We start from the raw sequence: 57155 nt of genomic DNA, 5'->3' as shown, positions 1-57155 counted from the left end.
ATTCTATCCTGTTTAACTCGCGCAAGCAGCAGATGGGCTTCCCGGTGCGTGTGCCCCTGGACTCGGTGCGCAAGGAGCAGCGCGGCGGTTTGGAAGAAGCTATTTCGCTGTTGCAGCCCGGCGACTCGGCCGTGTTCCGCTTCAACGTGGACACCATCTTTGCGAAGTCGTTCCGCCAGCCGGTGCCGCCCTTCATGAAGAAAGCCGGCAACACGATGACCATGTACGTGAAGGTGGACAAAGTCCAGACCCGCGACGAGGCCATGGCCGACGTGCAGAAAATGCAGGTGGAGCAGCAGCAGAAAATGCAAGCCTACGCCGAAACGCAGCTCAAGAAGGACGACGTAACCCTGCAGGACTACATCAAGAAAAACAGCCTGAACGCCCAGAAGGACGCCTCCGGTGTGTACGTAGCTGTAACCCAGCCCGGCACCGGCCCCAAGCCCAAGCAGGGCCAGGTGGTATCGGTGCAGTACAAAGGCACCCTGCTCGACGGCAAGGAGTTCGACTCCTCGGCCAAAGGCAACCAGGGCAAGCCCATTGAATTCCCGATTGGTGTGGGCCAGGTTATTCCCGGCTGGGACAAGGCTATTCCCCTGCTCAATAAGGGCTCGAAGGCAGTGCTGCTGATTCCTTCTTCCCTGGCCTATGGGCAGCGCGGCGCCGGTGCCAACATTCCTGCCGATGCTATTCTGCGTTTTGACGTGGAGCTGGTAGACGTGAAAAACGCGCCGGCAGCTCCTGCTGGCCAGCCTAACGCCGCTGACATTCAGCGCCAGCTGGAAGAGATGCAGCGCCAGCAGCAGGGCAAGTAAGCCCGCTGGTTAACGCCTCCAGAAAAGCCCCCGGTCCGGTGCAACCGGGTCAGGGGCTTTTTGCTCTTGTTGACAACACCGCTTTTATTCCGTTGCGTATGTACACCGCTTTTTTCCGCACCTACCTGTCCCGGCTACCCCTGCTGTTGAGCCTGTTTGCCTTGCTGCTGACTGCTTGCCAGAAAGAGGAAGAAGATACCACCGACTACGCTGCTCGCGACGAGGCCAGCATTCAGGCCTATATTGCTGATAACAAGCTCACTGGTTTCCAGCGTCAGCCCTCGGGCTTGTACGTGGCCATTACCCAGCCTGGTACCGGCGCCACTGCCAAAGCCGACCAAACCGTTTCGGCCAAGTACAAGGGCACTACCCTCGACGGAAATGTGTTTGACAGCAATATGAGTACGTTGGGCTCGTTTTCGTTTGTACTCGGTAAAGGCCAGGTTATTGCGGGTTGGGACCAGGGCTTCGCGCTGCTAAACAAGGGTAGCAAAGCCATTCTGCTGATACCGTCTGATTTGGCCTATGCCGGACGGGCAATGGGCACTATTCCGGCGCATTCCATACTGCGCTTTGATGTGGAAGTAACCGACATTAAGTAAAGATGAGGCAACTCTCGGTGCGGGCAGATTGGTTTTCTGGTTGATTTCGCCGCGTACTACCACGCCCCAGCACCTTGTAGTAGTTGCAAACCCCGCCTTTTTATATCATACTATGTCCACCGCTTTTTTCCGCTCCCGGTTAACCCAACTGCCCCTGTCCTTACTGGGCTTGTTTATGTTGCTGCTCAGCGCTTGCCAGAAGGAAGATAATACTGATTACGCCGCTCGCGACGAGGCTAGCATCCAGACGTACATTGCCGATAACAAGCTGACGGGATTTCAGCGCCAGCCTTCGGGCCTGTACGTGGCTATTACCCAGCCCGGTACCGGACCAACCGCTCAAAAAAACCAGCTAGTGTCGGCGAAGTATAGCGGCAGCTTTCTTAACGGGACGGTGTTTGACAGCAACACTAGTTCCTACAGCTCGCTGGACTTTCCTTTGGGGCAGAATATCATGATTCCGGCCTGGGAAGAGGGCTTTACCTTATTGAACAAGGGCGCCAAAGCTACTTTCCTGGTTCCTTCTGCTCTGGCTTACCGGGAGGTAGGAGCTGGCCCGATTCCGCCCAATACGGTGCTGCGCTTTGATGTGGAGGTTGTGGACATTGCCACTACCATTGACTACGCGGCCCGCGACGAAGCAACCATTCAGAAATACATTGCCGACAAAAAGCTCACTGGCTTCCAGCGTCAGCCCTCCGGGCTATATATAGCCATTACCCAGCCGGGCACCGGCGCTAACGCCAAAAAAGGTCAAACGGCCGCAGCCCGCTACACCGGCACTACTCTGGACGGAAAAGTGTTTGACAGCAATACCTCGGCTGCTAGTCCATTCTCGTTTGTGGTGGGCAACGGCCAGGTCATAGCCGGCTGGGATGAAGGATTTACTTTGCTCAACAAAGGCAGCAAAGCTATTCTGCTGCTTCCCTCTTCGTTGGCTTACGGCAACAGAGCGGTCAGCACGATTCCGGCAAATTCCATTCTGCGTTTTGACGTAGAACTGGCTGACATCAAATAAATTAAAACAGGACGAAATAGCAGTAGTCCGTTACCTTTTGCGTTTTCCCATGAAGAAGTTTGCGCTGGCCCTTTCCCTGTTGATTTTGCCGCTCCTTACCGTGCCGGCCCTAACCAGCTGCAACACCGAGCCTGATTATATCAAGCAGGTCCGCCAGCAGGAAGAGGATCAGAAAAAAGCGGACGACGCCACCATTCAGGCCTACCTCACCCGGCATAGCATCACCAACTACACTCGCCTACCTTCGGGAATTTACTTGGTACCGCTGGTCGACGGGCCGATCAGCACCAGCAACCCCCTAATCAAAGCCGGCAACAAGGTGACTACCAAGTACACCGGCAAGTTTATTGGCGCTGACAACGACGGGCAGGTATTTGACGCCTCCAGTAATAATCGCACCGCCTGCGGTTGCTTCGGCTTCGTTAATGGGCAAGCCGGAGGGGTTATTACGGGCTGGAATACGGCCACCCTGCAAATGCGCAAGGGCGACCGGAAGTTGCTGCTAATTCCGTCGTATTTAGCTTATGGCGTCAACGGCTCCGGTGCCATTTTCCCGAATACGCCTCTGCTCTTCGACATGGAGATTCTTGACGTTCAGTAACGTGTACCTTTCTACGCGGCACTCCTACCTTGGCATTCTGGGCTTGCTGCTGAGCATTGCTCCTTTCTGGGTGCAGGCTCAGCAGGTCTTGCCTGTTGCCGTACCCACTACCACCGACAGCCTGCTGGCGCGGGCCGTTACTACCCCTTCCGGGCTGCGTTACCTGATTCGACAGCCGGGCTCTGGTCCGGCGGCCCGTGCCGGGGAGAAAGTGACCGTGCACTACACGGGTTTTCTGATGGATGGGCATATTTTCGACGCTTCAGTAAAACAGGGTGGGCCGCTGAAAGTGCGGGCGGGCCGTGGGGAAGTGGTGCCGGGTTGGGACGAGGTGCTGCTGCTGCTACCCCAGGGGAGCCGGGCGCGGGTCTGGGTTCCGGCCGCTCTGGGTTACGGCCCCGAAGGCCGTCCCGACCCGGACAACGAGGAGCGTTACCTGATTCCGCCCAATGCTGACTTGGTGTTCGAGCTGGAGGTGTTGAAAATAAAATAAGAACCGGCCCAATAGTAGCGCACTGTTGGGCCGTTTGTTTTGGGCAAACCGGCTGCTGATCTGGTGCTACCCCATACCCCGGCTTGCCCGTAAGCCCGTATCTTAAGCCGCTGAATTCCTTTCCATCCGTATGCAATTTTTTTTATCCCGCTTGCCCCTGCTTGCTTCTGCCCTCTTCATGGCGGCCGGTCTGATGAGCTTTCAGGGAGAACCCGCCCCCTTCAACAAGCTGCGCTCCGGCCTGGAGTACCGAATTTACCGCCGGGAAAATGGGCGGTACGTGCTGCGCCCGGCCCTGCCTGCTACCGGTGACCCTACCTACGCCGCCCGCGTGGGCCGCATCATGAGCCTGCACCTAGAGTTTCGGACGGCCACGGACTCCGTGCTGATGCACTCCCGGCGGCAGGGCGGCGGCCAGCCCGTGCGAGTGCCCCTGGATACAATACGGCGCGGACAGGCGGGCGGGGTTGAGGAAGCACTGTCGTTGCTGCAGCCCGGCGACTCAGGCGTGTTCCGCCTGAACGTGGATACGGTCTTTGCTAAGTCGTTTCGCCAGCCGGTGCCGCCGTTTGTGCGGCGGGCGGGCGCAACGCTGACGGTACTGGCCAAGGCTGAGAAGGTGCAGACGGAGGCCGAGGCCATGCAGGATGTGCAGCGGCAAATGCAGCTGGCCCAGGAGCAAGCTAAAAAGCAGGCTGCCCAGCAGAAACTAAAGGACGATGCCCGCATTCTAGCCTACCTCAAGCAGAACAAGCTGAAGGCTCTGAAAACCCCGAGCGGGGTATACTACGTCGTGACCAAGGCCGGCACGGGCCTCAAGCCCAAGAAGGGACAAACCGTTTCAGTGCTCTACAAAGGTCTGTTGCTCAACGGTAAAGTTTTCGATTCTTCGGAGCGAAATGGAAATAAGCCCATTGAATTTCCGTTGGGTACGGGCCAGGTGATTCCCGGCTGGGACCAGGGCATTGCCCTCCTCAATAAGGGTAGCAAAGCCATTCTGCTAATTCCTTCCGGCCTGGCGTATGGTCCGCGCGGCGCCGGCACCGACATTCCGCCGAATTCTGTGCTGCGCTTTAATGTAGAGCTGATAGGCGTAAAATAACCCCTCGAAGCTCTCATGCCTCACTTAAACACACGGGCCCGACTCAGCAACTGAGTCGGGCCCGTGTGTTTAAGTGGAAGAGGTAGTAGTTCCCCTACAGCTCGGCCAGCACCTCCGAAAGAACGGCGAGGGAGCGAATGTCGCCTAAGTGCTCCACGTGGAGCTGGTAGTAGCGAATCAGCACGCCCAGCAGCTCCCGGCGTACGCGCCCATTAGGAACGGTAGCGGTAGCAGGCCCCCGAAGTAAAGCGTCAAAATGCTGCTCAAACTCCTGAAAACGCATGGCCGTAGCGCTAATGCTGACTGCGCCGCCCGGTACTTCGGAGGCAAAAGCCACCTGAGTAGTAATCTGCTCCCCATTTTCGGGGCCGAAACCTAGGTAGTGGCTGAGCCCCAGCAGAAACACCAAGGCAAAGTTCTCAAAGCCTTCCTCCTGCCGGTCGAAAGCCAGAATGGAATCGTGCAGGAATGTAAATAGAGGCTCATTCTTTTCTTCCTCCTGCAGCACACGGCCCGTAATTTCTGCCAGAAACAGAGCAATGCTGCTCTTGCGTACATCGTAAGGCAGGGTGCGGAACGGCTCGGCGCACCGGTACTCCGAGAGGCGAGTGAGGCCGCCGCTACGGGAGGTGTAGGCCACCAGCTCTAGTGGCGTGAATGGCTGAAACAGGGCAATTCGGCCTGGGGGTTTGGCCTTGCGCACTCCGTTCACAACGTAGCTCTGCAGCCCCAACTGCTCGGTGTAAATGCGCGCAATGATGCTGGTTTCGCGGTAGCGCATGTAACTCAGAACGATACCACGGGTTTTTATAAGCATGAAGCAAAAGCTACTGATGAATAATAAGCCGGCTTAGGTGAAGGCAGCGTGCCGGGCGGTGCTATGGCCCGCACCCAGGCCCGCGGGCGGACTCCCGAAACTTCGGCTCTGATAAAGCAGAACAAATGCAAAGGCCTAATTAACTCCTCACCGCGCCGCAAAATTCAGGCAGAATTGAGCTCTAGCGCTCTACTACGGCTACTTTGCTAACGCAGCCATTCTTTCCGTCGGCATCCGATGACAGTACTAGATACACGCCCGACTGCACCCGGCGGCCGTTGTAATCGGCCAGGTTCCAGGTAACAGTGCCGCCATTGGCGCGGGTTTGATACACGAGGCGGCCTGCCACATCCGTGATTTTAACAGTGGCGTTGTTAGCCAGCCCAGAAATACCTACCTGACCCGTAAAGTCCGTGCGAACTGGGTTGGGGAACACGCTGGCGCAGCTAGGCTTACCCTCCGTGACGGTAGCGCCCCCGCGGTAAGACACCACCCCGGCATCGGTTACCACGAATACCTCGCCGGTTTTGTCATTCACTTCCACGTCCACAATCCGATTGGAGGGTAAAGGGCTGTTTTCGGTGGTGAAGTGAGCCAGGGCTTCATCACCATCTTCGTTGAAGAGCCACAAGCCCCGGTCAGTGGCAAACCACTTGCGGTTGCCCCCATCCACGGCTATGGCGCGGATTACCTCGTCTCGCAGCGCAGCAAAGCCCGTGCCTTCGCCACGCTGCACGATAGGTGTGGTAAAGCCTAGCCCTAGCGAAAGGTCGAAAGCGGAGCTGGGGTCGGTGAATACCGCTGGGCCTAACTTGGTAGCCACCCAGATATTCCCGTTACGGTCTTTCACAATGTCATACAGCTCTCCGGAAGGCAACCCATCAGTAACACCGAAGTAGCGGTTCTCGTTGGTAGTCAGGTTGAATGCATTCAACCCCAGAGTGGTACCCTCCGGAGCGCGGGACCGTGTTACCCACACGCCTCCCACGTCGTCATGGACTAGTCGCTCCAGGTTGTCACTACCATTGAAATAAGGAACAGTTGTCCAAGTAGAAGCAGCTGGATCGAAGATGAACAGGCCCGATTGTCCGGCTACCTGGTGACGGTTCACTACCCACACTTTTCCGTCAGTATCAGCCTTTACATCGGTTACCCGCGTGTAGTTAAGATCGGCAATAGCGCTACGTAGGGGGTTGGGCAGACTAGAAGTAGGATTGAATAAGCGAAAGTTGCCGGGACCTTTCCACTCCAGCAGCCCGTTGCCGTAGCTAGCCACGTAAAGTGTGCCATCGGGAGTGCGGGTCCCACGGGATACGTCCTTGGGGTTAGGGTACTGGGCGGACGACAGCGTAGCGCTTGTGATGTTGTCCCACTGCCCATTCTTGTACTCAAAAAATCCCCGGTAAAAGTCTTGCTGTTTGAATCGCTCTTCGTAGCCTCCGCTGAAGATGTCCACGGTGTTGGTGCGGGCGTCAGCTAGCACACTGTAGGCCTGGGCCTGAGCTGGCGCGTTGGTAATGAACTGTTCTGCCTGCTGTCCGTTGGTTGTTTTCAGCAAGCCGTTAGAAAAATCAGCCAGGAAGTAGGCGCCGTCCCGGGTGCGTAGGGCGGCGCGCGGGTCGCGCAGCTGGGCCGGCCGTAGCGTGGCCGTTACCGCGCCGGTGGCCGCGTTCAGCACCGATACCTTGGTATTATCTGTCACGAGTAAGCCGGCCCGCGAAGGCGTCAGCTGCCGAAATTCCACGCCCCGCAGGGAAGCGGCTACGGGTTGCCAGCCCGTAGTGGGGTAGCCGGGTTGTAGCGGTATAGTTGGTCGCCGATGCTGCCGGCGAATACCTGCCCGTTCTGCACCGCCACCGTACGAAAGGAGTCGCCGCGGTTAGACAGGTCGGTGGTCCAGGCGCGGTAATCGAGCAGGTTGGCGGCCAGGGGGGCACGCATCAGGCCATTGGAGGTAGCGGCAACCAGCTGGTTGCCGGCCACGGTCGTGGCGTACACCTGCACTACCGTTCCACCCGGCCCAATATTGGTGTACGTATCCCGGATTTCGAGGCGGGCCAGATCCAGGGCTACGATTCCGAAGCTGCACGAGAGGTAGGCCGTTTTACCCGCCACGTGAATGTGGTTGATGGTTTTGGTGCCACTGATTTCCTTGCGCAGAATATCCGGCAGGTTCAAGATAGCCCCATCCTTCAGGCGCAGAATATCCAGGTTGGTGTTACGGTAAGCCACCACTACCTGCTGGCTGACAGAGTCGTAGGCCAGGGCGTTGACGCCCACGTCGTGCAGACCGTCGCGGCGCGACAGAAGCCGGGTGGTGTTCAGGCCCTTATCGAAGTAGAAGAAGGCGTCCTCAGCCGCCACGTACACTCGGTCGCCCGCTTCGGCCAGGGCCTTGGCCCGGTTGGTGGGTAGGTGCAGCTGCCAGTCGCCGTAGCCAGCCGTCGACTGGGCGCGGGCAGCGGAAGCAGAAACGGTCAGGAAGAAAGCCGCGAGGATAGCCCCCGGCGCAGGCGTAACATTAGAGTCATCGGCAGATACGTACGGCACCCTACAAAGTGCAGTGGCAAGATAACGCCGCCGGCGGGGCTTTAGTGCTGGCTAGTGGGTCGGGCAGTCGCGGCGCTAGCGCTGGGACGGTCCGCAGGCTTAGCGTGCTTCGGCCTGGCTGCTTGGCTCGGTTGCTTTTTCGCGCATGCCTTCCTGAAAACAGTAACGGCAGCGGGCTTCGTAGGCGTCGGTTTCGCCCAGCAGAATTTTGCTTTCGGAGGCAGCAACCCGGAAGGAATAAGAGGCTATTTCGCCACAGCATACGCACACGGCGTGCACTTTCGTAACAAACTCCGCCACGGCCATCAGGGCGGGCATGGGGCCGAAGGGCTGGCCCATGTAGTCCATGTCGAGGCCGGCCACAATGACGCGGGTGCCCCGGTTGGCCAACTGCACGCACACTTCTACCAACGACTCGTCGAAGAACTGTGCTTCATCTACGCCCACTACGTCGCAGCCAGCGGCCAGCAGCAGCATTTCCTGGGCCACGGGTACGGGCGTGGAGCGGATGCTGTTTTGGTTGTGCGACACCACGTCCTCGGCGTGGTAGCGCGTATCGAGGGCGGGCTTGAATATCTCGACCCGCTGACGAGCAATTTTGGCCCGGTTCAGTCGCCGAATTAACTCCTCCGTTTTGCCGGAAAACATAGAGCCGCACACAACTTCAATCCAGCCCCGGCGGGCAATATCACGGCCGGTACCGACGCGGGGTTCGATAAACACAGGAGAGTGGGTAAGAAGGTGAGCAAATACGGGAGCGAGCAAGCCGGTGGGCCAGCGCGGTACCGAAATTACGAGTTTGCTTCCGGATACCAGCAACCAACCAGCCTGGCTACTGCTGCGCTGGCTCGCTCCGCCCAACAGTTTCGTTAGGCTTAACAGCTCATACTCTGCGTGGTAGGCTAGCTTAATTTTCTCGCCTTTTTCCGGGGCCCGCTGAAGCTGGTCGAGAATGAGTACTGCTACTAATGACGCCCGGGCGGCGCGCCGTTTTACTCCACATACTGAACGTGGGGCAACTTGGTAGCTTCCGGCACGCGGCCCGTGACCTCGCCGGCGGGTAGGCGCGCCTGGCAGGTGAGACGCTCGGTGGGCAACAAGCGGCCGGCCGCCCGGTAGCGCAACTCCGGCTCAGTGGGCGGCGTTAGCAGGTCCGGGCCGCTTACCACCTGCAGGCGGCAGGTAGTGCAGCGCCCCCGGGCCCCGCAGGCATGGAGCCAGTCGTGGCCGGCGGCCTGTACGGCGGCTAGCAGGGTAGCGCCGGCGGCCACCGGAATAGGCCCGCCGGGCAGATTTTGCACAAGTAGAGTGGGCATCTTTCCCTAAATTGCCCGTTGAATCAGGCTTTTCATGAAGACCAAATATAGCCACGCCAAGCGTGAACAATACGGCCGCCTGCTGGCCTCGCTGCTCTGTGACCAGCACTTCGGGGCCCGCCCCACGGCTACCCTCGATGGGCCGGCAGTACTGCGCTTCACCCCTATTCGGCAAGTCAACCTGTTCGTCGTGCAGCAGCTGCTGGGCAAGTGGACGGCCGAAATGACCAAGCTGCGCAGCCCCTACTTCGACTTCGAGGACGTTGATGTGCGGCAGGCCCTAACGCAGTTCATGAACATTCTTTCGCGGCGCATTAAGCTTAGTCGGCCCGTGTTTGAGCCCCTGCTGGCCCAAGCCATTACCGATACACTCGGCGGGGCCCTAGCTCCCACGGAGATGTTTACCCATAAGCTGCTGGGCGAAGCTACCACCTGCACGCCGGAGCAGCTGCGCGAAGGCCTGCGCTACCTCGACCTGAACAAGCCCGTCTTCGAAAGCTTCCTGGCCACCTTACCGGCCCAGCAGGAACAGGAGCGCGACTACCTGGTAAGCCGCTTCCGCTTGCACGAGGAAGCCTGCGCCGCTGAGCTGCAGCCGCTGGCTTCTGTGCTGGAATCGTTTAACGTGCTGCTTCCTCTCTCTGAAAAAGAGTTGTATGAGGAGCCTGCGGCCCGGAGGCAGCGCCCCCGCTCAACCAGCGTCGTCTGGGCCGCTTGTTCAACCGGCACCACCAGCACCCACTGCCCCCGCTCCTCCCGCCCCAGCACCCGTCGTACCGGAACCCGCACCAAGCCCCGTGGCCTCGGCCGTACCCGCCGTACCAGCTACCCCAAAGTCTACCCCGAAATACCAGCGGAACCTCGTCGGCCCCTGGCGGATTCGGTGGCCGGTGGGGCAGTTCCGTTGTATGAGAAGCTCAAGGCTGAACAGCCGGCGGCGCCCAGCCTGAGCGAGACGCTGCGGCAGGAGCGGGTCAGCACCACGCTGGCCGAGAAAGGGCCCCGGGTGGAATCCTTACGCGAGGCCATTTCCATTAACCAGCGCTTCAGCTTTATCAATGAGCTGTTCAACGGGGAGAATATGGAGTACCACGCCGCCATTCAGCACCTAGACACCCTGCCCGACGCCAGCACCGCCAAGCGCTACGTTACGGAGAACCTGACGGAGCAGTACGGCTGGGTGCGCAAGGATGAGCACATCAACAAGCTCCTGAAGCTCATCGACCGGAAGTTCAGCAACTAGAGTCCTACCCTACTACCGGGAGGCCGCAGCTTCGGCCGCATCAAGGGGCTCCCGGTTCAGGTCTCATTACCCGCAGCGGCCGGTTGGCATTACGTCGGCCGGCCGCTGCTGAATTTAGGAGGAAGGCGAGAAGTAGAATAGGAGTTTTATTTTTTTAGGTGGAAGTCGCCAGCCTTTACACGCCATGTATGTTGCCTGATTTGCCTGCTTCTCGCTCCTGGGCTTTGCGCTGGCCCCGGTGGCTGCTGGTGTACGTGCTGGCCCTGGGGCTAGTGGCTGGACCGGCCTACACCATGTACGTGCACTACGACTTCTCCCACTCTCTGGACACGCGCAGCTACCTGCGAATTGCGCACGGGGAGTTTGCGGGCGTGAGTATTACCCGGCGCTACCGGGTGCTAGTACCGTGGGCAGCCGCAGCCGTGGCCTGGCCCCTGGAGAAAGTGTACGCCCGCATCTGGCCCCAGCGGGCAGCCAGCGAATGGCCCCTGCGCTTGGGGTTTTACGTGGTTAACTGCCTACTTATGGCGGGCTTCGGGTTGGTGCTGTTTCGCACCTGCCTGCTGTACGGGGCCGCGCCGCCAGCCGCCGCCCTGGCCGTAGCGGCCGTGCTAACGAGCCGATGGGCCGTGTACACGGCCGGCCTACCCTTGGTAGACAGTTTGTACCTGCTCGTGTTTGCCCTGGCTTTTCACGGGGCGCGCAGTGGCTCAGCAGCAGCTTTGGTAGCGGTGTTCCTGCTGGGGCCGCACGCCAAGGAGTCGTTTGTGTTTCTGGTGCCGTGGCTGCTAGTGTTTGGGCAGCGGGCTTTGCGCTGGCCGGCCCAGCTAGGGTGGCTAGCCGTAGGCAGTGCGGTAGCGCTGGGCCTGCGCCACTGGATTGAAGCCCGAGTAGGCGCCCCACCCGCCGAAAGCCTGCACAACGCCCTGGCTCACCTGGAAAACCTACTGTACTCCTTGCGGCGGCTATTTTCGGTGAAGGGAGCCGGAGAAATCTTCAGCATTTTTGGCTTCTGCAGCCTAGCGCTACTTGCTGGGTTGCGCACCCAGGAAGCGCGCCGCGCCTGGCTACCCTCCCTGGGCTGGCCGGCGGCGGGGCTGCTAGCCGTGGTGGCGGCCCACATGCTCCTTTCCGGCGACCTGGGGCGCATGGGCTACGTAGCGGCGCCGGTTTTTGCAGTAGCGTTTAGTCTGATTGTAACCCACCTGCCACTTTTTCACTGGCTAAGCCGCTCGTCTACCGACGAAGTTCTGCCGGCGAATTAGCGCGGCCCTGGAGCCCGGCTCCGGCGGCAGCTAGTAGCAGAGGTAGCACCGGCACTGCAAAGCGGGAAGCACCCAGCGGCCCCGTTAGCAAGGCAACGTACCCAATAATGACCACCAGCAGCCAGCGCGCCGGGCTGCCCGCGTTCCGCCGCAGCAGGAAGCGCAACGCCAGAATCAGCCGCGCACCGTTAGCCAGCAGTACCAGCAGCAAGCCCGCTACTAAGCCCGCGGGTAGCTGAGGCATATACCCAAGGATGGCGCGGTAGCCATGCTCATTGAGCCGCTGCAGCAGACCCGTGCCCGCGGTATCTGGCAAACCCAGAAAGTATACCAAATCAAACCGCCCCGGATCCAGGAAAAAGCTGATTGCACCGCGTAGGTGCTGGGCGGCGTAGGCCACCGGATGCCGCCGGAGCACGGCTACGCTGGCCCGCTGAATGTAGTGCTGCTGTTCCCGGAAGGTAGGCAGGTGCTGGCTGGCCGCTACCGTACTGCGCACGAAACGCTCCGCTGCCGCGGGCCCCTCCGTGGCCTGGAGTACGCCCCGCGTGTTGTAGCGCAGCAGATTTATTTCGGCAATGCTGGAAAAGTGGAAGTAGCCCGTGCGCGCCTCATTGCGTCCCATCCAGAGTAGGGCTACTAGCAGAGGAACGGCCCCCCAGACGGCTAGCACCGGCCGCCGCCGCTGCCACCCTACCACCATTCCCAGCCCCAACATCAATGCGGCGGCGGGAAAAAAAACCGGCTTAATCAGTAGGGCCGCCGCCGCCGCCAGGGCCGCCCCAGCGAAGTACCGCGTTGGGCGAGCAGACTGCCAAAACGCCACCAAAGCCGCCCAGAGAAGCACAATGGTGGTCTGCAGCAGTACCTCGCTCATTACTACGTTGGCGTAGATAACCTGCGCCGGAGCTGTACTAACGAGCAGCAGCACCAGGGCCCACTGCCTGCGGCTAAGGCCCCGCTGGGCCAGCCAGCGGAGCACCATCCCCAAGTTAATCAGACTCAATACGTTCTGTAGCAGCAACGTAGCTATTGGCAACGAGGTAGTCGCCCGGGTGCCACCAGTAAGCAGCAGCACTACCGGGTAGCCCGGCGGGCGGATACTATATTCCTGGACTCGCAACAGCGCCGCCGGCAGCGGTTCTGCGTACAATACGCCGCTGGTTTGCAGGTTGCGCGCCGCCTCCACGTACCGGCCGGAATCAGGAAAGAGGGGCTGCTGGTGGTGCAGCTGCCACCCCAGGGCCGCGGCGTGCAGCACCAGCAGCCCGGCCCACACCCACGCGGGCACGCGGCCAGTAGTACGCGGGGAGGCGGTTGACTTCATGGGTGCAAGTTGTTACGGCTGAGCCACGGAAGCAACGCTACCCGTTAATAGCGCTCCAGGTCCTGCTTGCGGTAGGCATCAAGGGCCAGCAGGATGAAGAGCAGAGTAGTGAAGGACCAGAGCGAGGAGCCCCCGTAGCTGAAAAAAGGCAGCGGAATGCCCACCACAGGCGCCAAACCGATAGTCATGCCGATGTTGACGCAGAAGTGAAAGAAGATAATGCTGGCCACGCAATACCCGTAGGTGCGCCCAAACACCGATTTCTGCCGCTCCGCCACGTACACAATGCGCACCAGCAAGGCCATAAAGAGCACTACTACTAGCGTGGTACCCAGCCACCCCCACTCCTCGCCTATGGTGCAGAAGATAAAGTCGGTGCTTTGGGCCGGCACGAAGTCAAACTTGGTTTGGGTGCCCTGCAAAAACCCTTTGCCAGCAAAGCCGCCCGAGCCAATAGCAATTTTCGACTGCGTGACGTTCCAGCCTACCCCCAAGGGGTCGGCGGAAGGGTTGATGAGCACTTCGATGCGTTTGCGCTGGTGGGCTTGCAGCACGTTGTTGAAGAAGAAATCAACCCCGAACACCATGCCAATCACCACGACCCATATACTCATTGACAAGGGCAGATGGTGCCGCCAGAGCTTGGAGTTGAAGGCAAACAACAAACCCAGCACCAGGGTAAATGCGCCCACCAGCCACAGCTTGGGCACCAGCAGCGCCAGAATAAGAATAACCCCGCCAGCAGCCAGAATCACCAGAATCAGCGGCGACATGCCCTCCCGGAAATATGCCAGCAGGAAGGCGGCAAATACCAGCGCCTGCCCGGTTTCATTGGCCGCCAGGATAAGCAGCGGGGCAACAAGGTGATGCCCGCCAGTACCAGCTGGTCGCGGAAGTTTTGCTGGCGCAGATTGATACTTGCCATGTAGCGTGACGCCGCCAGGGCCGTCACGAACTTAGCTAGCTCAGCCGGCTGCAGGCGCATGGGCCCCAACTCCAGCCACGACCGGGACCCCCCAATAGGCCGGGCGATAAATGGGGTAATGACCAGCAGCAGAATCATGCCCCCGTAGAGCACAAAAGCAAACGTGTCATAGGCCTTGTAATCAACCACCAGCAGGATAACAATTAGCACTACGGCGGTGGCTACCCACAGAATCTGCTTAAACCAGTCGTAGGCCATCAATTCCTGAAAACTCAGGGAGCTGAGCGGACTGGCCGGCGCGTCGGGCGAGTAGCTGGCCGCATACACGTTCAGCCAGCCCAGCCCTACCATCAACAGGTAAATCAGGACGGTAGGCCAGTCGATGCTGCGCGAATACCGGGCGGGAGAAGAGTTCAATTAAAAATTGAGAATTAAAAATTAAAAATTCGCTTCTACTCTGGCTTGGTGTTCTGGCGGGATGAAAGAATTATAGCTGCCAACAGCTTTTTTAACTCTTCGGCTTCTTCCAATAAAGAGTCGGCTAATCGTATCTCCAAACAATCCGTGTCACGCAACAGACGCAACCAAAAGTGTGTTTCTCGCGCTTCTTTATAAGCAATACTGCACTTGGCCACAAAGTCGCGTTTGGAAAATCCACCCACTGCTTCTTCTACATTAGCACCCACTGCCGTACCACTACGAAGTACTTGTACGGCCAAGGGTGGCACTTCTCCTTGCTGTCGTAAATGCTTATATAATCGAACAATTCGCACCGCAAAGGCATAACTCTTTAATAAAACTGCATTATCCTGTTTCACCGATTTTTAATTTTTAATTCCCAATTATCTTCTAACGGTGTCGGACGAATTTTTCGGCGGGGCCCTGGAGCCAGAACTCCCAGCGCTTACGCCAGGGGCAATGTTGCCCCGAAGGTATTTTTCCATCATTAGGGCGGCCATGGGGGCGGCGGAAGTGCCCCCGAAGCCGGCATTTTCGATGAAGACGGCAATGGCAATCTTGGGGTCCTCGGCCGGGGCGAAGGCGGCGAAGGTGGCGTGGTCGTCGCCGTGGGGGTTTTGCACTGTTCCGGTTTTACCGGCCACTGAAATGCCAAATTCGGCCAAGGAAGCTAAGCTGCCCGTACCGCCGCGCCCGTCTACTACCGCCTGCATGCCCGGAATCAGGGCCTCGAAGTGCATTGCATCAACGCCCACAGTGTGCCGCTCCCGAAACTGCGGCAGCGGGCCGCCCTGTCCTACGCTTTTTACGAAGTGGGGTGTGTAGTAGTAACCGCGGTTGGCAATGGTAGCCAACACATTAGCCATCTGCAGGCCCGTAATACCAATTTCGCCCTGCCCAATACTGAGGGAGTACACCGTGCGGTAGTTCCAGCGGTGAAAGCCGTTGCGTTTATCGTAGAAATCAGGCGAAGGAATCAGGCCCTTCTTTTCCTGGGACATGTCTACCCCCAGCCGGTCGCCGAGGCCGAACTTCATTACCTGCCGGCGCCACTCGCCCAGGCCCAGGCGGGCATCCTCGAAGCGGTTGGTGGAGCGCCCGCGCATGACGGCGGCCCGCATCACCTGGTAGAAGTAGGGGTTGCAACTGTTCTTGATGGCAATGCCCACGTTGCTAGGGTGCTCGTGGTTGTGGGTGCAGCGCACCAGCCGCTGGTTGCACGGGAAGCCGGTGTTAGGCAACACCACCCCCATCTGCAGGGCTACCAGCTCATTGACCAGCTTAAACACCGAGCCGGGCGGGTAGGTAGCCATAAGGGGCGGTTGAACAGGGGCCGCTCGGGGTTGTTGAGCAGCTCCATGTAGCGGTTGCCCATGCCCTTGCCTGAAAGCGTAGCCGGATCAAACATCGGGGCCGATACGAAGGCCAGGATTTCGCCGGTTTTGGGGTCCAGGGCCACAATGGAGCCCCGCTTGCCCTGCATCAGCAGCTCCCCGTAGGCCTGCAGTTCCGAGTCAATGCTCAGGTGCAGGTCCTGCCCGGCCACGGACAGGGTATCGAACTCGCCACCGCGGAAGGCGCCTTTCTCAATGCCGCGCACGTTCACCATGCGATACTGCACCCCGCGCCGGCCCATCAGCTGCTCTTCGTAGTACGACTCTAGGCCGGTAATGCCCAGAAACTCACCGGGCTGATATTTGGCGTACTTAGGCTTTTCCAAAAAGGCCGGCGTGATGGAACCCACGTAGCCCAGGGCGTGGGCCATGGAGTGGGTGTTGTACGAGCGAGCCATTCGCGACTTGATGCTGAAGCCGGGAAAGTCGATGAGGTTGTCCTGAATGGCAGCCAGCTCGGGCGTACTCAGGTTTTGGAGCAGCGGCGAGGCCTTCACCCGGCTGAACGCCCGGGCGGCTTTCATGGCGGCGCGCACTTCTTCCAGGGGCAGCTGGAGCAACTGAGCAAAGCGTACGGTATCCAGCTGCTTTACTTCCCGCGGGGTTACCATCAGGTCGTACACGGGCGTATTCTGCACCAGAATCTGGCCCTTTCGGTCGTAGATGAGGCCCGGTAGGGCGTCTGCACAATGCGCTGCAGGGTGTTGCGGTCGGCGGCCAGCTTGTAGCTGCCGTCCAGCACCTGGATGTAAAAGAGGCGCGTCGCAAACACCAGCGCGACGGCCAGGAAAATTGCCTGGACTACGTACTTGCGGCCTTCGAGGTATTGCAAAGCAGAAAAATCTGAGAGGTAATCAGTTCCGGCTTCCGCGCCGGATTTACAAAGATACGACGCAGTGAAATAGTGAGATAGTGAAATGGTGAGTTGATGTTCGGCCGGCGCGGTTTCGAGCCAGCCAAACATCAACTCACCATTTCACTATCTCACTATTTCACCTGTTCCGGCGGCGGGTGGGGAAGAATACTAGCTGGATGATCAGCAGCGTAAGGCCGGTATAGAGGGTGCTGACTACAATTTTTGCCAGCGTGATACCCGGCACTTGGAAGGAGCCGAGCTCCAGCAGGAAGAAAGCCGCGTGGTGCATGGCCGTTAGCATGGCCAGGTACACCACCATCCACTGCCAGCCCATCTGGTGAATGTTCACTGAATCCTGGGTATCGTAGCCGTCGCGGGGGTGAGCAGGCGCAGCACCCAGGGCCGCAGGTACATCAGCAGCACGGCCGCGGCGGCGTGCACCCCACCGGTATCAAAGAAGATGTCCAGCGTAACACCCGTAATGAAGCCCAGCAGTAGCTGCACCACAATAGGGGTAGCAATGGGTAGGAATAGCAAGAAACCCAGGTAAATAAAGCACCAGCCCAGGTTAAACAGCACGAAATCAGTGCCACTGATCAGGAGCACGTACAGGGCAATATAGCCCACGCCGCGCAGCAACTGCCACACAATACCTAGTACACCTCCCCTCATGGCTTCACCTCCCCTTCCGGCAACACGCCTGCCCGCGCCTCCACCGTGTCGCGTTCTACTTTGGGCCGGCTCGTGACTAAGTACACATAAATCAGACGCGAAAAATCCACGGCCAGCTTCACCCGTACCGTCCAGAAGTTTTTGTCTGGTTCCTTCACAAACGAGTCGATGGTGCCAATGAGCACGCCCTCGGGAAACACGGCATTGTAGCCCGATGTCACCACGGTGTCGCCGCGCACAAGCTTGTTTTGGCGGGGCACTTCATCGAGCAGCACGTGGGTAGGATCTTCGCCCAGCCAGCGGATGGTGCCAATGGTACCGTCGCGCTGAATACGGGCGGAAATGCGCGTTTTGGAGTGCAGCACGGACGTAATGGTGGTGTAATGCTCGGAGGCAACCTTCACGCGGCCTACTACCCCGGCCGCCGATACTACCCCATGCCTTCTTTCACCCCGTCCGCGGTACCTACGTTCAGGGTCAGGTAGTTATCAACCCGGCGCAGGGTACCGCTTACTACCCGGGCGGGCAGCAAGGGGTAGTCGGGGTCGTGGGCGGGTAGCTGGCGCAACCCCAGCAGCAGGGAATCGGGGCGGCCCACCTGGGCCAGCCGCGCCTGGGTTAGGCTGTCTTTGCTGACGGGCAGCGAATCGGCCTGGCGGGCACTCAGGTCGGGCGGTAGAGCTGCTGCCGCAGCTGGGCGTTTTCCTTCATCAAGCCCTTGTTCACCTCAATCAGCCGAAAATAGTCCTGCACCTGAGTACGCCAGTCCAATACCTGCCCGATGTAGGCATTCGAGGAGTTAAAAAACGCCGCCCGCTGGTAGGTGCTATTGCGAATTAGTAGGTATAAGCTCGCCACCTCCAGCACCGCAAACACGAGGATACCCCGGTAGCGAAACAGAAAGGAGAGGAGATTATTCATGGAAGGAGAAAATGAGGAATGAAGAATGAGGAATGAGCAGTCGGAAATTCCGGCCAATGCTCATTCCTCATTCTTCATTCCTCATTACAATTACGTCAGCAGGACGCTGCGGAAGGCGGGAATATTCTTGATGGCGGCGCCGGTACCCCGTACCACGGCGCGCAAGGGGTCCTCGGCAATGTGAATAGGCAGCTTGGTTTTGGCCGCTAGGCGCTTGTCGAGGCCGCGCAACAGGGCCCCGCCGCCGGTCAGGTGAATGCCGTTCTCGTAGATGTCGGCTGAGAGTTCGGGCGGGCTGATTTCCAGGGCCTTCAGTACGGCTTCCTCAATTTTGGCCACCGACTTATCCAGGGCAATGGCAATTTCCGAGGACGTCACCTTGATTACTTTCGGAATGCCCGTCATTAGGTCGCGGCCGCGCACTTCAAAGTCGGCGGGGGTTACTTCCAGCTCCGTGAGGGCGGCGCCTACTTCAATTTTGATGCGCTCGGCGGAACGCTCTCCAATCAGTAGGTTGTGCTGGCGGCGCATGTAGTCCAGAATATCCTGGTTGAACACGTCACCGGCCGTTTTGATAGACTGGTCGCAGACAATACCCGACAGGGCAATTACCGCAATTTCAGTGGTGCCTCCTCCAATATCGATGATCATGGAGCCTACGGGCTGCTCTACATCAATACCAATGCCGATGGCGGCGGCCATGGGCTCCTGAATCATCCAGACTTCCTTGGCCCCGGCGTGCTCAGCAGAGTCGCGCACGGCGCGTTTTTCTACTTCCGTAATGCCCGACGGGATGCAGATGACCATCCGGTGCGAGGGCTGAAACAGCCGCGTCCGGGTATCAATCATCTTGATCATGCCCTTAATCATCTCCTCAGCGGCGTGGAAATCGGCAATTACGCCGTCCTTTAGGGGCCGAATGGTTTTGATGTTGTCGTGGGTTTTTTCGTGCATCTGCTGCGCCTGCCGCCCCACGGCAATTACCTTGTTGGTCGTACGGTCTTTGGCAATGATGCTCGGCTCATCCACCACGATTTTATCGTTGTGAATGATGAGGGTGTTGGCCGTGCCCAGGTCAATGGCAATGTCGCTGGTCAGAAAATTAAAGAAACCCATCGAGTAACGGCAAGTAAATGAGAACGGGCTGGTTGCGCCCGTCAAAAGTGGGGGCAAAAGTAAGCAAGTTTCAGCGAAGCCCGATGCCCCTTCCCTGGGTTGGGCAAATCAGCAAGCGGCACAGCACCCCGCAGGGCAGGCCTAACGTACACAGGGCTAGCCTTCGTACAGTTGCTGCTAAATTCTGCCTACCTCAGCGCTGTTTTATTATCTGATTTATTCTATATTATAAAGAAGTTTCAACGCGCCGCTTTCCCGAATCTCGTTGGCTTTGAGCCACTTGCTCCTGTCTCACCTGCTCCATCCTCTCCGCCAGCCACAACTTGCCCAACTACGCACCCGTGGTCTGCCCCTCTAGTTTATGCGTCGCACTACCTCCTCTCCCCCGGCCAGTCTTTTGCCCGCCGCTGCCCCGGCTACTGCTTCCGCCCCCACGAGGGGCTGCTGTCGTATGCGGCGCTGGCGGAGCGCTATGAGCAGTTGCGGCACACCTGCGCCGAAGCGGAGGCGGCCCAGGCGCACTACCGAAGATTATACGAACAGGCGCCAGTAGCCTACTGTACTCTCAGTGCCGACGGCTCCATTGTGGAGCTTAACTACCAGGCCGGCGTGCTGCTCGACCAGGACCCGAGCCAATTAACGGGAATTGCCTTTGCTACCCTGGTGGAACCGATTCAGCGCTGGGACTTTCTGTACTTGTTTGGGCAGTTGCTGGCAACTAGCCTACCACAAAGCGAGGTAGTGACGTTGCGCACGGCCACCGGCAAGGCCCTGACGGTGCAGCTGGAGAGTACGCTGCTTACTTCTGCGGCGGGCAAGCAGCAGTGTTTGCTGGCCTTACTTGATGTTACGGAGGCGCGGCAGGTAGCTCTGGTGCTGGCCGCCAGCGAACAGAAATTTCGGCGCTTGTTCGAGCAGAGCACCGATGCCGTGGCCCTAATGCAGAACGAGCAGTTTGTAGACTGCAACGCGGCCGTGCTGCAACTACTCGGCGCCACGGATAAAAATCAGATTCTGGGCCACTACCCTTGGGACCTGGCCCCGGAGGAACAGCGGCCCGGCTTGCGCTCGGCTACCTATTTCCGGGAATCCGTAACGGCAGCCCTGAAATCGGGTTCCAAGCGCTGCGAAGGCGTGCTATGCCGACTATCCGGGGAGTACATGTGGGTAGAAGCCGTACTCACGCCCATCAAGACGGAAGGAGAACTGCTGCTGCACGTGTTGTGGCGGGACATTACCACCGAAAAGCGCGGGCAGCAGCAGCGCCACGAGTGCGAAGCGCAGTTGCAATTGGTGCTGGACGCCACCACCACCGGCCTGTGGTGGTGGGACGTTATAACCAACCAGTTTCACTGCAACGCGCACGCGCGGGCCTGCTTCGGCTGGCCGGCCACGGAAGCAGAAACGCTAACCCTGGACCTACTGCTGACGGCTATTCATCCCGACGACTGCGCTACCTTTCAGGCAGCATTGGAGCAGGCCACCCAACACGGCGACCTGCCCGCTCACTCCTTGCGCGCCCTCTGGCCCGATGGCACCATGCACCCCGCCGTGCTAAGTGGCAAGCTCATTACCAATGAGTTTTATCAGCCCCAGCGCATTCAGGGCGTGGTGTATACGCCGTGTGCGCAGGTGCTGGAACAGTAAACCCGCCACGAATCAGCCGCCGGTAGCTACCATCCGTTTTGCGGGGTAACTACCGGCGGCTGATTCGTGGCGGGCCGGGAAGATCCGTTTGCGCGGGAGAATTAGTGTTTGAAGTGCCGCACGCCCGTCAGTACCATGGCCATGCCGAGTTGGTTGGCGGCCGCAATGCTGTCCTGGTCTTTGATGGAGCCGCCGGGCTGCACCACAGCTCGGATGCCAGCCTCGCCAGCAATTTCCACGCAGTCGGGGAAGGGAAAAAAGGCGTCGGAGGCCATAACCGCTCCCTGCAGATCAAAGCCGAAGGCGCGCGCCTTATCAATGGCCTGGCACAGGGCATCTACCCGCGAGGTTTGACCAACCCCGGAGGCGAGCAACTGCCCAGCGCGGGCCAGCACAATGGTGTTGCTTTTGGTATGCTTGCAGATTTTGAGGGCAAACTCCAGCGCCGCTACCTCCTGGGCCGTCGGTGCTGATTCCGTAACGGTCCGGAACTCGTGGGCTCCTTCTACTACTTGGTCGAAATCTTGCTCAATAATGCCATTAAGCAATGTTTTCACTTGCTTAGCGGGAAATGCAACGGGCTTCTGGCGCAGCAGAATGCGGTTCTTCTTGCTTTGCAGAATGGGTAGCGCGTTGGGGGCAAACTCGGGCGCAATCAGCACCTCGAAGAACAGCTTGTTCAGCTCCTCGGCAGTAGCAGCATCCACGGGCTTGTTCACGATAAGTACGCCCCGAAGGCCGATACCGGGTCGCAGGCCAGGGCGTTGAGGTAGGCCTCGCGCAGGGTTTCGGCCTGGGCTACTCCGCAGGCGTTGGTGTGCTTAAGGATGGCGCAGGCGGCGGGGCCCTCCGCCTGGAATTCCTGCATGAGCAGCACGGCCGCGTCTACGTCCACGAGGTTGTTGTAGCTGAGTTGCTTGCCGTGGAGCTGGTCGAACAGGGCCGTTAGGTCGCCGTAGAAGGTGCCGGCTTGGTGAGGGTTTTCGCCGTAGCGCAACGGGGTAGCCGGCTTTTCGCTGAGCTTAAGGCTGGCTCCGCTAAGCTCCGTGCCTTGGGCCATGTAGCGGAAAATCTGGGTATCGTAGTGCGAGGTAGCCTCGAAGGCGGCGGCGGCGTAATGGCGGCGGTCCTCCAGGTCGGTGGCGCAGCCTTTCGCCTGCAGCAGCTCGGTTACGGCCGCGTACTGGTCGCGGCTGCTGACTACCAGCACGTCGCGGAAGTTTTTGGCGGCGGCCCGCAGCAACGAGATGCCGCCGATATCAATTTTCTCAATTACTTCCTGCTCGGCGGCTCCGCTGGCGACGGTTTCCTCGAAGGGGTAGAGGTCCACAATCACTAAGTCGATGGGCGGAATTTGGTGCTGCTCGGCCTCCTGCAAGTCGCTGGCTTCGTGGCGGCGGTGCAGAATGCCCCCGAATACTTTCGGGTGCAGGGTTTTCACGCGCCCCCCAAACACGGCCGGGAACCCCGTCAGGCTCTCCACGGCCGTAACTGGCGCGCCCTGCTCCTCAATAAACTGCTGGGTGCCCCCCGTTGAATATATGGTCACGCCGTGCTCTTTCAGCAGCGCTACCAAGGGCTCCAGGCGGTCTTTATAATAGACGGAAACAAGGGCGGAACGAATAGGCTGCGACATGACAAGCTAAGAGTTGGTGAAGAAGTGAAACGCGCCGCGAAGGTAGGCACGCCCCTGCAGAGGGAGGTTACGGAATTGTTACGGGCGGGGCGGCTATTGTATTCAAGCCCGGAAAGGGTAGCGGGCAGGGAAGCCTGTAGCAGGTACGCTACGCTTAGTATTTCAGTACGAAGGGCAGCCAATGACCCGCACCCGGCCCGCACGCAACCAGCAGCACGTTGTATCCCCCAGTTAATATTCTGTAAATCAAATTAGTAACAATAACATGGGCTAATTGCTAACCACTGTATTTCGGCAGATTTCCTGGCTTTTCTAGCTGCCTGAGCCAGACAAGGTGGAGGCGTTTTTTACCTACTGACAACAAAACGCAAACTCAACAATTATAGTAGGTAGAGCTCAACTGTATCCGTAAGTGCCATTTTATGCCTACCTCAACTCTAGCCGCCTCGCCTAAACAACGGCAGCAAACGCCGGTAACTGCGGAAGCGGCTGCACTGGCCCTTGCCCGCGCCTTTTTCAGCAGGCTCCTTACTCTGACTATGAAGGCGGATTCCCGACGGAGGAGTTTGAATGGTTGCGTGAGGCCGGCCTGCTGGCGGCCCCCTGGCTACCACCCTGGGCGGGAGCGACCTGGGCGAGCCGGAGCAGGTGTACGCCCTGCTGAGCACCCTGCGTCACATTGGGCGGGGCAACCTGGCGGTGGGCCGCCTCTACGAAGGACACGTAAATGCCCTGCAGCTTTTCCAGCGTTTTGGCCGGCCCGACCAGATCAGCCACTGGGCCGCCGATGCGCTGGCCGGGCACTTGTTTGGCGTGTGGAATACGGAGGCGGAGGATGGAGTTCGGCTGGAGCCCTTACCCAATGGCCGGTTTCGCCTGCAGGGTAGCAAAACGTTTGGCTCGGGGGCCGGACACGTTACCCGCCCCCTGCTCACGGGCACCCTGCCGGATGGCGGCTGGCAAATGCTGATTCTCCCACTTGACTTGCAGCAGCCCGAGTACAACGCCAGCTTCTGGCAGCCCCTGGGGATGCGCGCTTCGGCTAGTTTCCAGGTGAACCTGAGCGGCCTGGAAATTGAGGCCACCGATTTGCTGGGCAAGCCCGGCGACTATTACCAGCAGCCGTGGTTTAGCGGCGGGGCCATCCGGTTTGCCGCCGTGCAGGTGGGCGGAGCGGAAGCTATTTTCGACGAGACAACCCGGTTTCTACGTGCGGTAGGCCGAACCGATGACCCCTACCAACGCCAGCGCCTCGGCGAAATGAGTATGCTCATTGCCACGGGCCAACACTGGCTGCGGGCGGCGGCCGAGTTTGTGAAGCGCCCAGGAGCCGCCACCAGCCCTACTCTGCCCAGCTACGCCGAAGCCACCGTGGCCCACGCCAACCTCATGCGCTCCGTGGTGGAAGACCTTTGCCTGCGCTTGCTAGCCCTGGCCGAGCGTTGCGTAGGAGCCCGCGGCCTGCTCCGGCCCGAGCCTTTCGAGCGCCTCCACCGCGACCTGACCCACTACTTGCGCCAACCCGCCCCGATGCGGCCCTGGCCGACGCGGGCCGGTACGCCCTGGCCCACGACATACCCGCTCACCGGCTCTGGACGTAGGTAGGTAAGCCACCCGTTGCGTACTGACACCCGTACAGCTTCCTTCTACTTGCCCGTGGGTCGGCCCTTCTTCTGCTTCTCTCTTGACTGCTACTACCGCTTCTCCCTTCTCTTCCTATCCCATCCGGCCGGCGGCTACGGCTGCCGCACTCGGGCCCACGGTGATAGTAGCGCCCCACCCCGACGATGAATCCTTGGGCTGCGGTGGGCTGCTGGCCTTGCTACGGGAGGCGGGGCAGCCCGTGTGGTGCGTGCTGGTCAGCGACGGCACCATGTCGCACCCGAATTCGCAGGCATTCCCGCCCGCGGCCCGGCAGGCCTTGCGCGAGCAGGAACTGCGCGATGCCCTGAGCATTCTGGGGGTGGAACCTACCGCCCTGCTCACGTTGCAGTTGCCCGACAGCCAAGTGCCGCTGCCGGATACCCCCGCCGGCTTTGCGGCTGTACAGCAGCTGCAGGAGTTTCTGCGGGAGCACCAGCCAGCCACTCTACTAGTACCCTGGCGCCGCGACCCCCACCCCGACCACCGAGCTACCAGTCAGCTAGTAGCCGCCGCGCTGGCAGGCCTACCGGCGGCTCCGCAGCGGCTGGAATACGTGGTGTGGGCCTGGGAACGAGCAACGCCCGCCGAGTGGCCCCACCCCGAGGAAGTGGTTGGCTGGCAGCTCGACATCCGCTCCGTGCTTGAGCAAAAGCAGCGGGCCATTGCTGCTCACCGCTCCCAGCTGCCCGGCTCCCCCATTCACGACGACCCAACGGGCTTCACGCTGGCGCCTTCCATGCTTGCCCACTTCCAGGCTCCCACGGAAGTATATCTGGAGGCCCCACACCCGTAGGGCGCCGCTTTTTGGGTGCTACCTTTTACCCTACCACATGCTTCCTAATCCAAACCAACCCCACACCCTTCCGCCCGATTATTTTGCCGACGTGTACCGCGCCAACGCCGATCCGTGGCATTTCGAAACCAGTCCGTACGAGCGAGAAAAATATGCCACAACCCTGGCCGCCTTGCCTCGCACGCACTACCAGCGCGCCTTTGAAATAGGCTGCTCCCTGGGCGTACTCACGGAGCAGTTGGCTGCTCGCTGTGGTCATTTATTAGCGGTTGATGTGGCCGAAGCGCCGCTGGCCCGGGCCCGACAGCGTTGCGCCCACCTGCCCCAGGTAGAATTTCAGCGCCTGCGGGTGCCCGAAGAATTCCCCGCTGGCGCCACCTTCGACCTCATTGTGCTGTCGGAGGTAGGGTATTACTGGAGCCCTGCTGACCTGGAGCGGGCAGCCGCGCAGTTGCTAGCTTCCCTCACAGCGGACGGACAGCTGCTGCTGGTTCACTGGACCCCACCGGTCCACGACTACCCTCTCACGGGTGACGATGTACACGAGTTTTTCTTGCAAGCAGCCCAGCCCAACTGCCCCTTGCGACACGTAGCAGCCCAACGGCACGAACAGTACCGCCTCGACTTACTGGAGGTGACGAAGAGGTAGGCGCTACGTACAAAGCCGGCCCGCCACCGCCGCCGACGGGCGGCTATCTAGAGCGGCTACTTGCTCCCGTAGCATTCGAATGGCCACTGACAGAGGAACGGCCGGCCAGCGCCTGGTGGTGTGCACTAGAAACCGGCCCCTTATTTTTTCCCACAGCTGCCCGAAGCTGCTGGCTCGGGCTAGCTCCCGGCGTAGGGCGGCACGGCTCAGCCCAGCTGCCGCCGGCCACGAAGGCAATGGCAGCAGAGCGCCGGACGTGGCAGCGGAACTATACTGTTGCCACGTCTGGCGAAGCTGCGCGCGAAGCTGCCACTCCGCTAGCAAGCGTTGGGGGTTATCAACTAAAGGCTCGCGCTGCGTTTGTTGCAACTCGGCCCACTGCCGCAGCTGCCACGACAGTCCCACGGCCACCCGCCCCTGCTGCCGGCCTGAGGTGAATACCTTTACGGTAGGGCTGTGGCGCACCCGCAAGTCGTGGCGAACCAAGCTTTGCACCAGGGCCTCATCCTCTAGGTAGGGCACCACCGGCAGGCCTCCCACGTGGCGGTAAGCCCGCGCCGTTAAGGCCAGGTTGGCTCCAAAGTGCTGGTGGTGGCGCGGCCAGGGGTCGTAGGGCGTGGGGTCCAGGTGATCTTCCAGACGGGCCCGCAGCAGGTAGTAAGCGGCGTCGCGCAGTTGGCAGCGGCGCACTGGGCAAGTGGGGTCGGCGTTGTCCATCAGAATGCGCCCTCCTACCGCATCAACCCCAGTAGCTAGCTCCGCCGCAATGGATATTAGCCAGGTAGGCGATACGCGCGTATCGGCATCGGTACTGGCAATGAAGGCCCGCGGGTGCCCTCCCTGCTCTAGCCGGCGGCAGGCTTCATCCATGAGCAGGCGCCGGGCCTGCCCCACGTGGGCCTGCGCCTTGGGCAGTTTTATTTCGGCCACGTGCAGGCGCAGCCGCGGGTGCCGCGCGGCAAATTCGCGCACTACCCGCGCTGTCTGGTCGAGGCAATTATTAGCCAGCACCAGCACTTCAAAACTGTGGGGCAGCAAGACTTGCCCGTGCAGATCCGTTTGAGCGGCTAAGGCAGCTAGAGTGGCCGGCAGGTTTGTGGCTTCATCCTTAGCCGGGATGATTACGCTAGCCTGCACACCCCGGGCGGGCGGGGGTAGGGAGTGCCACATTGCTCGGGTATCAACTTCCCGAAACGAACCGGTCTGGCTGGCTTGCCCCGGTTTTTTGCTCGTGGGAACAACGCGTACGGCTGTTTTGGGAGGAAGTGGGGCCATGATTAAAGAAGACGCCTCCGGCCGGAACCAACCAGCGGCGCAGGAAATGACATCCTGCCTATGCCCACGGGCTGGCCCCGGCCGGAGGCGCGGGCAAAAAGTTAGAAGGCCTCGCCGACGGCGAAGATGATACCAGAGTTACCGCCCGAGCCCACACCATAATCCAGGCGGATGTTGAGCCGGTCGCGGCGGTTGAAGCGGAACCGGATGCCGCCGCCGCCGGCGTACTTCATGTCATCGAAGGTATAGTCGCCGAGGCGGGGTGCCACTTGGCCCACGGCCCGAACAAGGCCCCATCAAAGCGCCAAAACAGCTTCTGCCGAAGTTCGGCCTGGAACGTGGAGAACTGCCGGTCACGGAAGCGAGCTTCGTAAATCCCGCGCATCAGGTAGGCATTGTTATAGAGCGAACCGCCGAGGGTAGCGCCCATGCCGCCCAACTCGCGGAAGGGTACGCGACCCGTGTGGTACTGCCCCAGAAACTGCGCTGCCAGAATGCTGTTGTTGGAGCCAAAGAGCGGAATGAAATGGCGGGCATCCACCATGTAACGGGTAAACTTGTAGTCGCTACCCAGGCCACCGCCATTAAACAGCATGTGGGCATCCACGAAGCTGCCACGGTAGGTAGCCAGCACGTTGTCGCGCCCATCGTAGAGCAGGGCCGGACCGACTCCAGAGGTGGTGTAGCCGTTGCGCTCCTTAGAAGTTAGGGCGTAGTAGGGTGCCGTATTTCCTTCGTTGTCTTTGAGCTTTACTTCACCCAGGTTGGTGAACCGGTAGCGCACCCCCACGAACAGGTTCGGTACTACCTTAATCAAGGCTTTTTCGTCGAACACCCACAACGGATACTGAATGTGCGACTCGTTGCTCTTGCGGGTGTCGTTGCCGATGCCGTAGTAGTTGAACGCCAGATCATAGTAGCTCAGCTCGCCCGAGAAAAAGAACTTTTCCTCCTTGGTGAAGATGGTGTGAGTGAGCTGAACGGTAGTCTGCTTTTTCTGGGAAATCCAGGCAATCAGGCGGGCGTTGGATTTGCGCACCGTGGTATCGTCGCCGAAGCGCCACACCGGCAGAATAGCAGCGCCGCCAGCAAAGCCCGTTTCCTGCTGGTAAAAGGCAATCGGAACCGGAATAAAGCTAGGCTTATCGGGGTCGTCAGGGGTAAGCTTGATGGGCGCTACGGGTGCCAGGGCACGGTTCAGGCCCACCGGTGCGCCAACAGAAACTTCATCCTGTTCGGGTGCAGTTGGAGCCAAAGCAACCAAGGAAGCGGCTGAATCGGGGGTAGCGGCAACGGACTGCGCCTGGGCAGTGGAGGCGGCTAGCGTGCTGAGGGCTAGCAGCGGGTAGAGAAAGCGCATACGTGGATGGCTGGGGTCAAGAATAGGGTTCGGCAACCAACATATACCGGCTGTTAGCAGCGGTATGGGCTGGTTAGGCGGCCAGCCGTTATCGGTAAGAAAGCTAACGGAACAGTAGCCCCTGCGGTTGTCTTGGCCCTGAGCAGGTTACATGGCCCCTACTATTTTACGCGCCAACTCTTACTTGCTTATCACCATCATCGACAGCACGCCAGCCAGCATAATCCACTTACACCACGCGCTGAGGTGGGTGAAATCACGCTTGCGGTCCGCTCGTCGCAGCTTGTACCCTAGCCCAACCAGCGGTGCCAACACCAGCCCCAGCAGCCAGGTTGCTAGTAGAGACCGGTTGGAAACCACAGCATTATAGCTAGCTCCCAGCAAAAGCAAGCCTAGGCACCCCAGAAAAAAACTTACCACCCATTTCGTGCGGGCCACTCCCCACACGATGGGCAGCGTGCGGCAGTCGTGCTGGGCGTCGCCGCGCATATCCTCCACATCCTTGACAATCTCCCGCACTGTCGTGAGCAGAAAGGCCGCCAGCGCATAGGCCCACACGGCGCTAGTGCCCGTCCGGATTTGTAACTCGGGAAGAAGCACCAAGGCAGCCGTGAGCGTTGCAATGCTAATGTTACCAACCAGCGCTACCCGCTTGAACCGCACTGAATAGCCCCAGAGCAGCAGGGCCGAGCCCAAATTAACCAGGCCTAACAAGGGCGACAAGGCCCCGCTCACGACTACTCCCAGACCCGAAAGCAACACATGAGCCAGCATGGCGTGGCGGCGGTTTACTACCCGGCCCACCACCAACCGCCCGGGCCGGTTAATAGCGTCAATTTTGACGTCGTAGTAATCATTGATGATGTAGCCGGCGGCGCCTACACTCAGGGCGGCCAGTACGAGCAAGCCAAATGAGGGTGCCAGCACTTGCCGCCACGGCGCAGCGGGCAGCAGCAGGCAGGCGCGTACTAGCACCAGGCACAGCCCCATAATCAGGAGGTTGGGCAGGCGCACCAGGCGGGCCAGCTGCTGCCAGGTGCCCGGCTCCGGAGCCGATGACGGGCCCAGTAGGGCACGGAGAGCAGAACTCAAGGAAGCAGACATTCTTGGAAACCCAGCAACACCACAGGCCGGCGCGCAAAGATGCACTACCCCACGAAACCCACATAAGAAAGCCCCTCCCGAATTCGGAAGAGGCTTTCCAGGTATGCTAAAAAACCTAAGTAAACGTGCGTTTACAGTTTCTTCACATTTACCGCGTTAACGCCCTTACGGCCTTCCTGAGTGTCAAACTCTACGCGGTCATTCTGTTGGATCTGGCCCCCGTTAAGGCCGGTAATGTGGACGAAGAAATCTTCCTTCGTACCGTCTTCCGTAATGAAGCCGTAGCCCTTCGACTCATTATAGAATTTTACGGTTCCTGTTTTCATGTAAAAAAGAAAAAAAATAAGGTGAAAGATGGTTGGGGTAAATATAGAGGGATTTTAGAAAAGCACAACTCCACTCCCGTGAAGTGCAACTATTGCTATAAACATAAACTTACAGCCACATATTTTGGGCTTTGAGGACGGCTTCAATCAGCTCCCGCACGGCCCCGTGGCCACCGGGCCGGGCGGCGGTGTAATTGCTGATGGCGTGCACATCGACGGCAGCATCGGCGGGGCAAGCGGCCACGGCGCACCGGCGCATTACCTCCATGTCTGGTACGTCGTCACCCATATAGGCTATGTGGCTGGGGTCGAGACGGTAGGTGTTGATGTAATTGTTAAAGATTTTCATCTTGTCATCAACTCCCAGAAAGATGTCGCGCACATCCAGGGACTCCAGGCGCTTGCGGACTCCTTCCTCTTCCCGGCCCGAAATCACGGCAATCCGGTAGCCCTTGGCCAGGGCGTGGCGCACGGCAAACCCGTCGCGGATGTGGAAGGTCCGGGCCTGCTCCCCGAGTTTAGGGCCAGCAGGGTGCCGTCGGTAAACACCCCGTCCACATCGAAAATAAACGCCTTAATGGCCGATAAGTCGGGAGGGGTAGCAAGTGATGTCATACTAGCAAGAGGAAAGCAAAGAGGGGTATGCACGCCGCAGCGGCAGCGCGGCGGCTATTGGTTGTCGCGCCACTCGTATACCCACTTGGCCTGAATTTGCTCCAGGTGGCCTTCGGTGGCTTGTTCGCGGGTGCCCTCAAAGTTGGGCAAGCTCAGCACCCACTCCAGCAGCTCCGTGAAGCGAATACGGTAGATTTTGGCCTCGCTGAAGTCGTCGCCAAACTTCTCGTACAACGCCATGGCAATATCCTCATGGTCGCTCCACTTGATGGGGGGCTCGAAATGGTTCATCTAGAAAAGGGTGAAGAATGGGGAATAGACTGCAGGTGAAACTACCGGTAGGCGTAGCTCCCCCAGCCGCTTTCACTTACAGCCATCTTAAAACTTAGTGGCCTAAAAACTCCTGAGTCGGGATGAGGACTACTACATCCTGGTTGCCCTGCACTACGCATTGGCAGCCCAGGCGGGAATTGATGCGCGGGTTTACGGCCCGGTCAATAAAGTCTTCTTCTTTGTCCGAAATTTCGGGCAGGTCGTTTTCGCCCTGCAGAATATACACGTGGCAAGTGCTGCACCCGCACACCCCACCACAGTTGTGCTGGAGCTGAATATCGTTGTTGAGGGCTACGTCCAGTACCGATTCGCCTTGAGCGGCCACATGGGTCTGGTCGGGCTGGCCGTCCTGAAACTTAAAGGTGATGTTTACGGCTTTCACGGCGTAACGCTAGGAGAACGAGGCAAAAATGCGGGTGCGAAGGTAGTCATACGGCCACCCGAATCAAAGCTGCAAGCCCACCTCATTGTTTGCCGCGGGCCCGGCCGCCGCTTGTTGTATACTATCCGTCAGGCGCTTATATAACCCCTGCCACTCCGGGTGGCTATTCAGGGCCGCTTCGTGCCGGGCCAGCGTAGCCCGGTCGTGGCGGACAGCTGGCCCGGTTTGTACGCTGAAGGGCGGGTGAGCTAGGGCTTTGGCCATGGTTTCCTCGATGAGTGGCCGAAGCAATTCCCAAGGTAGACCTGCTTCCGTAAGCAGGGTGTGGCTGATGCCGAGCAAATGGTTGGGAAAGTTGCAGGCCCAAACGGCCGCCACGTGCAGTTGCAGGCGCTGCTCGGAGTTCACCCACCGCACATCTTGGCTCAGCGAAGCGGCCGTGTTTTCCAGCAGATCAGCATCGGCCGCATCTGCTACCTCCAGGCACAGAGGCACTGTTTTCCAACTGATTTGTCGCCCCGGACTAAAGGTTTGCAGCGGGTACAGCACCCCGCCGCGCACGTAGGGGTGAGGTGCGAATACGGCTAAGTTTAGCGCCCCCGCCGTGTGCACAACTAGCGCCCCAGAGGGAAAGGTAGCGGCGGCCAACAGCTCAGGCACGGCGCCATCCGGCACGGCTACTAAGTACAGGTCAGCGGGGGGTAGGGCCGCGGCATCAGTACCGGCCGTTGCGCCCGGAATGCGAGCGGCTACCTGCTGGGCGGCGGCCAGCGTCCGGCTCCATACGTGCACCACGCGGTGGCCAGCTGCCGCCAGCGCCGGACCTAAGTGCTGCCCTACCCGGCCCGCTCCCAATAAGACAATCTTGTAAGCTATCATGGACTTGCTGAGCAAAGTAAACAACCTGGACGCCGGCCAGCACGCTGCCAGCAGCTGAGTTACAGTGGCTAACGCGGCAACGAAGAACGTAGCTGCTGCCGCTCGCAAGCGGGCACATGACCAAACCGGTCAGGACGAAACTAGGTAATCTGGCCGGGGTATTTGTCTTGTCGAATGTGAGGCTATTTCAATTAAATGCTTTGCCAAGCACATAATTGACAGTTTACGAACCAGAAATAAATAAATATTACATCAGATGTCGCCAAAAATGGGTTTACTTTGAAAAGGGAAGGCTTCTAACTCCCTAGGCTTTTGCCACACGTTCCTGTCCTCCTCATTTTCACACCTTATTTTCTCTTCATGTCGAAATTTTACCCGAATCTGCTCACTGCGAAGAAGTTGGCTTTGGCCGCTTTGCTGAGTGTGGGCACGTTGTCGGCTCAGGCACAATTTGCCTATACGACTCTTTCTAGCCTTTCCGGCCAAGGCACATACACGGACCTAGCTAGCACTGGAACCGTTATTGCAACGCCCAACACGGATGACGCTAATTCGGCTGCCACGCCAATTGGCTTTCCCTTCCAGTACAATGGCCAGACGTTCACGGATTTCGTGCTCAATACCAATGGCTACCTGAAGCTGGGAACCACTGCACCAATGGCTCCTTATTACTACGACGGGCCACAAAGCCCTTTAAGGGGCCCTTGGATAACGATGCTGAAACAAACCTGATTCTACCGTTTAACCTGGATCTGGAAGGTTCAGCAACTACGGAGTATCGGGTGTTTACTACTGGTACAGCGCCTAACCGCATCTGCACAATTCAGTGGAAAGATGTAAGCGACAAGGCTTTGGGCAGTGTTACCAAGCAGTATGCTACCGCTAATTTTCAGGTGAAGCTGTACGAAACCCTCAACCGGGTTGATTTTGTGTATGGCACCTTCACAGCTAACCCTAACGCAACTGACGCCCTGCGCACGGCTGCCGTGGGCCTGAAAGGCTCCGGCCCAGCGCCAGGCCAGGCCCTTGTCGTTCGCAAAACCTCAACTATTGCCTGGGCCAGCGCCACCTTTTTGGCGGGCAACTACATTGGTGACGTTTTCAACGTGCGCAGCACTTCGCGCCCGACCTCAGGCTTTATATACCGTTTCAGCGCCTCCCAGCCCCAGGACGCTTCCGTACAAACCATTCACACGCTAGGAAAGCTGGCAACGCCTTACTCCTTGCCTCACTCAGTAGCAGCCGCTATCCAAAACCGAGGCCTTAATACGCTTACCAACGTGCCGGTTACTTTAACCGTGGCAGGGGCCAATACTTTCACCAGCACCAAGACCGTAGCCATCCTAACCCCAGGCGCTATAGCTACCGTCACGTTTGACCCGTACCCAGCCACTCTGACCCCCGGCACCAACAACCTGACCGTGGCCGTAGCCAACGACGACAACAATGCTAATAACAGCCTTCCCTACACGCAGGTAGTAACGACGGGTAGCATAGGGTACGTGGATGATACCCGCGCCTTTAACACGGCCGGGGTAGGAGTAGGGGCTGCTGGTGGCTTGCTAGCGGTTAAGTATAATGTAAGCCAGCCTACCTATGTTAATGAGGTGAAAGTCAAGTTCGCAGCGTCCGCTGGCAATGTGGCCTCCTACCAACTCGTGCTGCTGGATGCGACCGGAGCCGGTGGTACCCCCAACGCTGTTCTATACTCAACCCCAGCCCGGGCTCGGACGGCAGTAGTCAGTGATGTTACGTTACCCGTACCAAGCATTCGTGTGACGGGAGCCTTCTATGTGGCGATTCGAGAGCTTACAACCAACGCGTCTGTTGCCTATCAGGTAGAAGACCCGTTGCGGGCATCTACTTTTTACTTTCAGGTGCCGGGGGGAGGGTGGACCGCCGTAAACACAACTGCGCTCCGGACACGCATTGCCTTGGATGCAACCGTTGGCACTCAGTTGAGCTGCCCTATCGTAGCGGATGCTAGTTTCTCTGCTATTACCGGCACCTCGGCTACTCTTACTTTATCGGGCGTACCTAGCACTGGTACTGGCTACACGGTTATTTACGGGCCATCTGGCTTCGACCCCGCCTCCGCCGGAACTACGATAACTGGTACCGGACCAACCTTCTCCCTAACGAGCTTAACAGTCGGTACAACTTACGACGTATATGTGCGCAGTGCTTGTGGCTCTACTGATCAAAGCGCTTTAGTTGGTCCTTTCAGACTTACTACGCCATTCCCAGCTATTACCACTTTCCCCTATAAAGAAGGGTTTGAAGGGGTAGCTGCTGGTTCTCTACCAAATGGAATGACGGTAGCCAATGTCAATAATGATGCACAGACTTGGCGGGTAGCATCTTCTTACCTGGAAGGTACTACCAGCCTCCCCTTGGTGATGCTTCCACAAATGCTATGCTTTACCGCTTTAATGCTGCAGCGGCCGCCGATGATTGGTTCTTTACGCCTGCGCTATCATTACAGGCAGGGACGCGTTATCAGTTGTCTTTCCGTTACGGCATGTATAATATTTTCAATACCGTATATCCTGAGCGGATGGAGGTGAAATATGGTACAAGTGCAACCCCTGCTGGTCAGACCAGCCTGTTATGGAATAATGATAACATCGTCATTCCATACGTTAATAACTCTCCTTATCAAACTGCAAATGCCACTAGTACGCCTAGTGTAGCTACCATTACACCCACTACTTCCGGCAACTATTATATTGGCTTCCATGCTAAAAGCACAGCTAATCAGTACTTGTTGATGGTAGACAACATTGAAGTAGCAGTATCCACCGTTACAGCTTCCTCCGAGGCCCTAACGCGTGCCATTACGATGTTCCCGAACCCAACTGCTGGCGAATTGGCTATTGATGTGCGGGGCGCGAATACGAAAGGCGCTCTGCAGGTGGAGGTGCTGAACATGCTTGGGCAGCGCGTGCACACGGCCAGCATTCGGAATAACTTCGAGAACAAGGTGAACCTCTCGAACCTGGCCAACGGCATGTACATCGTGAAGATTCTGGCGGACAATGAGTACATGGTCGGTAATGTGACCATTCAGAAGTAGCACTACCTTCTTTTCATCAACAAAAAAGGCGGCCTTCTTGGCCGCCTTTTTTGTTGCTTGCTTACTACCGCCAGGCACCGCCTACGACTGGCTGGCCCCGTTGCTGGTATCTCTTGCCCGTTCTGGCTTGGCCAGAACACGTAGCCAAGCAGATACTACCCTGCATGCCAGCTAGTAACCTCAATCTACTTTCGACTTGAACTGCCTAGATAACAGCAACGCCCCGACCACACTGGCCGGGGCGTTGCTGTTATTGCCTTGGAATAAGCTTAGGCAACCTGCCGGGCTTTGGGTCGTGGCTGCAGCGTTGGCACTGCCTCAGCCTCGGTGGGCTCAAACGCAGCTTCCGTTTCGCGGCGGCGCTTGTAGATGGCCATGCCAAAACCAATAGCCATTAGCAAGGTACCACTCCAGAGCAGGTTGATAAAGGGTTTTTCCACGGCCTTCAGGATGATGTAGTCCTTCTGAGTAGTGCTTACGCCGAAAGTAAACTTACCCTTTTGGGGGTCTACATTCAAGAAGCTTAGGCGCAGGCCCAAATCTTCTACCTCATCCGGCACGCGGCCAATTAGGCGGTTGCGCACCACAAACACCGGGTGTACGTGGTACTGCTTTTTCTCACCAAATACTAGGAAGTCGCCTTGAATGGCTAGGTCGCCTTTGGTCAAGCCCAGGCCGGCGGTTTGGTGGGCCGGCTCTACGCCGCGGAATACGGCAAAGTAATCATTGAGGAAAATGGTGTCGCCAACGCTGAGCACATGCTCCTTTACCTCGCTCCAGTCCTTCTCCTTGTCGGGTGGGGGCACGGCACTGATATGGGAGTAGATGTCGTGGTCAGCGAACCGCTTAATGTCTGGGGACGCGAGCAGGCCCTCTCCCATTTCCTCATTTACCTGGCCGCGCGGGTAAAGCACGAAGGCCTCCCCGGTTTTGCGGTCCTTATACTCCACGCGGTAGTAGGTGTTTTCGGGCAGAATATCGACGGTGTCGCCAGCTTTGTAGTACACTTGGTCGCCGCGTTTGATGTCGGCGCGGGCCAGGGCTTTGTATTCATCGGCAGTACGGAAGAGCAGCTGCTTGTCTACGTAGCCGGGCACGCCGGGAGCGTCCAGATACTGACCGGTATAGCTCACGTCGTACTTGCCCATAGGGGCCTTATCGTTGCGCCAGAGCAGGACGTTGTCGCGGTTGGTGGTTTCGTCAAACTCGCGCGAGTACAGTAAGCCCGAGACGTTCTGGCTGATGATGTTGGAGTAGCCAGCCGAAGCCAACACCCCCAGCAGCATCAGGGCAATACCGATGTGAGCAATGCCGCCACCTGAGAGGCTCACCTTACGCTTCATCAAGGTGAATACCATTCCGAGGTTGGCCAGCACCCCGAAGAGGGCCGTGGTCAGCAGCACGATATAGCTCACCTCCATTTTCAGGCCATAGTACTGCACCAGCAGAATCACGAGGGCGGCTCCGAGCAACGTCAGGATGCCGGGCACGGTCAGGGAGCTAGTCAAAGACTCCTTGTTATTCTTTTGCCACCACATCACCTGGGCTAGGCCCGAGAAGAAAGCCACCCCTACCCCCATCCAGAGCTGGATTTTGGTATAGTGTTGAATCTGGTCGGCGGGCAAAGCCAGGTTGGATTTGATACCAATAAAGCCCAGGAAAGCATTGTACACCGGAATACTGGTGGTAACCAGCACCTGGAAAGCACCGAGGCAGAGTACGGTAGCGCCCACGAATACCCACAGCTCGGCATTGTAAGTCGTCAGCTCTTTCGGTGATATTGGAATTTGCTTCCAGCGCCATACTAGCAGGCCAATAGCTAGTACCACAAAGGCCATCAAGTAAATGATGAGCTGCCCGGAAAGGCCCAGGTCGGTGAAGGAGTGTACCGAGGCATTACCCAGCACACCGCTTCGGGTCAGGAAGGTGGCATAGAGCACCAACAGGAAGGTGGCAATAACCAACACAAAAGAAGTGCGCAGGGCCGTGCGACTGCGCTGCCACAGCACCAGACCATGCAGGGAAGCCACCAGCACCAACCAAGGGATATACACGGCATTTTCTACCGGGTCCCAGTTCCAATAGCCCCCGAAGTTCAGGGTTTCGTAAGCCCAATAAGCACCCATCACGATGCCTACACCCAGCACGAGGCCGCCCCAGAGCGTCCAGCGCATGGCTGGGCGCACCCACTTGGTTAGCTCGCCCTTCCAGAGGCCGGCAATGGCATAGGCGAAGGGTACCAGGGTCAGGGCAAAGCCGAGGAACAGGGTCGGCGGGTGAATCACCATCCAGTAGTTCTGGAGCAGGGCGTTCAGGCCGGTACCGTCCTTGGGTACGAAGTCAGGATTGAGCTTGAAAACCGGAAGGTCCGGCATAAAGTCGCGCAGCAGAATGAAGGGTGAGGAGCCAATCTTCAGGTCGCCGAGCACTACCCCCAGAATCATGGAGGTCAGGAATAGCTGCACGCCGGCGAAAATGCTCATAACGGGCGCCTCCCAACGACGGCTGTAGCGCATCAGTATAAAGCCAATGAGCACATGCCAGAAAATCCAGAGCAGAAAGCTTCCCTCCTGCCCTTCCCAGAAGCAGGAAATCATGTAGTACACTGGCAGGTGGTTACTGCTGTGGCTCCAGGCGTAGTAGTATTCGTAGCGGTGGCCGTGAATAATACCGAACAGCGCCCCGATAATGACGAATACCGCCAAACCGTGCACGGCAAAAGCCGCCCGTCCGATCCGGAGCCAAGAGGCATCCGTGTCGCCGAGGGTCCGGCCCTGCGCCGCCTTATAGTAGGAGTACGCCGCTACCGTAGCCGCCACAAATGCCACGATGACACTCAGGTGTCCAACGTCGCCGATTACTGTATTCAACATGTGCTACTGCGTTGAAGAGGAAATGTTAGCCCGACGGTATACTACCCGGCCAACACGAACTTGTTTTTAAGTGTTAGGGTGCCGCTGCCCAGCCAGGCGTTTCATCCGGGCCCGGTGGCCGCGCCGCTCCCAGCTTTGCTGGGCTTTGGCGGCCCGTTTAGCTCCTTCGGCGGCAGCCTGTACCTTGTTTTTGTCGGACTGCAGCAGGGGTAGACTGTAGGCATACCATTGCTGCTGCACCACGGCTGGTGCCGTGCCGTCAGCAGCCTTCGTAATTACCCGGTAGAGGTAGCGGCCTGGCGCGTTGAGCGTATCGGTCCAGACATACTCGGGGCTGGTAGTGCCGTAGGTAGTGCGCTGCACCAGTACGGTGGCAACCTCCGAGGCCCGGAAAGCGGCCGCTTCGCGCCGCAACACCCGGAACTGCTGGACAGCGCCCAAGGAATCGGGCAAGGTCCAGCGGAGGGTGAAGCTGCTGCTAGCGGAGGGCGCTACGGAAGCCAGCGCCGGCGCAAGTTGGGCAGGCACGCCCTGCGCTTTGTCACTGACTGTCAGACTGAACTGACAGAAGTCTTTGAGGTAGCCATCCACATCCAGCAGGTAAGGCTGCCCGGCGCGCAGGGAATCCAATGTCACAAACACATCATCCTGGCTACCCAGCGACGTGCAGGAAAGCACCCGGTAAGTGGCTGGCTGGCAGGGCTGCCCCGTCAGCACGACAAGCTGCACCCCGCGGGTATCCCGGCATTTCTGCCCGCCAATGTTCACGTAGTACCGGCCCGAGGTGCGGGGCGTAAACTCAAACCACTGGTCGTTATGGTATTCTATGCACTTGCCAGTAAGCTTTTCGTCTACGCAGGCCCACTGCACAGTGCAGTCGGTGGTGCTAGACACAACAGCTTCGTTTAAACTTAGTACCCGCCGCCGCTCAATGTTGTCGTTGGGCACCTGGGCTTTGGCTGCCAGTAAGGAACCCGGCAGTAGAAACAAGTTGCCAATAACCACGCGCCACCAACGGGGAAACTCTCCCCGGGTAGTTGCAGTGGCTGTTGGCAGCTGGTTTCTCATGCGGTTGTATTAGTTAACTGAAGCGGTAGCGCCCTTGATATCTTTCTCCACGTACTTGGAGGGCACTTGAGCAAGATCTTATCGGCCACGAACAGGTTGTTGCGCATGGCGCCAGTAATTACTACCTGCTCCGACTTGTCGAAGTCCTGGGGCTTGGGGTTGAAGTACACCACGCGCTGGGCAATGCGGTTGGTGTCGACCAGAGTGAAGGCGAAGTAATTGGGGTCGAGGGTAGGATTGTACTCCAGACCTAAAATGTTCTGCTGCCCGTCGCGGGGTAAGCGGCCGACTACGTGCACTTTCGTGAGGTTTCCATCGGCGGCTCGCTCCCGGGCTTCCTTAAAGGAAACATACACGCTAGCATCACCGGCAGCACTCATAATGATGCCAATAGCCACGGCAATGACAGTAATGGCGAGAATGTGGGCTTTTTTCATGTCGGGGTACAACAGGCTGGCTCCACCCGGAGCCGAGGACATTCAGAACAACAAAAACAACGGCAAAGGTCCACTAAAAATGGTGAAATTGTGAGATGGCAAACTGATGAGGTATCGGTTAAGAGGCCCTACCAAGGCCACTTGTGCATACAGCTCATTAAACTCATTATTTCACTATTTCACCACCTTATTGCTTAGTCCTTTACCTCTTTTTCCAAGCGACTGAGCTTGCGGTCTAGCGAAATCAGGAAAAGTAATAGGCCCGCCAGCACTACCGTGATGACGGCAACTACCACGTAAATCTTGCCGTTCTGGCGCAGGGCATCGGCCATTTCGGGTGTGTCTGCGGTAGTGGTGGCTTGGGCGGCTACCCGCAGGGCCGGCAGCAACAGCGTCAGCAGTAGGAGCAGCGCGGCGCGGAGCTTAGGCAAGCTGTTTTTCATATACTTTCAGTTTAAGCAAGGAAACGCGGCTAGCTAGTTGCGCCAGCCAGAAAGCCAGTAAAGTCCAGCCGATTACGGCCGGGTAGAACACCATGCGCATGTCGCTGTCAAGGTCGTACCGGGCAAAAGCTGGGTTGCCGCCGGCCCCGGGATGTAAGGAGTCCGTGAGGCGGGGCAGAATGTAAAACAGCGGCATGGCCGTAGCAAAGGCGAAGATGTTGTAAATGGCCGAAATTCGGGCTCGCTGCTGCTCATCAGTAAAAGAGGAGCGCAGTACAAGGTAGGCTCCGTATATCAGCATGGCAATGGCCGCACCGTTGAGCTTGGGGTCATTGGTCCACCAGGCGCCCCAGGTGTACTTGGCCCAGATGCTACCGGTGGCCAGCCCGACGCACCCCATCAGAATGCCAATGCGCGCCGACTCGTGGGCGCGGATGTCCAGCTCGGGGGCAGGGGTGCGCAGGTAACGCACGGAGTAGTACACGGAGGCAATCAGGATGAAGGTCATGCCAAACCACATGGGCACGTGGAAGTACAAATTGCGGATACTCTCGTTGAGAATGGCCAGGCGCGGCACCGGCATCAGGAGCCCCGCCACGGCTACGTACAGCAGCAGCACCACACTCAGGGCTTTCCACCAATTGTGTTTCATAAAGCTGTAAGCTACTAGCTGTTGGCTGTTAGCTTCGTAAGGTGAAATGTATTAATTACCAGAGAACAGAAAAAGCTAGAAGCTACTAGCCATCAGCTAGTATAGTAGCTTGACATCAGCTTCGCCACAGGAAAGGGAACAGCAGATAGGACACGGCCCCTACAATCATGTTCAGGGCAACCAAGGTAAGCAAGGAGCTTTGGCTGGCCTCGAATTCCAGCCCATCCAGGGCGTTTTTGGATACTTTGATGAGCAGCAGCAGCATGGGCACCATCAGCGGGAAGCCGAGCACGGCCATCAGGGTGCTACTGTTGGTGGCTTTGGCCGCAATGCCCGATACCAAGGTTAGGGTGCTGGCGAAGCCCACGGCCCCTAACAATACGTTGCCCATGAACAGCGGCGTATCTTGAACGGGGTTGCCCAGCACCACCGCGTACAGCCCAAATGCTACTAAGGCCAGGCCCAGTAGCAACAGGGCGTTATACCCAATTTTGGCCAGAATTACGGCCTGGGGCCGTACTACCGTGTAGTAGTACAGCATACGGCCCCGACTTTCCTGCAAAAACCCTTTCGCTACGGCATTCACTGCCGAGAACAGCAGCACAATCCAGAACAGGGCATTCCAGGCCGGAGCCGGCAGTTGCCCACCGCGGAGCGAGAAGCTGAGGTAGCAGACAAAAACGGTGCTACCTACGTACAGGAGCATGCCGTTCAGGGCCGCGCGCTGCCGCCATTCCAGACGGAAGTCCTTCTGCATCAACACCCAAATTTCGCTGAGGAGCGTCACGGTAACACGGCTGGTAAAAGGACCGTAAAGATACAACCCAACTCCCGGATTACCCCGCATCGACCGGGGAATACCGCAACCTACCCGACCAAGCCTGCGTTGAAGGCACTTTTGGCTAAAAACCAGAAGGCCTTTCACTGATGCAGTGAAAGGCCTTCTGGTTTGATAAAGTAGTTGCTTACTGCTTTCGGCTAGAAGTCGTAACCCAGGGTTACGTAGAGCTTCGGTCCTTTTTCGGTGTACTGCTCCCGGCCCCAAGCCACGTCGCCCTTCACGTAGAAGCCCAGCATGGTAGTACGGATACCCGCACCGTAGCCGTACAGCATGGGATTAGCGAAATTGATAACCGTACCGGTGAAGCTGTTGCCATTGCCTAGGTTGCCGGGGTTCACCTGCGTATTGATGGAGTTATTGACACTGAATGGGTTAGCTCCCGAATACGTGGTACCCAAATCCCCAAAGGCCGTTAGCTGTAGGTTGCGGAAGAAGCCCGATTCAATAGGATTGCGCGAGAAGTACTGGATGATGGGCAGGCGTAGCTCCGTGTTCAACAGCACGTACTTCTGGCCCACCCGTTTGCTGTAGTCAAACCCGCGCAGGTTGGTGACGAACTGCTGGTAGAACATTTGGGTAGGCGGCAGCTGGGCCGGGTCAGGGCTGTTGCCGTTGGAGTCAATGATCTGGTCGTCCTCGTAATCGTAATTCAGCCAGTTATCCATGCCGCCGAGGCGGAAGAAGGGCTGCGAGGAGCCGCCCCCGATGTACTGCCCAAAGCTCACGCGGTTGGCCCAAATCAGCTGACGGTGAATCTTCTGGTAGTGACGCAGATCCACGTAAATCTTGGTGAAGTCTTTGTCGCTGCCGGCTACGTCGTACAGGCGGGTCATGCCTATTTTCATACGGGTGCCCTGCAGCATGTTCACGCCCGTAGCAATGGAGTTGTCGAAGACTAGTTCGCCGGCGCCCCCGAGGTAGCTGGTGTTGCTGTCGTTGGTTCCGTTCAGGTCCGTGAAAGTTTTGCGGCTTACGTTCACGAAGCGCGGGCCGCCGCGCACACTTAGGTTGTGCGTGAGCGGGTAGGCAATGGTAGGCGCTATTTCGTGGCGACCGAACCGCGTCCGACCCGTCGTCTCATTATCAAAGAAATAGGCCTGTTTCTGATACAGAATACTCCAATCGTAGCGGTGTTTCAGGTTCGTGTACTCCGCGAAGATGTTACTAGTCCGCAGGTCGGTCAGGCCGAAAATACCGGCCCGAATACGGTGGTCCTCCATCAGGTCCGACATGTTTACCTGTCCCATCAGCCCTAGGCCCAGCAAGGGGTCAGAGTAGAGGGAGGAAACGACGTTGTCGATGCTGAAGCGAGTATCGTAACGGAAGGGGCCGACTAAGGAAGCGGCCTCGCTGGGTGCGGCCTGGGGCAGGGCCACTACCGTAGCAGCGCGGCGCTTGACGGGGGTAGTAGGGTTGGCCCGTGAAACCGGAATGTCCTCGTCAAACTCGTAGTCGCTGGTATTGATGCGCCCACCGGATTTTGCGGGAGCTGCGGCCGGCTCCGTAGTGGCTGGGGCGGCTTGTCCGGTAGCGGGGGTTGTAGCGGGAGTTTCCGTTTGCTGAGTGGCGTTGGCAATGGTAGGCCCCGGCCGGGTAGCAGCTGGTACGGCGGCTTTGGCTGGTTTTGAGCGGTCTTCTAGGGTTTCCTGCCGGGCCGTTTTGTAGAGCGTCAGGTTGTCGGGCAGCGAGTAGCTCGGGTACAAATACACGTAGTCGCGCGCCTCGTCGGCGGCCACAAATCCCAAGGTGCCCGTGGTAGCGTTGTAGTCGTAGTCCTCGATGTTGGCCAGGAAGCTGGTAACGGGGCGGTACTGTTTGGTAGCCAGCGTGAGGCGGTAGAGGCTACGCACCCCGCTTTCTTCGCTCAAAAACAGAATTTCCGAGTCGGAAATAGCCCGTGGGCGGCCTTCGTTGGAAATGGTATTAGCTAGCACTTCCACCGGCTGAGGCCGACCGTCGAGGTGGCACAGGTAGAGGTCGTAGTTATTGACAACGGCGCCAAAGCTTCCCTTCGCCGTACCGGCCGAATCAAGCCAGCGGTTGGAGCTAAACACGATGCCCCCACCGCCGGGTAGGAAGCTGGGCTCCACGTCGTCGAAGACATCGTTGGTCAGCTTTTCCGGCGTTCGGCTACCGGCTCGCAACAGGTACAAATCGTTTTGGCCGTTGCGCACCCCACTAAACACCAACGACTTGCCATCGGGCGAATAGTTCAGGTCGGTAATCTGGGAGAACTGTGCAAACAGGGACGTAGAGCGGCCGAAGCTAGGTAGAAGGCTTTTCAGGCGGCTCACCATATTCGAGACGACTCCATCGGCGTCGCGCAGCTGCAGCGTTAGGTTGCCCTTGCTCATTTCGGCTACGGCCAGCTGGCCGTTACCGCGCCAAGCCATTACCGGCAAACGAGTTTCTACCTCCTGATCGGGGGTTTTGTACCCGCCCCGATGCACCACGTCGCGGCCACGGCCATTCTTGTCTACCACTACTACCCGGTAGCGGCCCTGATCATTTTGCACGTAGGCTAGGCGCTGCCCGTTGGGGCTGAGCACCGGCTGGCTGTAGATGGTATTTTTGCGGTTGTTGCGCACCACCCGCCGGGCCTCGTCGGCCTGCTGATAAGGCGTTTGCGGCTGGGAATTCAGCTGGCGGTAGTACCCAAGCCAATCTTTCAAAAACACCTTGTACGGCACGTTCAGAGAAGAGCTAATGCCTACTTCCACGTCGCGGGTAATGCGCGTCAGGTTCAAGATGTTTTGCACGGAGGTGTAGCCGTAGCGCTCCGCAATGTAGTTCCAGATGCTCTGGCCGGCCAGCTCGGGGTTGCGCAGGAAGAACGGGGCCGTGCGGTTGCCCTCGTGCTCCTTAGTCATGGTGCGCATGTAGTCGTCCATTTCCACGCTCCAGCCCTGGGCCGCGTAGGCCGAGGCCCCGCTGATAAACCAGTTGGGCAGCTGAAGCAGGTAGGTGCTCTGGATGACTTCCTTGAGCGAGCCGCCGTACATCATGTCATTGAGTAACACGCGGGTGATGCGGCTGCTCAAGTCTTGCTTAAAGCGGGTTTGCTGGCCCTGGAAGGCTATCTGCACCTTGGTAGAGCGCACCAAGGATGTTTCGCCGCCGGTGGCGTACTTGTCCGTGTCGAGGCCCACGTTGCTCTGCCGCAGGTCGCCTACGGAGTTATAGAGCATGATGGTCGTCTTCGAGTAGGGGTAGTACCCGATTAGGCCGGTGATGCGCTGCAATTCCTTTTCGGCGTACTCAGCAGCGTGGCGGGCGTTGGCCTCGCCCCCAGCGTAGTAGTAAATGTTGAAGTTCTGGGTGCTGAGCTGCAGCCAGTCGAAGTTCTTGTACTGAATCCGCACCCGCCCGAAGGGCTCCTGGGCCGTTTGCGCCCGCGCGGTTTCGCCGGAAAATGCCAGCCCCAGCAGCAGGGCCACCACGCTAGCCGGACGACCAACATGGCGCCGGGAAAGTAAGGATATGTGCTTCATAGGAGAAAGCTAGGAGCGGGGAGCAGGAGTAGCCAGGCCGACCGAAGCTGGGCCCGGAGAATATAACGTAAAATACCGCCGAATATTGACTTCGGGCCAGGGTTCGATGCCTTTTTCCAGCCAATCGGCCAGCACCTGGGCTAGGCGAGGAGCCATCATGACCCCTTTGGAGCCCAAGCCGTTGAAAATATGTACGTTCGGCAGCGCCGGATGGGTTCCTAACAAGGGCTTCCGGTCGCGTACGGCAGGCCGCACGCCGGCCCGCTGTCCCGTCACCCGAAACGACTGGTCGGTCATGTCGTGGAGGCGTTGGCTGAGTTCCTGGCGGGCTTCGGCCGTTATGCCTTCGGCAAACGGCGGCCAGCGGTAGGTAGCTCCCACCCGAAACCGATGCTCCCCGAGCGGCACCACGTAGGCACCTTTGTTGAGTACCTCCAGCTCCGGCAGCCCGGCGCATTCCACATCCAGCACCTCCCCTTGGTTAGGGGTTATCGGTAGCCACTGAAAATACGGGTTATGAACGGCTGCCGCACCTTCGCAACACACCACATGCTGGGCTTGCACGCGGCCGGCGTAGATAAGGCTACCATCCGGCTGGGCAACAAGCTGGGACCAATCAAAAGTTTCGTGGCGCAGCCACCCTTCCCGCTCTCCTTCCACAGCCAGCGCACTCAACAGTTCTTCCACCCGCACGTAGCCCCCGCGCCGAATGCGTAAGCCACCTAGCGCCTGCCGCACGCCCGGCCGGGCTGGCAGTTCGGCGCCCGGGTCCTCCACGAAGTCCTGCCAGGGTTGGTCGGCACTGCGGGCAATGATGGTGTTTTGCTCTCCTACCGAAGAAAAGAGTTTCAGAATAGGCAGCTCAAAGAAAAACCGTTGGCCTAGCCGCTGCTCCTGAGCCTGGTAAAATACGGCCGCGGCGGGCAAGAGCTCGTCGGCCCGCCAGGCCAGGGCAAAACGCTTACCAGCTACCGGGTTCATCAGGCCAGCCGCTACCCGCGAGGCCGAATCTGGCTGGAAAGTATCCAGCACGAGCACCTGGTAGCCGCGCGCCCGCAGCTCCGCGGCCAGGGTAGCCCCGGCAATGCCGTAACCCACTAATAAATAATCAACGCGTGTCATTACGGGCAAGGTAAGGGAGAAACGCAGAACACTACCGGAGGCCACGGTACGTTACGAGCCCAACCTAGGGTTAGTGTGCCTGCCAGGTTCACGCCCCAATTACTGATCCGCTCCTGGCGCACGGCTGGGGCCGGTCACTACCCTTTCATTCGCAGCAAGACTCGTAACTTACCCTCCTAAATTGATTCCTGGCTACGGGCCGGCTCCTTTTCCTTCGCGCATGACTGTTTCTGGCTTTACCTTCAACGCCTTTTCTGAGAACACCTATTTACTGCACGACGCCACGGGCCAGTGCGTTATCATCGACCCCGGCTGCTACGAGCGGGCCGAGCAGGAAGCCCTGCGTAGCTTTATTGAGGAGCAGGGCCTGCAGGTGGTGTTGCTGCTGAATACCCACTGCCACATCGACCATGTTTTCGGTAACCAGTTTGTGGTGGACACTTATAAGGTGCCGTTTCTGATTCATGAGGCTGATTTGGCTACCCTGCGCTCGGTGCCGGCTTACGCTCCCAGCTACGGCTTTGCCCGCTACACTCCGGCTGAACCAACTGGCTTTCTGACGCCCGGCGAGCCATTGCGCTTCGGAGAAACAGAGCTGGAGGTACGATTTGCGCCGGGCCACGCGCCGGGCCACGTAGTTTTCTACCACGCCCCAAGCAGCACCGTTATCGGGGGCGACGTGCTGTTTCAAAGCAGCATTGGCCGCACCGATTTGCCCGGCGGCGACCATGCGACTCTTATTGCCAGCATCAAAAGCCAGTTGCTAACCCTACCCGACGAGACCGTTGTGTACCCCGGCCACGGCCCGGCCACCACCATCGGCCAGGAGCGCCGTACCAATCCATTTCTGAAGTAAGAAGCAGCTTTTGCTGCGCTTTTCTCCGCGTATTCCAAGGCATACTTTCCCCTCTCCCTTGAAAAAACATCTTCCTAACGCCGTTACCTGTCTTAATCTGTTTTCCGGCTGCCTGGCCCTCTGCCACATTTTTGCGGGCGAGCTGGAAACGGCCGCGTATTTCGTGGGGCTGGCCGCAGTTTTCGACTTTTTTGACGGCTTGCTGGCGCGGGCCCTGCACGTCTCCTCCCCCATCGGCAAAGACCTCGATTCCCTGGCTGATATGGTATCCTTCGGCGTGGTGCCGGGTGCTTTCCTATTTGATTTGCTGCGCCAGGCCGGGGCCGATCTGCCCACCTGGTTACCTTACGTAGGCTTTCTGGTCACGGTATTCTCGGCCCTGCGGCTGGCTAAGTTCAATAATGACACGCGCCAGTCTGACTCCTTTATCGGCTTGCCTACTCCCGCCTGCACCCTGGTAGTAGCTTCCCTGCCCCTCATCATGGCCCACGACGACTTAGGGATAACCAAGCTTATCCTGAATCCCTGGCTCCTACTCGCGCTGACGGTGATTTTGTCGGGCTTGCTAGTAGCGGAGCTACCGTTGTTTGCTCTGAAGTTCAAGTCTTTCCGCTGGCAGGATAATCAGGTGCGCTTTATCTTTTTGCTGCTGAGCGTGGGGTTGCTACTGGTGCTAGGTGCCGCCGCTATTCCGCTCATTATTTTGCTGTACGTGCTGTTATCCTTGCTCACACGGGCCAAAACAGCTTGAGGCTACCTGAGAGGAGGCTAGCATCCAAATTTTCAGTTGCTTGGGCCAGGAATATTTACCAATCCGAGTGCCCGCGCTACTGCGTTCATGAAAGCGTAATTTTCTGGTCTCAGGCCGCAATAATTCGTAGGCTCGGCAGTTACCTACTGCGCGCTGAACTGAGTTACTGTCTATCCTGTTGCCTGCCCAAAGCTGCGGCTTTTATATTGTCCTGATTTCTGCGCCTTGTCTATGCGGTTTTTTACTTGCTGGTTGTTGCTTTTACTAGGGATAAGCATGGGCGGCCCACCGGCCCGGGCCCAGGCAACGGAGCAAGTTGTGCGGGCCCGTATTGCCTGGACGGGCACGGAACCAGTGGTCATCCGGGGTCAGCAGCGGCGGGTCCCTTCGTTTCGGGGCGCTTTTTTCCGCCTGAACGAGCAGGTCGGCACTTATCAGCTCCGGCTACCTGGCACCGTAACCGAGGGCAACCTGCGCGAAACCGTTTATGAGCCCGTACCGGCCGCCGATGCGCGCCAGTTGGACCTAGCGGCGCTGCCTGCTACCCCAACCACTGGGCTGGTAACGGGTTTGGAGCAACGCCAGCCCGTGACGCTATTGGCCCTGCAACCCCTGCGCCGCAACCCCCAAACTGGCCAAGCCGAAAAGCTCGTTTCCTTCGCCTACGCTTATTCTCGGAACGTAAACGCCCAACGGCCGGCCGCCGGCACCCGCACCTACGCCCGTTCTTCAGTTTTAAGTCAGGGCGACTGGTTTAAAATCGGAGTTCCGGGTAGCGGCATCTATAAGCTGGATAAGAAGGCCCTGGCTAGCCTGGGGCTCAACGTGCAGGCCCTGGATCCGGCCCGCCTGCGCCTGTATGGCAACGCCATGGGCACCCTGCCCCAGGCCAGCCAAACCTTCCGGCCCGACGACCTGGCCGAAAACCCCATTCGCTTCGTAGGCGACGCCAACGCTACCCTTGACGACAACGAGTACTTTCTGTTCTATGCTCGCGGCCCCCACACCTGGACGCGGGCCGGCGGCGCGGCGCGCTTTCAGCACCAGCTAAACCCCTACACCGATACGGCCTATTACTTCCTGACGGTGGGTAGTACTGCCGGCCGGCGCGTTGCCGCGGCTCCCGCAGTTACGGGTAGCGCCACGGCCCGTATCACCACGTTTACAGAGCGGCAGTTCTACGAGCTGGAATTGCTGAACTTAGCTAAATCGGGGCGAGTGTGGCTGGGGGAGCAATTCTCAACTTCCGACCAAAAATCGTTTTCCTTTACCGTGCCCGATCTGGTAGCCGGTACTACGGTGCAGGTAACGGCATCGGTGGCGGCCTCATCGGCGGCGGCTACTTTTTTTCAAAGCAGCCTCAACGGACAGTCCGCCACTACCCAAGTAGTGCCGGGCTACTATTGCACCGGCGGCTTAGGATGCTACCCGAGGTAGCCAACACCAACCTCACCACGCTAAGCTACGTGGTGCCTGCTTCGGTGCCGGCCGCCATTAAGGTAGACCTCACGTACAACGGCAGCAACGACCCGGCCGCCAGGGGCTACCTGGACTACCTAGAACTTAATGCTCGCCGCCAGCTCCGGTTCGCAGGCAGCCAGCTGGAGTTTCGCTCCCTCGAAAACATTGCCCCTGGCGCCATTAGCCAATACGAACTGGCCAATGCTACTGGCGTTACCATCTGGGATGTCAGCAACCCGCGCCGGCCGACCGAGGTAGTGGCTCCTAGCGGTAGTTTTCTGGCTCGCACTGATACTGTTCGGGAGTTTGTGGCCTTCAGCGGCAGCAACTTTCCGGCCCCCCGCAACTTTGGCCGGGTTGCTAACCAGAACCTGCACGCGCTGAACCTGGACAGTAAGCTGGAGCTGGTTGTTCTGACCCATCCGGCTTTCCTAGCGCAGGCCAACCGCTTAGCAGCTCACCGCGCCGCGCACGATGGCCTGACCACCCAAGTAGTCACGACCAATCAGGTGTACAACGAGTTTGGCTCCGGCGGGCAGGATGTTACGGCCATCCGGGACTTTATGAAAATGGTGTACGACCGGGCCCCGGCCGGCAAACGCCAGTACCTGCTACTGTTCGGCGACGCTTCCTACGACTACAAGGCCGATCCTAGCAACCAAGCGGATCAATTGCCTACGTGGTGGAAAAACCGGCTCCCGGCCAACGCCGACAAAATCAACCAGAACTTTGTGCCGGTGTACGAATCGGTAGAAAGCTTCGATCAGATCATGGGCGCGCGGCCGGGCAGCCAGGGCATTACATACTCCTCCGATGACTACTACGGCCTGCTCGACGATACCGAAGGCAGCTGGGCTCCCAACTCTAACAACGAACTGCTCGATATTGGCGTAGGCCGCCTACCCGTACGAACTACCGACCAGGCGCGGCTCGTCGTTGACAAACTGCTTGCTTACGACTCGCCGGTCAGCTACGGAAAGTGGCGTAACCGCCTTTCCTTCGTGGCCGATGACGGGGACAATAACTTGTTTACTACTTATACTGAGCAGCTTACGAACCCACTCGATACGCTTGCTACTGCCCAGGGCTACAACGTGTATAAACACTACCTCGATATGTACCCTCAGGTAATTGTGGCAGCGGGTCAACGCTCTCCAGCCGCTGAGCAGTCCATTGATGAGGCATTTGAACAAGGTTCGCTACTGATTAACTACATCGGGCACGGTGGCCCTAAAGGCTGGGCTGAGGAGCAGATTCTGACGAATTCTTCGGTGTTGCGGCTGCGGAACAGCAACCGTTTGTCCTTCTTATTCACGGGCACCTGCGACTTCAGCACCTACGACAACCCCGAGTTTACCTCGGCCGGCGAACAGTCCCTAACCGACATTGCAGGCGGCGCTATTGGCTTGTTTACTACTACTCGGGTTGTGTATGCTGACCGGAACCAGAACATGGCTGTAGAATTCTTCCGCGACCTGTTCACGCCGCTCGCCAACGGCAATATGCCCCGTATTGGCGACATCTGCCAGGCTACCAAAAACGCAGCTGTATCCGGCGACAACAACCGTAATTACGCCCTGCTCGGTGACCCTTCCATGCGGTTGGCTTACCCCGAGCAAGAAGCTGTGGTGACAGAGGTAAATGGCAAATTAGCATCCCTGGCTCAGCTTGATACCCTAAAGGCACTGCGGCAGGTAGAAATTAAGGGCGAAATCCGGCACGCGGGGCAACGCAACGCCCGTTTTGCGGGTACTGCTCAGGTGCAGATATTTGAGAAGAAGTCCACGGTCATGACCCTCGGCAATGAAGCAGGCGATAAACCGACGCCGATAGCCGTGCGGGAGAACGTGCTCTACGATGGTCCTGCTACGGTCAGCAACGGTCAGTTTAAGCTGCAGTTTGTGGTGCCCAAAGACATCAATTACCAAGTGGGGCTGGGCAAGATCAGCCTGTATGCGGCCGACCCCACGGCCCGCACTGACGCCCATGGTCAGCGTCTTATTCCCGTGGGCGACGCGGCTCAGCTGGCTTACCGCGACACTATTCCGCCGCGTATCCAGCTGTTTATGGACAACGAAACCAGCTTCGTGTTTGGGGGCCTCACGGGGACTACCACTACGTTGATCGGTAACCTGCGCGACGCCAGCGGCATTAATACAGCGGGCACCGGTATCGGCCACGACCTCACCGCTACCCTCGACGGCGACCCTTCGAAGGTTACCATCCTCAACGAGTTCTACACGGCCAAAGTAGACAGCTTCCAGGCTGGCCAAGTAAAATACCTGTTCAAAGACCTTAGTCCGGGCCCCATGAGCTGCGCGTGAAGGCTTGGGATACCTGGAACAACTCGGCCGAGCGTGCTATTGAGTTCATTGCGGCGCCCACCGAAAAGCTAGCTCTGCAACACGTTCTTAATTATCCGAATCCCTTCGCCAGCGCGACCACCTTCCACTTCGATCATAATCGTCAAGGCGAAGAATTAGAAGTGCAAGTGCAGATCTTTACGGTATCCGGCAAACTGGTTCGCACGCTGCAAGCCTCGGCACTTAGCAGTGGCCCCACGTGGCTTCCATCACCTGGGACGGCCGCGACGAGTACCAAGATCAGTTGGCGCGCGGTGTTTACGTATACCGCGTTAGCGTCCGCTCGCCACGTGACGGTTCCACAGCTTCCAAATTTGAAAAGCTAGTTTTGCTTAACTAGAAGCAAAAGCTTGCGCATTTCGCCTACCTTCCGCCTCTATTTTTTCTTCGTTCCCCTATGACACTGACGAAACTGACCTTGCGCTCCATGCTGTTGCCGGGTCTGCTAGGCCTGGCTGCTACCGCCCAAGCCCAGGACCGGGTTATTCCAATTACTACCGCTGTTCCCATCCTGACGGTTAGCCCAGATTCGCGCTCAGGAGCCATGGGAGAAGTTGGTGCTGCCATCAGCCCGGATGCCAACTCAGCGTATTATAACCCAGGCAAATTGGGCTTTGTGCGCTACCAGCACAGTGTTTCTACCTCGTATACTCCTTGGCTAGCCGGCGTGGCCAATGACATGGGCTTGGCTTACTTGAGCGGAACGACAAAAATAGGCGAACGGGCTACGCTTGCCGCCAACCTGATGTATTTCGACCTGGGAGAAATCCAGTATCGGACTTCAACGGGAGCAGCCAACGGCACCTTTAACCCCAAGGAATATGCTGTGAGTGTGGGCTATGGGCAGAAGCTCAGCGAAAAGTTTGGAGTAGGCATTAACGCCCGCTATATCCGCTCTAACCTTACGGGAGGCAATATTGACAGCAACCCTGGTAACGCAGTTGCCGTGGACCTTGGTGCTTACTACAATACGGACCTTATTATTGGCGCCGGGGAGTATAGCTTGGCTTTTGGTGGCGCAGTTTCTAACATTGGCAATAAAATCACCTACACCGACCCCAATCGTCCTGACTTTCTACCAACCAACCTGAAGCTAGGTACCGCCATCACGAAAGAGCTGGACGCATATAATAAGATTACGCTGGCATTCGACGTCAACAAGTTGCTAGTACCCAGCCCTTATTTTGAAGATGGGGTGCCTTCGAATGACCCACGTATCATAGCAGAAAATGTGGAGCGGGCTAACTACGGCATTGTCCGTGGTATCACTAGCTCCTTCGGCGACTCTCCCGACGGTTTTAAAGGAGAACTGCGCGAGATAAACCTTTCTGGCGGTCTTGAGTACACGTATAATGATTTGCTGATGGCCCGGGTAGGCTATTTCTACGAGAACCCCAACAGCGGGGGCCGTCAGTATCTTAGCCTCGGGGCTGGCGTCCGCTACCAAGTATTTGGGGTTGATGGCGCCTACCTGGTACCCAATTCCAGAGCTAATCCTTTAGCCCAAACATTACGCGTGTCGTTGCACTTTAACTTCAATGAACTGAGCGAAGCCTTCGGCAGCTCCGGCGACACGTCCAACTAACTTCTTCCTTTTGATGCTCGACCGCAAAGTCGCTCCTCCCGTTCAGCCGCTGGCCCGCGTAACGCTGCCCGCGGCTGACGTGTTTTCGCTCCCTAACGGAGCCCGTCTGCATGTGTTGCGCAATGATGCCCAGCCCGTAGTCCGTCTTCAGGTAGTATTCAAAGCCGGCAAATGGTATGAACCAGCTCCCGGTATTTCGCTGCTCACGGCGCGCATGCTGCTCGAAGGCACCCGCACGCGCACAGCCCGCCAAATTGCCGATGAAATAGCGTTTTACGGGGCCTCCCTAGAATGTGAGCAAGGGTTTGATCGGGCTACACTCACCTTATACTGCCTAACTCGTCACCTGCCGAAGCTACTTCCCTTGGTATTGGATGTACTAACGGAACCCACGTTCCCGGACCCAGAGCTAGAACAGCTAAAGACCCGTACAATTCAGAACGTGCGGGTTGAGCGCCAAAAATCCAGTTACTTAGCCGCTGAGCAGTTTTCGCATAACCTATTTGGCTCTACGTATCCCTACGGCGTCAAATTCGATGAGAACCTCTTCCGTCTAGTTACTGCTACTCAACTTCGAACGTTCCATCAGCAACGGTATCAGCTGTCACAGAGCGAAATATTCCTGTGCGGTGATGTTGCAGATGCAGACCAAAAATTAATTGGTGAATTGCTGGGGACGGTGGTGCTCTCGTCAGAAGTAAAACCCACACTACCTGCTGTAGCACTAGCAGCAAGTGCGCCAGCCCAAGACTATGTGTTACTGAAAGGCAGCCTGCAATCCTCATTGCGCATAGGGAAGCTTTGGCCAGCGCTAAACCACCCACAGACGCACGAATTGCAAGTATTAGTTAAAGTGCTAGGCGGCTACTTTGGCTCACGCCTGATGCGAAATATCCGTGAAGACAAAGGTCTGACTTATGGCATCTACGCAAGCGTGAATCCGCGCGAACATGCTTCCAGCTTTGTTATTGGCTCAGATGTCAATGCTACCAACACGGAAGCCGCCATCAAGGAAATTCACTTTGAACTGAGCCGCCTGCAAACTGAGCGTATTCCGGAAGACGAACTGCAAACCGTCAAGAACTACATGGCCGGTAAGTTTGCCAATGAGCTCAGCACAGTGTTCGAACAATGTGATAAGTATATGAACCTTGTTTTTCATGATCTTCCAACTGCTTACTATAGCGAGTTTGTCGAGAGAATTCAAGACGTTCAATCAAGCAGTTTACTGACTTTGGCCCAAGAGTACTTATCTATTAACTCAATGATAGAGGTGGTAGCTGGACCAAGAGAATAAGAGCCTTACAATAAAACGCACATAAAAAGGGCCGCTTGTATTAGCAAGCGGCCCTCTTTATGTGCTTAGAGAAGGACCGTTTGGGTACACGAATTCAACTAGAATTTTATAACCTCTGCCATAGCCCATTAAGTATTGTTTTGTCCTTGTCGCTTTATAACGCTCTACTAAGTGACGTTGATCCAGTAAAGAAGATACACACAAAGACTAATTCCAACCGTTCCCTCTTCCTCTCTACCGGGTGGAGGCAAGGGGAGCAGGGGGTAGGGGATAACGCACGTCGGCCCCCGCAGCACGAAGTCGCGGGGGCCGAGGCACATAAATGATAAGGTTGGCGGCGACCGACTCTCCCGCCGGTGAAGGCAGTACCATAGGCGCTCCGGGGCTTAACGACTCTGTTCGGAATGGGAAGAGGTGAACACCCGGGCTAAAGCCACCATTATCAAGCCAGCGTCCTGTCCACCGAAGCGGACAAGGGCTGTCGTATTTTAACATAGAGGCAGAGTAGGAAAAAGAAAGAGGTGAGCTACGTATGCTACAGAAGTGTTCGAGTCCTTAGTACCCCTCGGCTGTGCGATTTCGCGCTCTACACCTAGGGCCTATCAACGTTGTGGTCTCCAACGACTCTTATATATCGGATATCTCATCTTCAGGTGAGTTTCGCACTTAGATGCTTTCAGCGCTTATCTCATCCCAGCGTCGCTACCCGGCGCTGCAACTGGCGTCACAACCGGTGCACGAGCGGCTGGTCCAACTCGGTCCTCTCGTACTAAAGTCAGGTCCTGTCAAATATCCTACGCCCACCACAGATAGGGACCGAACTGTCTCACGACGTTCTGAACCCAGCTCGCGTGCCACTTTAATCGGCGAACAGCCGAACCCTTGGGACCTTCTCCAGCCCCAGGACGTGACGAGCCGACATCGAGGTGCCAAACCTCCCCGTCGATATGAGCTCTTGGGGAGATCAGCCTGTTATCCCCGGCGTACCTTTTATCCTTTGAGCGATGGCCCTTCCATGCGGAACCACCGGATCACTATATCCGTCTTTCGACCCTGCTCGGCTTGTAGGCCTCACAGTCAAGCCCGCTTCTGCTATTGCGCTCTGCGTACGGTTACCAAGCGTACTGAGCGGACCTTTGAAAGCCTCCGATACATTTTTGGAGGCGACCACCCCAGTCAAACTACCCAGCAGACACTGTTTCCGTTTCCAGATTAGGTGCCAAACAACACAAGGGTGGTATTTCAACGTTGGCTCCCCAGACCTGGCGGCCCGGGTTCACAGCCTCCCACCTATCCTACACATGTGTTGTCCAGCATCAATGTCAACCTATAGTAAAGGTGCACGGGGTCTTTCCGTCCCGTGGCGGGTACTCGGCATCTTCACCGAGACTACAATTTCACCGAGCTCATGGCTGAGACAGCGCCCAGATCGTTACACCATTCGTGCAGGTCGGAACTTACCCGACAAGGAATTTCGCTACCTTAGGACCGTTATAGTTACGGCCGCCGTTTACCGGGGCTTCGATTCAAACCTTCGCTTGCGCTAAGTTCCCCTCTTAACCTTCCGGCACCGGGCAGGTGTCAGGCCTTATACTTCCGCTTACGCGTTCGCAAAGCCATGTGTTTTTGTTAAACAGTCGCCTGGGCCTTTTCACTGCGGCTTCTTGCATTGCTGCAAGGAAGCGTCCCTTCTCCCGAAGTTACAGGACCATTTTGCCGAGTTCCTTGGCCATGATTCACTCGAGCGCCTCAGGATTCTCTCCTTGACTACCTGTGTCGGTTTGCGGTACGGGCTAGCAAGCAGTAAACGCTTAGCAGGTTTTCTTGGCAGTCTGATTAGGTACACTATCCCGTTGGCCGAAGCCTCCAGGTACTATCAGGTTTCAGCAACCTCCGCGTACTTGACTACGGTGGTTATACCTACACCCTTTAACGAGCACTTCCGTCCGCTCGCGGTACTTTCACTTCTGCGTCACTGCATCACTCCACTTACTAGGTGCGGGAATATCAACCCGCTGTCCATCGACGTAGCCTCTCGGCCTAGCCTTAGGTCCCGACTAACCCTGCTCCGATTAGCGTTGAGCAGGAAACCTTAGTCTATCGGCGAGGGGGTTTCTCACCCCCTTTATCGTTACTCATGCCTACATTTGCTTTTCTGGCCGCTCCAGCAACTCTGACAAGTCACCTTCACCGCTGACCAGAATGCTCCCCTACCACTTAGCTATAAGCTAAATCCATCGCTTCGGTACCGGACTTGATGCCCGCGTATTATCGATGCCCTCTCGCTCGACCAGTGAGCTGTTACGCACTCTTTAAAGGAATGGCTGCTTCCAAGCCAACCTCCTGGCTGTCAAAGCAAGTGGACCTCCTTTGTTCAACTTAGTCCGAATTTAGGGACCTTAGCGGATGGTCTGGGTTCTTTCCCTCTCGGCATGGGACCTTAGCACCCCACGCCTCACTGCCGAGTATATCAACGGGCATTCGGAGTTCGTCAGGATTCGGTAGGCTGTGACACCCCCTAGTCCTATCGGTAGCTCTACCTCCCGCTGACTCCACCTCGACGCTGTACCTAAATACATTTCGGGGAGTACGAGCTATTTCTCAGTTTGATTGGCCTTTCACCCCTACCCTCAAGTCATCCAAATCCTTTTCAACGGAAACTGGTTCGGACCTCCAGTTGGTGTTACCCAACCTTCATCCTGCT

General features: G+C 58.0%; 57 protein-coding genes, 2 rRNA genes and 2 pseudogenes (2 of these 61 running past the window's edge). 22 read left to right on the top strand and 39 right to left on the bottom strand.

Going from position 1 to position 57155, the window contains the following annotated elements:
• From MUN84_RS14780 to MUN84_RS14755, 6 genes are all read left to right on the top strand, one after another.
• Positions 1-815, top strand: partial view of an FKBP-type peptidyl-prolyl cis-trans isomerase gene (locus MUN84_RS14780; protein WP_244694776.1) — the 3' portion only. It extends 235 nt beyond the left edge of the window; only the last 815 of its 1050 coding nucleotides appear in the window; the start codon falls outside the window, past its left edge; its stop codon occupies positions 813-815.
• A gap of 98 nt (positions 816-913) precedes the next feature.
• Positions 914-1417, top strand: coding sequence for an FKBP-type peptidyl-prolyl cis-trans isomerase (locus MUN84_RS14775; RefSeq protein WP_244694775.1), 504 nt, complete (start codon positions 914-916; stop codon positions 1415-1417).
• A 112-nt stretch (positions 1418-1529) separates the two neighbouring features.
• Positions 1530-2435, top strand: coding sequence for an FKBP-type peptidyl-prolyl cis-trans isomerase (locus tag MUN84_RS14770; protein WP_244694774.1), 906 nt, complete (start codon positions 1530-1532; stop codon positions 2433-2435).
• A 49-nt stretch (positions 2436-2484) separates the two neighbouring features.
• Entirely contained in the window at positions 2485-3036 is a 552-nt protein-coding gene (locus MUN84_RS14765) for an FKBP-type peptidyl-prolyl cis-trans isomerase (protein ID WP_244694773.1), read from the top strand.
• A gap of 1 nt (position 3037) precedes the next feature.
• On the top strand, positions 3038-3529 hold the full coding sequence (locus MUN84_RS14760) for an FKBP-type peptidyl-prolyl cis-trans isomerase (RefSeq protein ID WP_244694772.1): 492 nt from the start codon (positions 3038-3040) through the stop codon (positions 3527-3529).
• Positions 3530-3659: 130 nt separating this feature from the next.
• Positions 3660-4631, top strand: coding sequence for an FKBP-type peptidyl-prolyl cis-trans isomerase (locus tag MUN84_RS14755; RefSeq protein WP_244694770.1), 972 nt, complete (start codon positions 3660-3662; stop codon positions 4629-4631).
• 94 nt (positions 4632-4725) lie between these two features.
• Here MUN84_RS14755 and recO read toward each other — a convergent pair whose 3' ends face one another.
• The 5 genes from recO to MUN84_RS14730 form a co-directional block, all read right to left on the bottom strand.
• Complete coding sequence (recO, locus tag MUN84_RS14750) at positions 4726-5448, bottom strand: DNA repair protein RecO (protein ID WP_244694769.1); 723 nt, start codon at positions 5446-5448, stop codon at positions 4726-4728.
• 181 nt (positions 5449-5629) lie between these two features.
• The gene (locus MUN84_RS14745) at positions 5630-7192 is read right to left on the bottom strand and encodes a two-component regulator propeller domain-containing protein (RefSeq protein ID WP_244694767.1); all 1563 of its coding nucleotides are present in this window, start codon (positions 7190-7192) and stop codon (positions 5630-5632) included.
• Between the two features lie 17 nt (positions 7193-7209).
• Positions 7210-7998, bottom strand: a complete 789-nt coding sequence (locus MUN84_RS14740) for a PQQ-binding-like beta-propeller repeat protein (protein WP_244694766.1) — start codon at positions 7996-7998, stop codon at positions 7210-7212.
• 99 nt (positions 7999-8097) lie between these two features.
• Positions 8098-8721, bottom strand: a complete 624-nt coding sequence (locus MUN84_RS14735) for a thymidine kinase (protein ID WP_244694764.1) — start codon at positions 8719-8721, stop codon at positions 8098-8100.
• A 269-nt stretch (positions 8722-8990) separates the two neighbouring features.
• The gene (locus MUN84_RS14730) at positions 8991-9314 is read right to left on the bottom strand and encodes a 2Fe-2S iron-sulfur cluster-binding protein (RefSeq protein ID WP_244694762.1); all 324 of its coding nucleotides are present in this window, start codon (positions 9312-9314) and stop codon (positions 8991-8993) included.
• Between the two features lie 34 nt (positions 9315-9348).
• On the opposite strand from MUN84_RS14730, the gene MUN84_RS14725 reads away from it, so the two are divergent.
• Entirely contained in the window at positions 9349-10557 is a 1209-nt protein-coding gene (locus tag MUN84_RS14725; RefSeq protein WP_244694761.1) for a hypothetical protein, read from the top strand.
• A gap of 200 nt (positions 10558-10757) precedes the next feature.
• Positions 10758-11822, top strand: coding sequence for a hypothetical protein (locus MUN84_RS14720; protein ID WP_244694760.1), 1065 nt, complete (start codon positions 10758-10760; stop codon positions 11820-11822).
• On the opposite strand, the gene MUN84_RS14715 is transcribed toward MUN84_RS14720, so the two are convergent.
• The 13 genes from MUN84_RS14715 to MUN84_RS14670 form a co-directional block, all read right to left on the bottom strand.
• Complete coding sequence (locus tag MUN84_RS14715; RefSeq protein WP_244694759.1) at positions 11794-13149, bottom strand: hypothetical protein; 1356 nt, start codon at positions 13147-13149, stop codon at positions 11794-11796. The two genes, MUN84_RS14720 and MUN84_RS14715, sit on opposite strands and share 29 nt — an antisense overlap.
• A gap of 44 nt (positions 13150-13193) precedes the next feature.
• The gene (gene rodA / locus MUN84_RS23935) at positions 13194-13943 is read right to left on the bottom strand and encodes a rod shape-determining protein RodA (protein WP_317239220.1); all 750 of its coding nucleotides are present in this window, start codon (positions 13941-13943) and stop codon (positions 13194-13196) included.
• A complete protein-coding gene (locus MUN84_RS23930; RefSeq protein WP_317238954.1) occupies positions 13910-14491 on the bottom strand; it encodes an FtsW/RodA/SpoVE family cell cycle protein in 582 nt (193 codons plus the stop codon). The genes rodA and MUN84_RS23930 overlap by 34 nt, the downstream gene beginning before the upstream one ends.
• A 35-nt stretch (positions 14492-14526) precedes the next feature.
• Entirely contained in the window at positions 14527-14892 is a 366-nt protein-coding gene (locus MUN84_RS14705) for a four helix bundle protein (protein WP_244694758.1), read from the bottom strand.
• A gap of 24 nt (positions 14893-14916) precedes the next feature.
• The gene (locus MUN84_RS23925) at positions 14917-15846 is read right to left on the bottom strand and encodes a penicillin-binding transpeptidase domain-containing protein (RefSeq protein ID WP_317238953.1); all 930 of its coding nucleotides are present in this window, start codon (positions 15844-15846) and stop codon (positions 14917-14919) included.
• The gene (locus MUN84_RS23920) at positions 15795-16565 is read right to left on the bottom strand and encodes a hypothetical protein (protein ID WP_317238952.1); all 771 of its coding nucleotides are present in this window, start codon (positions 16563-16565) and stop codon (positions 15795-15797) included. Before MUN84_RS23920 ends, MUN84_RS23925 begins: the two co-directional genes overlap by 52 nt.
• The gene (locus MUN84_RS23915; protein ID WP_317238951.1) at positions 16538-16759 is read right to left on the bottom strand and encodes a hypothetical protein; all 222 of its coding nucleotides are present in this window, start codon (positions 16757-16759) and stop codon (positions 16538-16540) included. The genes MUN84_RS23920 and MUN84_RS23915 overlap by 28 nt, the downstream gene beginning before the upstream one ends.
• Before the next feature lie 160 nt (positions 16760-16919).
• Positions 16920-17132 (bottom strand): hypothetical protein, encoded by a 213-nt coding sequence (locus MUN84_RS14695; protein WP_244694757.1) that lies wholly within the window; start codon positions 17130-17132, stop codon positions 16920-16922.
• Positions 17129-17431, bottom strand: coding sequence for a hypothetical protein (locus tag MUN84_RS14690; protein ID WP_244694756.1), 303 nt, complete (start codon positions 17429-17431; stop codon positions 17129-17131). The genes MUN84_RS14695 and MUN84_RS14690 overlap by 4 nt, the downstream gene beginning before the upstream one ends.
• 20 nt (positions 17432-17451) lie before the next feature.
• A complete protein-coding gene (gene mreC, locus MUN84_RS14685) occupies positions 17452-17859 on the bottom strand; it encodes a rod shape-determining protein MreC (protein WP_244694755.1) in 408 nt (135 codons plus the stop codon).
• 26 nt (positions 17860-17885) lie between these two features.
• The gene (locus MUN84_RS14680; protein WP_244694754.1) at positions 17886-18053 is read right to left on the bottom strand and encodes a hypothetical protein; all 168 of its coding nucleotides are present in this window, start codon (positions 18051-18053) and stop codon (positions 17886-17888) included.
• 65 nt (positions 18054-18118) lie between these two features.
• Positions 18119-18376 (bottom strand): hypothetical protein, encoded by a 258-nt coding sequence (locus MUN84_RS14675; protein WP_244694753.1) that lies wholly within the window; start codon positions 18374-18376, stop codon positions 18119-18121.
• Between the two features lie 90 nt (positions 18377-18466).
• On the bottom strand, positions 18467-19492 hold the full coding sequence (locus tag MUN84_RS14670) for a rod shape-determining protein (protein ID WP_188559408.1): 1026 nt from the start codon (positions 19490-19492) through the stop codon (positions 18467-18469).
• Between the two features lie 480 nt (positions 19493-19972).
• Here MUN84_RS14670 and MUN84_RS14665 point away from each other — a divergent pair, with 480 nt between their 5' ends.
• Positions 19973-21139 (top strand): PAS domain S-box protein, encoded by a 1167-nt coding sequence (locus MUN84_RS14665; RefSeq protein WP_244694752.1) that lies wholly within the window; start codon positions 19973-19975, stop codon positions 21137-21139.
• A 101-nt stretch (positions 21140-21240) separates the two neighbouring features.
• Here MUN84_RS14665 and purH read toward each other — a convergent pair.
• Positions 21241-22775 (bottom strand): annotated as a pseudogene (gene purH, locus MUN84_RS14660) (bifunctional phosphoribosylaminoimidazolecarboxamide formyltransferase/IMP cyclohydrolase).
• A gap of 648 nt (positions 22776-23423) precedes the next feature.
• On the opposite strand from purH, the gene MUN84_RS14655 reads away from it, so the two are divergent.
• The 3 genes from MUN84_RS14655 (at position 23424) to MUN84_RS14645 (ending at position 25861) form a co-directional block, all read left to right on the top strand.
• The gene (locus MUN84_RS14655) at positions 23424-24380 is read left to right on the top strand and encodes an acyl-CoA dehydrogenase family protein (RefSeq protein WP_244694751.1); all 957 of its coding nucleotides are present in this window, start codon (positions 23424-23426) and stop codon (positions 24378-24380) included.
• Positions 24381-24459: 79 nt separating this feature from the next.
• Positions 24460-25212 carry a PIG-L deacetylase family protein gene (locus tag MUN84_RS14650; protein WP_244694750.1) on the top strand — a complete coding sequence of 251 codons (753 nt, stop codon included), beginning with the start codon at positions 24460-24462 and terminating at the stop codon, positions 25210-25212.
• A 37-nt stretch (positions 25213-25249) separates the two neighbouring features.
• Positions 25250-25861 (top strand): class I SAM-dependent DNA methyltransferase, encoded by a 612-nt coding sequence (locus tag MUN84_RS14645; protein WP_244694749.1) that lies wholly within the window; start codon positions 25250-25252, stop codon positions 25859-25861.
• Between the two features lie 3 nt (positions 25862-25864).
• Here the strand turns inward: MUN84_RS14645 and MUN84_RS14640 are convergent, their stop codons facing one another.
• The 10 genes from MUN84_RS14640 to MUN84_RS14600 all read right to left on the bottom strand — a co-directional run bounded on the left by MUN84_RS14640 (position 25865) and on the right by MUN84_RS14600 (position 32135).
• Positions 25865-27136 (bottom strand): glycosyltransferase, encoded by a 1272-nt coding sequence (locus MUN84_RS14640; RefSeq protein ID WP_244694747.1) that lies wholly within the window; start codon positions 27134-27136, stop codon positions 25865-25867.
• Between the two features lie 101 nt (positions 27137-27237).
• Positions 27238-27414, bottom strand: a complete 177-nt coding sequence (locus MUN84_RS14635) for a hypothetical protein (RefSeq protein ID WP_244694746.1) — start codon at positions 27412-27414, stop codon at positions 27238-27240.
• Positions 27366-28496, bottom strand: coding sequence for a BamA/TamA family outer membrane protein (locus tag MUN84_RS14630; RefSeq protein WP_244694744.1), 1131 nt, complete (start codon positions 28494-28496; stop codon positions 27366-27368). The genes MUN84_RS14635 and MUN84_RS14630 overlap by 49 nt, the downstream gene beginning before the upstream one ends.
• A gap of 180 nt (positions 28497-28676) precedes the next feature.
• Entirely contained in the window at positions 28677-29588 is a 912-nt protein-coding gene (locus MUN84_RS14625; RefSeq protein WP_244694743.1) for a geranylgeranylglycerol-phosphate geranylgeranyltransferase, read from the bottom strand.
• Positions 29589-29731: 143 nt separating this feature from the next.
• On the bottom strand, positions 29732-29926 hold the full coding sequence (locus MUN84_RS14620) for a cold-shock protein (protein ID WP_125421751.1): 195 nt from the start codon (positions 29924-29926) through the stop codon (positions 29732-29734).
• 109 nt (positions 29927-30035) lie between these two features.
• Entirely contained in the window at positions 30036-30398 is a 363-nt protein-coding gene (locus MUN84_RS14615) for a 3-deoxy-D-manno-octulosonate 8-phosphate phosphatase (RefSeq protein ID WP_317238950.1), read from the bottom strand.
• Positions 30359-30541, bottom strand: a complete 183-nt coding sequence (locus MUN84_RS23910) for a hypothetical protein (RefSeq protein WP_317238949.1) — start codon at positions 30539-30541, stop codon at positions 30359-30361. Before MUN84_RS23910 ends, MUN84_RS14615 begins: the two co-directional genes overlap by 40 nt.
• A gap of 54 nt (positions 30542-30595) precedes the next feature.
• Complete coding sequence (iscX, locus tag MUN84_RS14610) at positions 30596-30832, bottom strand: Fe-S cluster assembly protein IscX (RefSeq protein WP_125440131.1); 237 nt, start codon at positions 30830-30832, stop codon at positions 30596-30598.
• A 94-nt stretch (positions 30833-30926) separates the two neighbouring features.
• A complete protein-coding gene (locus MUN84_RS14605) occupies positions 30927-31256 on the bottom strand; it encodes a 2Fe-2S iron-sulfur cluster-binding protein (protein ID WP_244694742.1) in 330 nt (109 codons plus the stop codon).
• Positions 31257-31319: 63 nt separating this feature from the next.
• Positions 31320-32135, bottom strand: a complete 816-nt coding sequence (locus MUN84_RS14600; RefSeq protein ID WP_244694741.1) for a Rossmann-like and DUF2520 domain-containing protein — start codon at positions 32133-32135, stop codon at positions 31320-31322.
• A 360-nt stretch (positions 32136-32495) separates the two neighbouring features.
• On the opposite strand from MUN84_RS14600, the gene MUN84_RS14595 reads away from it, so the two are divergent.
• The 3 genes and pseudogenes from MUN84_RS14595 (at position 32496) to MUN84_RS14585 (ending at position 35211) form a co-directional block, all read left to right on the top strand.
• Entirely contained in the window at positions 32496-32867 is a 372-nt protein-coding gene (locus tag MUN84_RS14595) for a hypothetical protein (protein ID WP_244694740.1), read from the top strand.
• Positions 32868-34551: 1684 nt separating this feature from the next.
• Positions 34552-34866, top strand: a pseudogene (locus MUN84_RS24620) (hypothetical protein); the annotation flags it as partial.
• Between the two features lie 39 nt (positions 34867-34905).
• Positions 34906-35211 (top strand): T9SS type A sorting domain-containing protein, encoded by a 306-nt coding sequence (locus MUN84_RS14585; protein ID WP_244694738.1) that lies wholly within the window; start codon positions 34906-34908, stop codon positions 35209-35211.
• A 269-nt stretch (positions 35212-35480) separates the two neighbouring features.
• Here MUN84_RS14585 and ccsA read toward each other — a convergent pair whose 3' ends face one another.
• The 8 genes from ccsA to MUN84_RS14545 all read right to left on the bottom strand — a co-directional run bounded on the left by ccsA (position 35481) and on the right by MUN84_RS14545 (position 46138).
• The gene (gene ccsA / locus MUN84_RS14580) at positions 35481-38084 is read right to left on the bottom strand and encodes a cytochrome c biogenesis protein CcsA (protein WP_244694737.1); all 2604 of its coding nucleotides are present in this window, start codon (positions 38082-38084) and stop codon (positions 35481-35483) included.
• Between the two features lie 66 nt (positions 38085-38150).
• Positions 38151-39152 (bottom strand): hypothetical protein, encoded by a 1002-nt coding sequence (locus MUN84_RS14575; protein WP_244694736.1) that lies wholly within the window; start codon positions 39150-39152, stop codon positions 38151-38153.
• Entirely contained in the window at positions 39149-39589 is a 441-nt protein-coding gene (locus MUN84_RS14570; protein WP_244694735.1) for a cytochrome c maturation protein CcmE, read from the bottom strand. The genes MUN84_RS14575 and MUN84_RS14570 overlap by 4 nt, the downstream gene beginning before the upstream one ends.
• A gap of 194 nt (positions 39590-39783) precedes the next feature.
• Complete coding sequence (locus tag MUN84_RS14565; protein ID WP_244694734.1) at positions 39784-40032, bottom strand: CcmD family protein; 249 nt, start codon at positions 40030-40032, stop codon at positions 39784-39786.
• Positions 40013-40684 carry a cytochrome c biogenesis protein gene (locus MUN84_RS14560; protein WP_244694733.1) on the bottom strand — a complete coding sequence of 224 codons (672 nt, stop codon included), beginning with the start codon at positions 40682-40684 and terminating at the stop codon, positions 40013-40015. The genes MUN84_RS14565 and MUN84_RS14560 overlap by 20 nt, the downstream gene beginning before the upstream one ends.
• Positions 40685-40799: 115 nt before the next feature.
• Complete coding sequence (locus MUN84_RS14555) at positions 40800-41441, bottom strand: heme exporter protein CcmB (RefSeq protein WP_244698940.1); 642 nt, start codon at positions 41439-41441, stop codon at positions 40800-40802.
• 221 nt (positions 41442-41662) lie between these two features.
• Positions 41663-45016, bottom strand: a complete 3354-nt coding sequence (locus MUN84_RS14550) for a hypothetical protein (RefSeq protein ID WP_244694732.1) — start codon at positions 45014-45016, stop codon at positions 41663-41665.
• Between the two features lie 9 nt (positions 45017-45025).
• On the bottom strand, positions 45026-46138 hold the full coding sequence (locus MUN84_RS14545) for an NAD(P)/FAD-dependent oxidoreductase (protein ID WP_244694731.1): 1113 nt from the start codon (positions 46136-46138) through the stop codon (positions 45026-45028).
• Positions 46139-46358: 220 nt separating this feature from the next.
• On the opposite strand from MUN84_RS14545, the gene MUN84_RS14540 reads away from it, so the two are divergent.
• The 7 genes from MUN84_RS14540 to MUN84_RS14510 all read left to right on the top strand — a co-directional run bounded on the left by MUN84_RS14540 (position 46359) and on the right by MUN84_RS14510 (position 54451).
• The gene (locus MUN84_RS14540; protein WP_244694730.1) at positions 46359-46994 is read left to right on the top strand and encodes an MBL fold metallo-hydrolase; all 636 of its coding nucleotides are present in this window, start codon (positions 46359-46361) and stop codon (positions 46992-46994) included.
• Positions 46995-47052: 58 nt separating this feature from the next.
• On the top strand, positions 47053-47745 hold the full coding sequence (pssA, locus tag MUN84_RS14535; RefSeq protein ID WP_244694729.1) for a CDP-diacylglycerol--serine O-phosphatidyltransferase: 693 nt from the start codon (positions 47053-47055) through the stop codon (positions 47743-47745).
• Positions 47746-48021: 276 nt separating this feature from the next.
• The gene (locus MUN84_RS14530) at positions 48022-49182 is read left to right on the top strand and encodes a hypothetical protein (RefSeq protein WP_244694728.1); all 1161 of its coding nucleotides are present in this window, start codon (positions 48022-48024) and stop codon (positions 49180-49182) included.
• A complete protein-coding gene (gene porU, locus MUN84_RS14525; RefSeq protein WP_244694726.1) occupies positions 49167-51530 on the top strand; it encodes a type IX secretion system sortase PorU in 2364 nt (787 codons plus the stop codon). Before MUN84_RS14530 ends, porU begins: the two co-directional genes overlap by 16 nt.
• Positions 51527-51895 (top strand): hypothetical protein, encoded by a 369-nt coding sequence (locus MUN84_RS14520; protein ID WP_244694725.1) that lies wholly within the window; start codon positions 51527-51529, stop codon positions 51893-51895. Before porU ends, MUN84_RS14520 begins: the two co-directional genes overlap by 4 nt.
• A gap of 71 nt (positions 51896-51966) precedes the next feature.
• A complete protein-coding gene (gene porV, locus MUN84_RS14515; protein WP_244694724.1) occupies positions 51967-53154 on the top strand; it encodes a type IX secretion system outer membrane channel protein PorV in 1188 nt (395 codons plus the stop codon).
• Positions 53155-53167: 13 nt separating this feature from the next.
• A complete protein-coding gene (locus tag MUN84_RS14510; protein WP_244698939.1) occupies positions 53168-54451 on the top strand; it encodes a M16 family metallopeptidase in 1284 nt (427 codons plus the stop codon).
• Between the two features lie 329 nt (positions 54452-54780).
• Here the strand turns inward: MUN84_RS14510 and rrf are convergent.
• Positions 54781-54892: ribosomal RNA gene (gene rrf / locus MUN84_RS14505) — 5S ribosomal RNA — on the bottom strand.
• Between the two features lie 95 nt (positions 54893-54987).
• A 23S ribosomal RNA gene (locus tag MUN84_RS14500) occupies positions 54988-57155 on the bottom strand; it runs 734 nt beyond the window's last position.

This window comes from Hymenobacter sp. 5516J-16 (assembly GCF_022919335.1).
Classification (GTDB): Bacteria; Bacteroidota; Bacteroidia; order Cytophagales; family Hymenobacteraceae; genus Hymenobacter; species Hymenobacter sublimis.
The sequence above is the reverse complement of the archived record's forward strand: the minus strand, read 5'-3'. Positions and strand labels throughout refer to the sequence as shown.

Coding starts and splice junctions, on each gene's coding strand:
- MUN84_RS14575 (WP_244694736.1), bottom strand. CDS start 39,152: ATGAGAAACCAGCTGCCAACAGCCACTGCAACTACCCGGGGAGAGTTT.
- MUN84_RS14645 (WP_244694749.1), top strand. CDS start 25,250: ATGCTTCCTAATCCAAACCAACCCCACACCCTTCCGCCCGATTATTTT.
- MUN84_RS14595 (WP_244694740.1), top strand. CDS start 32,496: ATGTCGAAATTTTACCCGAATCTGCTCACTGCGAAGAAGTTGGCTTTG.
- MUN84_RS14600 (WP_244694741.1), bottom strand. CDS start 32,135: ATGATAGCTTACAAGATTGTCTTATTGGGAGCGGGCCGGGTAGGGCAG.
- MUN84_RS14620 (WP_125421751.1), bottom strand. CDS start 29,926: ATGAAAACAGGAACCGTAAAATTCTATAATGAGTCGAAGGGCTACGGC.
- MUN84_RS14585 (WP_244694738.1), top strand. CDS start 34,906: ATGGTAGACAACATTGAAGTAGCAGTATCCACCGTTACAGCTTCCTCC.
- porV (WP_244694724.1), top strand. CDS start 51,967: ATGACACTGACGAAACTGACCTTGCGCTCCATGCTGTTGCCGGGTCTG.
- MUN84_RS14725 (WP_244694761.1), top strand. CDS start 9,349: ATGAAGACCAAATATAGCCACGCCAAGCGTGAACAATACGGCCGCCTG.
- MUN84_RS23910 (WP_317238949.1), bottom strand. CDS start 30,541: ATGACATCACTTGCTACCCCTCCCGACTTATCGGCCATTAAGGCGTTT.
- iscX (WP_125440131.1), bottom strand. CDS start 30,832: ATGAACCATTTCGAGCCCCCCATCAAGTGGAGCGACCATGAGGATATT.
- MUN84_RS14560 (WP_244694733.1), bottom strand. CDS start 40,684: ATGAAACACAATTGGTGGAAAGCCCTGAGTGTGGTGCTGCTGCTGTAC.
- MUN84_RS14675 (WP_244694753.1), bottom strand. CDS start 18,376: ATGAATAATCTCCTCTCCTTTCTGTTTCGCTACCGGGGTATCCTCGTG.
- MUN84_RS14565 (WP_244694734.1), bottom strand. CDS start 40,032: ATGAAAAACAGCTTGCCTAAGCTCCGCGCCGCGCTGCTCCTACTGCTG.
- MUN84_RS14730 (WP_244694762.1), bottom strand. CDS start 9,314: ATGCCCACTCTACTTGTGCAAAATCTGCCCGGCGGGCCTATTCCGGTG.
- MUN84_RS14765 (WP_244694773.1), top strand. CDS start 2,485: ATGAAGAAGTTTGCGCTGGCCCTTTCCCTGTTGATTTTGCCGCTCCTT.
- MUN84_RS14570 (WP_244694735.1), bottom strand. CDS start 39,589: ATGAAAAAAGCCCACATTCTCGCCATTACTGTCATTGCCGTGGCTATT.
- MUN84_RS14545 (WP_244694731.1), bottom strand. CDS start 46,138: ATGACACGCGTTGATTATTTATTAGTGGGTTACGGCATTGCCGGGGCT.
- MUN84_RS14555 (WP_244698940.1), bottom strand. CDS start 41,441: ATGCAGAAGGACTTCCGTCTGGAATGGCGGCAGCGCGCGGCCCTGAAC.
- MUN84_RS14640 (WP_244694747.1), bottom strand. CDS start 27,136: ATGGCCCCACTTCCTCCCAAAACAGCCGTACGCGTTGTTCCCACGAGC.
- porU (WP_244694726.1), top strand. CDS start 49,167: ATGCTACCCGAGGTAGCCAACACCAACCTCACCACGCTAAGCTACGTG.
- MUN84_RS14775 (WP_244694775.1), top strand. CDS start 914: ATGTACACCGCTTTTTTCCGCACCTACCTGTCCCGGCTACCCCTGCTG.
- MUN84_RS14550 (WP_244694732.1), bottom strand. CDS start 45,016: ATGAAGCACATATCCTTACTTTCCCGGCGCCATGTTGGTCGTCCGGCT.
- MUN84_RS14670 (WP_188559408.1), bottom strand. CDS start 19,492: ATGGGTTTCTTTAATTTTCTGACCAGCGACATTGCCATTGACCTGGGC.
- ccsA (WP_244694737.1), bottom strand. CDS start 38,084: ATGTTGAATACAGTAATCGGCGACGTTGGACACCTGAGTGTCATCGTG.
- recO (WP_244694769.1), bottom strand. CDS start 5,448: ATGCTTATAAAAACCCGTGGTATCGTTCTGAGTTACATGCGCTACCGC.
- MUN84_RS14510 (WP_244698939.1), top strand. CDS start 53,168: ATGCTCGACCGCAAAGTCGCTCCTCCCGTTCAGCCGCTGGCCCGCGTA.
- MUN84_RS14540 (WP_244694730.1), top strand. CDS start 46,359: ATGACTGTTTCTGGCTTTACCTTCAACGCCTTTTCTGAGAACACCTAT.
- MUN84_RS23925 (WP_317238953.1), bottom strand. CDS start 15,846: ATGGCTACCTACCCGCCCGGCTCGGTGTTTAAGCTGGTCAATGAGCTG.
- MUN84_RS14715 (WP_244694759.1), bottom strand. CDS start 13,149: ATGAAGTCAACCGCCTCCCCGCGTACTACTGGCCGCGTGCCCGCGTGG.
- MUN84_RS14755 (WP_244694770.1), top strand. CDS start 3,660: ATGCAATTTTTTTTATCCCGCTTGCCCCTGCTTGCTTCTGCCCTCTTC.
- MUN84_RS14770 (WP_244694774.1), top strand. CDS start 1,530: ATGTCCACCGCTTTTTTCCGCTCCCGGTTAACCCAACTGCCCCTGTCC.
- MUN84_RS14530 (WP_244694728.1), top strand. CDS start 48,022: ATGGGCGGCCCACCGGCCCGGGCCCAGGCAACGGAGCAAGTTGTGCGG.
- MUN84_RS14630 (WP_244694744.1), bottom strand. CDS start 28,496: ATGCGCTTTCTCTACCCGCTGCTAGCCCTCAGCACGCTAGCCGCCTCC.